The following is a 54847-nucleotide window of genomic DNA, read 5'->3' as shown; positions in this document are numbered from 1 at the left end:
GTTTTTTGCTTTTATTTTTACTGCTCTGGCCTTTCTCTTAATCCCTTATCCTGCTAATGGAATGTGTGATCTTTGTCTCAATGTTGTTTATAACAAAATTATAACATTTCATTTACGAGGTAATTGAGTTTCAGGACTCAATACGCCGTAGTCTATGGCAGGAGCATAATCACAATGACAGAAAGCATTACATCAAACGGGACGCTGGCTAACAGTGATACCCGAAGAAGGGTATGGGCCATCGTCAGCGCCTCTTCAGGGAACCTGGTTGAATGGTTCGACTTTTACGTCTACTCATTCTGTTCACTCTATTTCGCTCATATTTTCTTCCCATCCGGCAACACCACTACGCAACTCCTACAAACGGCGGGTGTATTTGCTGCAGGATTCTTAATGCGACCCATAGGTGGCTGGTTGTTCGGCCGAATTGCGGATCGTCGGGGGCGTAAGGCCTCTATGCTGATTTCGGTCTGTATGATGTGTTTTGGCTCTCTGGTGATCGCCTGCTTACCGGGCTATGAATCGATTGGTACCTGGGCACCGGCGCTACTTTTACTGGCCCGCTTATTCCAGGGATTATCAGTGGGGGGCGAATACGGTACCAGTGCGACCTACATGAGTGAGATTGCGCTGGAAGGCCGGAAAGGCTTTTACGCCTCATTCCAGTATGTCACGCTGATTGGCGGTCAACTGCTGGCCATTCTTGTGGTGGTGATCCTGCAGCAGATCCTGACGGATGAACAGCTTCACACCTGGGGCTGGCGGATCCCGTTCGCAATGGGAGCCGCGCTGGCGATCGTTGCACTTTGGCTACGCCGTCAGTTAGATGAAACTTCTCAGAAAGAGGTCAGAACGCTGAAGGAAGCGGGAACGTTTAAAGGATTATGGCGTAACCGCAAAGCTTTCCTTATGGTGCTGGGCTTTACTGCAGGGGGCTCTCTCAGTTTTTACACGTTTACTACCTATATGCAAAAGTACCTGGTGAACACCACCGGGATGCACGCCAACGTTGCCAGCGTTGTCATGACTGTAGCGCTGTTTGTCTTTATGCTCATACAACCAATCATCGGGGCGCTCTCGGACAAAATTGGCCGACGAACGTCAATGCTTGTTTTTGGCGGATTATCAGCGCTCTGTACCGTTCCTGTTTTGACTGCCCTTCAGCACGTCTCCTCGCCGTATGCCGCATTTGCGCTGGTTATGCTGGCGCTGGTGATTGTCAGTTTCTACACCTCGATCAGCGGGATACTGAAAGCCGAAATGTTCCCGGCGCAGGTACGTGCTTTAGGGGTAGGACTCTCTTATGCGGTCGCCAACGCGTTGTTTGGCGGATCGGCGGAGTATGTTGCGTTGTCTTTTAAATCATGGGGAAGCGAAACGACATTCTTCTGGTACGTAACGGGAATGGGGGCGCTGGCCTTTATTGTCTCCCTGATGTTGCATCGTAAAGGGAAAGGCATTCGACTTTAATAGTGTGCCATCTGCCACACGGCATAGCCGGTCGTTGCGCCAGCGACGTCCCAGGCGAAATCTTTCCAGCTCCAGCCGCTCCCTGCGGGGCGGCTATCCCACAGCTCTTTTGACGCCCCAAGACCGATGGAGAACATCAGCCCAATCGTCGCGCTCCGATCCCGGCTGTATCCCTGATGTTGCGCATACTCATTACCGGCGGCGGACAGCATAGCGGAAGCGAGAAAATGTTGTGCTTTATCCTGTCCGGACCAGTTATCGTTGGCCATATGGCTACAGCCACTCAGTAAGATCACGCTCAGCAACAGAGGAATACGCATCAACGGGCTCCATAAAAAAGCCCTGCGATGGCAGGGCCTGGATATTACAGAATACGGCTGATAAGTCGGTCGATACGGATTCGACGTAAGCGGCGAATAAGCTTGCGAACTTTCACCGGATAATCGGCAATACTCTGCAGTTCGCGGTAGTGATTCACCACGGTTGTATGCGTGCGAATCAGTTCCAGCTCACGTTCACGCTTTGCGGCTAACTCATGCTGAGGGTCATGGATCAGGATAGCGTTTTCCAGATCCAGTCGCCACGCGCGTGGGTTCAGGTTGTTACCTGTCAGCAGCATCCACTCATCGTCGACCCACATGCCTTTCAGATGGTAACTGTTGTCTTCATCTTTCCAGAGACGCACAACCAGTTGGTCGGTATTAACGTAATATTGTAAACGGCTCAGGAAACGGCGCAGGTTAATCTCATAGAGATAAGGCAGCGCACCGATAATTTTGAACGGTTGATCTTCAGGAATGAAGAAGTCGTTTGCGGTTTTATCACCGACGATGATTTCCACTTTTTTGCCGTCGCGCAGTAGCTGAATGATATTGCGCACCAGCACGGCAGGAAGGTTGAAATACGGCGTACAAATGGTGAGTTTCTGCTCCGCGCACGGCATCAGATGGAAGATCGTTTTGTTCAGCTGGCTGGATTTGCCGAGCCCTACCAGCGGGGTAACGGATAACTCTTCGTTGTTTGCATCACCCTGGAAATGATAGACCGCATCACGCAGCTCCTGACGGAAGGCGCGAACATCATTTTTGATCTCCGGGCTTTTAGGACGCTCAGGATCGTCAAGTCGATTAACGCCACGGCCATGGACCAGATTTTTATCAACCCAGTTAAACATGATATCGGCCATCTGCGGATTGCGAATCAGATGGTAACGGTCGTAGCGATACTTATCGAGCTGATGCAGGTAAACATCATTCAGACTGGCGCCGCTGTAAAGCACGCTGTCATCGATGATAAAGCCCTTGAAATGAAGGACGCCGAGCGCCTCACGGGTATTGACTGGCACGCCATAAACAGGCACATCAACGCCAGGATTTTCCTGCGCCGTGCGGCAATACCAGTCAGCATTGGTGTTTGAAGCGGCAGCGCCAATACGGCCTCGCTGAGCGCGATGCCAGTCCACCAGCACGCGAACATCCAGCTCTGGACGCTGACGTTTGGCTTCATAAAGTGCGTTCAGGATCGCACGCCCGCCTTCATCTTGTTCAAGATACAGCGCCACAATGCAAATGCGTCGCGTGGCACTGGCAATCTTTTCCAGAAGCGTCTCCCGAAAATGCGCGGGAGCGTAAAAGAACTCTACATCATCAACTGACTGAGAAATCTTCGGTAGTTGAGCAAGGTGTTGTTGATGTTTATTACGCTTAAATTTTGACAACATCACAGTGCGTTTCTTCTCTGTTCATTGAAGGGTTGTTTGTACCATGCAAACAACATAAGCGGACAATGATACCACCAGTCCCGTCCAAAGTGGGTAACATTTCCAGTAGCTTACTCGTGTTTGTCTGCTGATGTCAGGCTTAGGGACAGGGCAACAATACCTTCGTCCAGCTGAATATCAACATCAAATCCAAGTTTTCGCGCCAGGGTCACCATACCGCGATTGTTAGGCATAGTAATGCCATTGAGACGTAACAATCCGTGATCTCGCGTATAACTGATGAGTTTTTCCAGCAGCCGTCTTCCCAGGCCCAGACCTTTGAGGTCGGAGCGTACCAGTACAGCAAACTCTGCATCCACGTTATCCGGGTCAGAAATAGCACGCGTAACGCCGAGGATCTCATCCCCCTTATCGGAGCGACGAACGGCCACAAATGCCATTTCTCGATCGTAGTCGATCTGGGTCATATTGGCTAAATCATCGTGGGTAAATTCGTTGATTTCGCTAAAATAGCGATAATAAAGATCCTCTTTCGTGACCTGAGAGATAAAGGCCCGCAGCTGGGGTTCATCTTCCGGAAGAATAGGGCGGAACAGCGCACGTTCTCCATTTTTCATCTCTACCCACTCCTCCAGTTGCAGAGGATACGGACGGATTGCCAGGCGGCTCTCGCTGTCTCCTTCAAATGGCTCGATATCCAGCGTCACGTCCAGCGCCGTAAACTCATTGCCGGAGGCAAGGAGCGGGTGGATATCCAGCCGCTGGATCTCGGCGCAATCTACAATCAGGTTAGACACCTGGACCAGGAACTGACTTAACCCGGCAATATCGAGCGGACGCAGCGCACTCCGGCCACGGATCTTTTTGCTTTTAATCGCCTGAATGATCAAATAGCGCGCCAGATTCATGTTCAGCGGCGGTAACGCCACCACGGCTTGCTCTTCCGGACGCCACTCAACGCCGCCTTCTCCCAACATGATCAGGGGGCCAAACACGGGGTCGTGTTCAACCACGACCCGCAATTCCTGAGCCCCTGCGCGGTTAGCCATGCTTTGCACCAGCAGTCCGTGGATCCGTGCCTGCGGCCAGGCCATTTTGACACGGTCGAAAATGGCATCTGCAGCCTGTTGTACCTCTGTCGCCGTGCGCAGGTATAACATAACTCCCTGAACATCGGACTTATGCGGAATATCCGGGGAGCGCAGCTTCAGGGCTACCGGATAGCCAATCTGCTCGGCAATGTGTACTGCCTCAGCGCTGTCGCTGGCGATCCAGGTCGGCAGGGTTTGCATGCCGTAACTGCCCAGAATGGGCTGAACTTCATGCGTATCAAGCGATGTCGCCCCCTCTTCGATAGCCTGCTGCAACAGGCGGTGAACGTCGACGGTATTCGCCGTCAGATTACCCGGCAGCGCCGGCGTTTCACGCAGCTGTTTCTGGTTGCGGCGATATTCCACCATGTGCATAAACGCGGTGATGGTGCCTTCCGGTGTACGGTAGGTTGGCAGCCCGGCTTCGCTGAACAAGCGTCGCGCCTCCTGAGAGGAAAACTCGCCGCACCAGTTGGTGAGCAGGGTGACATATTTGCCTCGCGGATGAGTACGCACGGCATCAATAAGCGCCCGCGCGCTTTCACTGCCCGGGGCGACCGCGCTGGGGGAGTGGATAATCATCAGCGCATCGAAATCCTGACTGTCCAGCAAAATGGAGATAGCGCTGATATAGCGTTCGCTGCTGGCGTCATCGCGCAAATCAAGCGGGTTGCCGGGCGTCACGCTGGTCGGAAGCGCGTCTCTCAGGCGCTGCAGCGTCTCTTCACTTAGGGTTGCCAGCTTGCCGAAGCGGCGCCACAGTTCATCCAGCGCGAGCGCGGCAGGCGCGGCGCCGTTACTGACAATCATTATCTTCTCGCCGCGCAGCGGGCGCATATGGCTTAACGTTTCAACGGCGGAAAACAGCTCGTGCGTATCCTGTACCCGCAGCAACCCCGCGCGCTGAATGGCTGCATCCCAGGCGGGATCCATACCGGAATGGGAATGCAGCAGACGTTGGGCCGCAGGGCTGCGACCGCTTTTGATCACCAGGATCGGCTTATTGCGCGACGCACTTCGCGAAGCCGATACAAATCGACGGGCGTCGCTAAGATGCTCAAGATAAAGCAGGATCGCACTGGTTTTGCTGTCTCGTGCGAGAAAATCCAGCAGTTCATCAACGTCGATATCCAGGCTATCGCCGAGGGCAATGAAGTAGGAAAATCCCATTTCACGCTGCTGCGCCCAGTCGAGAATGGTGTTTGATACCGCAGCCGACTGCGAAATAAACGCGAGCTTGCCTTTGCGGATCGGTACCGGAGAGAAGCTGGCATTCAGCCCCTGCCAGGGGGCGAGCAGGCCCAGACTGTTTGGCCCAAGAATGCGCATCTGATAGCGGCTGGCGCAGGCCAGAAGTTCGCTTTTTTGCTCAGGGGGAGACGAGAGAATAATGCAGGTTTTACATCCCTTCTTGCCGAGTGATTCCAGCAGTTCCGGATTTCGCTTCGCATTGGTACAGAGTACGGCAAGATCGGGCACGAAAGGCAGGCTTTGCACATCGGGCCAGGCCAGTACGCCCTGAACCGCTTTATAAGCCGGCGTGACGGGCATGACGGGGCCATTAAATCCACCGGCCAGCAGGTTACGCATCATCAGATAGCCTGCACGATCCGGTTTCATTGATGCGCCGATGACGGCAATGGATTTAGGACGAAGTAGCGCTTCTAACCCTCGCTGGCTCATGCAGGCCTCCTGTGAATGCAAGCGACCTGATGATTTTAAACGCTTTCTGGCTCTGTTGCTGTGACACTGCCCTTATGAACGGTTTTTCCCGCCAGATAGCGCTCCCGGAAACGTGAGAAATGGTTGCCCAGTGCGCCTGCCGCCGCGGTATCTCCCGCTAAATCCAGAAGCGCAATGGCAACTTCGGCGGTGCAGTATTGCCCGTCAGCATGCGCTTCACGCAGTCGGTAGGCGGAGACGCGGGAAAGATCGACAGAAATCACCGGCAGGGCGTCGAGGTAAGGGCTCTTGCGAAACATTTTTCGCGCTTCGGTCCAGGTGCCGTCGAGCATAATAAACAGCGGCGGCTTCCCGGATGGCGGTACCGAAAGCACCTGGCGATCGGCCCCTGCATAAGAGGCGGGGAAAACGACCATCGGCTGATAGTCCGGGCTTGCCACCAGGTCGAGCAGGGCCTGAGGGGGTTCTGTGCGGGACCACTGAAACGCGGCGGTATTAGGCAGAATATCGGCGATCAGACGTCCCGTATTGCTGGGTTTCATCGGCTCGGTATCGAACATGACCAGACAAAAACGACTCGCTGCCGTACCCGGGACCAGCGTCTCACACAGACAAACCTTTAGCGGTAACAGGCAGCGCTGACAGCGACGAATACGATTGCCGCGGGCAAGAAAGGGGCGAGTCGCGCGGGCAAGGCGTTCGGCGCGTAATTGAAGAACAGCGTTATTTGTCATGGGCGAAATGGAGGAAAAACCCTATTTTCGCAGAGGCGGGAACGGGGCACAAGATGTGCCCCGTGAATGTTACAGTGATTCGTTAAGCCAGCTATCAAACGGAGCTTTTGGTACCGCACCGTTGAGCATGTCGACCACTTCACCCTTTTTGAAGATCATAATGGTCGGAATGCTGCGGATCTGAAAACGCACGCTAAGCTCACGCTCCGCCTCAGTATTGACCTTAACAAAGCGCATTTTACCGCTGCGCTCTTCGGCGACATCTTCAAAGATTGGCGCGAAGTTTCGGCACGGGCCGCACCATGGTGCCCAGAAATCGACCACCACAGGGAGATCGTCCTTGAGGAGTTTGTCCAGCGTAGCACCCGTCGCGTTAATGACATCGCCATCAAACAATTCATGGCCACAACGTCCGCATTTCGCACCATCTTCGATCCGATCGTCCGGAATGCGATTAAGAGCCTGACAGTTGGCACATACGGTATTCATAACTAACCTCTGATAGAGCCGTGGGACAGCGGCAGTGCGCCGATTATGTTTCCAATATGTTACATATTATCAATGAGCCTGTTTGAAACAACAATGCGTTTTATTCAATGAGAACAATAGTCACAGGCTTTTGTACGAAATTATGGCTATGCGCTGGCACATCGGGTAATCTGCGCGCTTCGCGCAGCGCTGGTGGAGAAAAGCATGAACGACGAAATGAAAAACAAAAGCGGCAAGGTCAAAGTGATGTATGTCCGCAGTGATGATGACTCTGATAAACGCACCCAAAATCCGCGTACCGGAAAAGGTGGCGGGCGTCCGGCGTCTTCTCGTGCAGACGGTGGCCGTCGCCCCGCCCGCGATGACAGAAACAACCGCGGTGATGACCGCAAACGTGATGACCGTAAACGTGACGATCGCAAACGCGATGACTTCTCACGTGATAACGCCTCCCCGTGGCGCACCGTTTCGCGCGCGCCGGGTGACGAGACGCCAGAAAAAGCCGATCACGGCGGTATCAGCGGTAAAAGCTTTATCGACCCGGAAGTGCTGCGTCGTCAGCGTGCGGAAGAGACCCGCGTGTATGGCGAGAACGCCTGCCAGGCGCTGTTCCAGAGTCGTCCTGAGTGTATCGTCCGCGCCTGGTTTATCCAGAGCGTAACCCCTCGCTTTAAAGAAGCGCTGCGCTGGATGGCTGCAAACCGTAAAGCTTACCACGTGGTTGATGATGCCGAACTGACCAAAGCGTCAGGAACCGAGCACCACGGCGGCGTTTGCTTCCTGATCAAAAAACGTAACGGCACAACCGTTCAGCAGTGGGTCAGCCAGGCGGATGCCGATGACTGCGTGCTGGCGCTGGAAGATGTCGGCAACCCGCACAACCTGGGTGCAATGATGCGCAGTTGCGCGCACTTTGGCGTGAAAGGCGTGCTGCTGCAGGATGCTGCGCTGCTGGAATCCGGCGCCGCGATCCGTACTGCCGAAGGCGGAGCCGAGCACGTTCAGCCGATCACCGGCGACAGCGTTCTGGATGCCCTGGAGCAGTTCCGTAAAGCGGGCTATTCCATTGTCACGACGTCGAGCCATGCCGGTACGCCGCTGTTTAAAGCGACACTGCCGCGTAAAATGGTTCTGGTGCTGGGGCAGGAGCGCGATGGTCTGTCTGACGCGGCGCTCTCCAGCGCGGATCTGAGCGTTTCTATCGACGGGACAGGTAATGTGGAAAGTCTGAACGTGTCCGTTGCGACCGGCGTACTGCTGGCCGAATGGTGGCGTCAGAATAAGGCATAAGCCTCTTATGTGCCGGGTCAGCCCCGGCACATTCAAACCTTACTCGCTTTCTGCCGGCAACACAGGCATCCAGTCAATCGGCGTTTCGCCACGTTTTTCCAGCCATTCATTCGCCAGAACAAAATGATTACTGCCAAAGAAGCCGCGATGTGCAGACAGCGGTGACGGATGCGGTGCTTTCAGGACATGATGACGCTGACGGTCGATGATCGCCCCTTTCTTCTGCGCATGCGATCCCCAAAGTAAAAAAACCACCCCTTCACGATGCTCATTGATAAGGCTGATGACTTTATCGGTGAACGTTTCCCAGCCCAGGCTGGCGTGCGAGTGCGCCTGGCCCGCTCTTACGGTGAGCACGGTGTTTAATAACAGCACGCCCTGGCGCGCCCAGCTTTCCAGGTAACCGTGCGTGGGGCGGGTAAACCCGGGCACGGTTCCCTCAAGCTCTTTATACATATTGAGCAGAGAAGGGGGGATAGCTACGCCTGGACGTACGGAAAACGCCAGCCCGTGCGCCTGGCCCGGACCATGGTAAGGATCCTGGCCAAGGATAACGACTTTAACATCGCTCAACTCGGTATAGCGAAACGCGTTGAAAACATCCTTCTGCGGAGGATAAATCGTCTGGCCAGACTGTCGCTCTGCCGCAACGGTACTGAGGGTGTTAATAAAGTAGGGTTTCTGCTTCTCTTCTGCCAGCACATCGTGCCATGTCAACGGGGTGGTCATCTCGCTCTCCTGCGGATCTCATTCTGCGTCTAGCTTAACCGTTATAGTCGCGGGTGCAAAATCAGAGGCGGAAAATAGGCGTAAGTCACTCAATTTGTGTTGAAATTATGCGTTATAAGTTGAATTGGTAAGGTCGTAAAATTGATCTGAAACAATAAAATCAGACCATACTCTTTGTGTGGTTGGTGTTTTTATTGATTTAAATCAATAAATCACCGGAGTGTGAATGATATATATACACACAAGAAACAATGGTTTTACCAATTGGCCGCGCGAGGCCGGCATCAGTTAATGTAGCCTAAGGGAGGCAACACATGATTACAGGTATCCAGATTACTAAAGCTGCAAATGACGATCTGCTCAACTCTTTCTGGCTGCTGGACAGTGAGAAAAACGAAGCGCGCTGTGTCGTCGCGAAAGCAGGTTTTGCTGAAGACGAAATCGTGCCAGTGAGCAAACTGGGCGAGATCGAGTACCGTGAAATCCCAATGGAAGTGAAACCGGAAGTGCGCGTGGAAGGTGGTCAACACCTGAACGTTAACGTGCTGCGCCGCGAAACGCTGATGGACGCGGTTGAGCATCCGGAGAAGTATCCACAGCTGACCATTCGCGTGTCCGGCTATGCTGTGCGTTTTAACTCTCTCACCCCAGAGCAGCAGCGCGACGTTATCGCGCGTACCTTTACTGAAAGCCTGTAATGGCTTCAGGCTGGGTGGAATAAAAAAGCCGGGATTCCCCGGCTTTTTTTTACTCTTCTGTTTTTGGCTCTGTCGTGGCAGAGCTTGGCTTACGGCGCTTACCAATATTTTTGGTATCGCGATGGCGCTGTTTCACGCGCGGCTTCTCTTTTTCTTTCTCTTTTCGCTCAGCACGTTTCGCGAGTGCTTTCTTGGACGGTTTACCCGTCATCTTCTCACTCGGCGCACGTGTGGTCGGGCGGAGCTCGTCGATGACGCGCGCTTTCAGCGGCTCATCAACATATCGGCCAATTTTCTTCAGCAGCAGGTAGTCATGAGCCTCGACCAGTGAAATCGCAATACCTTTGCGACCCGCGCGGCCGGTACGACCAATACGATGCAGATAGGTATCTCCGCTGCGCGGCATATCGAAGTTAATGACGTGGCTGACGTCCGGGATGTCGATCCCGCGTGCGGCAACGTCGGTGGCAACCAGCACGTTAACACGGCCATCGGTCAGGCGCTTAATGCCTTCGGTACGCTTGATCTGCGCCATCTCGCCTTCAAGATAGCAGTTGTTGATGCCGGCATTACGCAGCATTTCAGCCAGCTCGTGTACACGCTCGCGCTTACGCACGAATACGATGGTACGGGTAGCTTCTTCCTGCTTCAGCAGGTGCTTAAGCAACGCCACCTTGTGCTCAAGATTGTCTGCGCGGTAGTACCACTGGTGGATCTTCTTACGCTCGCGTGTGGACGGCGTGGCAGACACTTCAACCGGATCATCCAGCAGACGCTCTGCGAAATCATTAATTGCTTCCCCTTCGAGGGTGGCAGAGAACAGCATCGTCTGGTTACGCCAGCGCGTCTCACCGGCAATGTGCTCGATATCCTGGGCAAAGCCCATGTCCAGCATGCGGTCGGCTTCATCCAGAATAAGCGTTTCAACCGCGCGGCAGTCAAAGTTCTCTTCTTTGATGTACTGCAGCAGACGGCCCGTCGTCGCCACGACGATGTCCTGGTTTTCGCTGAACACTTCGGCGTGGTTCATGTACGCAACGCCGCCAGTGATGGTGGCAATATCCAGATGCGTATTCGCCGCGAGTTCACGCGCGTGATCGGCAACCTGCATAGCCAGTTCGCGCGTAGGCGTCAGGATTAAAATACGCGGCGGGCCAGATTTTTTACGTGGAAAATCGAGCAGATGCTGCAACACAGGCAGCAAATAGGCTGCTGTCTTCCCCGTGCCGGTTGGCGCAGAACCGAGCACATCGCGGCCCTCAAGCGCAGGCGGAATGGCCGCTGCCTGAATGGCGGTCGGGCGTGTAAAGCCTTTGCTCTCAAGGGCATTGAGCAGGCTTTCATCGAGTTCAAGTTCGGAAAAAGTCGTTACAGTCATGTTCTACCTCTGTGTGGGGCGCTGATTATAGACGTTACGGCTGTAATCTTCATCTGTTTGTATGGATATCGCTTTCCGGCCACTTCGCTTTCCCCTATGCTACTCCAGTTTCACTTAGAAGGTTGCCCTGACATGTCTCAACTCAAAGCGCAGCTGCGCCGCGATGGTTTTACGTTTAAACAATTTTTTGTCGCTCACGATCGCTGTGCCATGAAGGTCGGTACAGACGGTATTTTACTGGGAGCGTGGGCGCCTGTCGCAGGCGTTAAGCGTATTCTTGATATCGGTACCGGCAGCGGGCTGGTGGCGTTGATGCTGGCGCAACGTACTGAAGAGCATGTCACCATTGACGCCGTCGAACTGGATGCGCAGGCAGCAGAGCAGGCGGGTGAAAATGTGGCTGAATCCCCGTGGGCGGCCCGGATGAGAGTGGAGTGCGCGGATGTGCTGGCCTGGGCGCCTGAACAGACCGCACGATACGATTTGATCGTCAGTAACCCTCCGTACTACGAGCCCGGCGTTGAGTGCGGTACGCCTGAGCGTGAGCAGGCGCGTTATACCCATTCCCTCGATCATAAAGCCCTGCTCATCAGTGCGGCAGAACTCATCTCTGAAGACGGTTTTTTCTGCGTGGTGCTGCCGGAAAGCACGGGCAACACATTTATTGGTATCGCCCAGGAGATCGGCTGGACGTTACGTCTGCGTACTGATATTTCGGACACGGAAGGTCGGCTGCCGCACCGCGTGCTGCTGGCGCTCTCGCCGAAAGAGGGGGAATGCTTTAATGATCGAATGGTGATCCGTGGGCCAGACCAGCGTTATTCCGAAGATTACACTGCCCTGACCCAGGCGTTTTATCTGTTTATGTAAACCTGCGGGGCGAGTATTGACGGGCCGGACTCCGCAAGCTGATCCGGATAGTCCAGGGTATAGTGCAAGCCGCGGCTCTCTTTGCGCATCATCGCGCAGCGAACGATCAGCTCGGCAACCTGTACCAGGTTACGCAGCTCCAGCAAATTGTTGGAGACACGGAAATTGGCATAGTATTCATCAATTTCCTGCTGCAGCATGGTGATGCGGCGCAACGCGCGTTCAAGACGTTTCGTGGTGCGCACAATTCCGACGTAATCCCACATAAACAGCCGTAGCTCATGCCAGTTATGCTGAATCACGACCAGCTCGTCCGGGTTTTCCACACGGCTTTCATCCCACGCCGGTAAGCGTTCTGTCTCACGGGCATAAGGCATGCGTTTCGTGATGTCTTCTGCGGCAGACCAGCCGTATACCAGACACTCCAGCAGCGAGTTAGAGGCCATACGGTTCGCGCCGTGAAGGCCGGTATAACTCACTTCACCGATAGCATACAGGCCATCCACATCGGTACGACCATGATCGTCAACCATTACGCCACCGCAGGTATAGTGAGCGGCTGGGACAATGGGGACCGGATCGCGGGTTAAATCAATGCCCAGACCGAGCAGTTTTTCGTAAATCATCGGGAAATGCTGACGAATAAATTCCGCAGGCTTGTGGCTGATATCGAGATACATGCAGTCCACGCCAAGACGTTTCATCTCATGGTCAATGGCGCGAGCGACGATATCGCGGGGGGCCAGTTCGCCCCGGTCGTCAAAGTCCGGCATAAAGCGGGTGCCGTCAGGGCGTTTCAGGTAAGCCCCTTCTCCGCGCAGGGCTTCCGTCAGCAGGAAGTTGCGTGCCTGCGGGTGAAACAGGGCGGTCGGGTGAAACTGGTTAAACTCGAGGTTCGCTACGCGACAACCGGCACGCCAGGCCATAGCGATCCCATCTCCGGAGGCAATGTCCGGATTAGTGGTGTACTGATACACCTTGGAAGCCCCCCCCGTCGCCAGCACGACGGCTTTCGCCTGACAGGTTTCCACCTTCTCTTTATTCCGGTTCCAGACCCAGGCCCCCACCACGCGACGCGTGCCGGGCAGGCCAATTTTGTCGGAGATAATCAGGTCAACGGCATTACTTCGTTCAAGCACCCGAATATTAGGATGGTTCAGCGCTTTACTGACCAGCGTGCTCTCTACCTCTTTTCCGGTGGCATCCGCTGCGTGCAGGATGCGGCGGTGGCTATGGCCGCCTTCGCGGGTCAGGTGGTAGCTCTCTTCACCGTTGGGTTGGACCTGCGTATCGAATAACACGCCCTGGTCGATGAGCCACTGAACGCAATGACGGGCATTGCTGGCGACAAACTCTGCGGCGTGCGCATCCACGATCCCGGCCCCGGCGATCAGCGTATCGTCGACGTGGGATGCAATGCTGTCTGTTTCATCAAACACGGCGGCAATGCCACCCTGGGCGTAAAACGTGGAACCTTCACTGATCGGCCCTTTACTCAGAACGATTACGTTCTGGTGCTCGGCCAGGCGCAGCGCCAGAGAGAGCCCGGCAGCGCCGCTGCCGATGATCAATACATCACAATGGAGTTCGGGTGTTGTGTTCATGATTGTTGTTTAATTTACTAAACAGTGTTGAGTCAGAATAGCACCCGTGTGCGATATATCGCACGTTTTTTTTAAAGGTTGTTGCAATGGCTAAACGAGTAAGCCGAGGTAAACGGAGGGTAAATGAGTGAAATTATTTTGCGAAGCAGATCGTTAGCGTCAGATTTTGTGGTGAAATAAAGACTGTGTTGCGTTACTCTTCTGGCGGGAAAAAGATGTTTCTTGTCAGAAAGTGGTGCGTATCGTGAACAGACTTATAATGAGAGAAAATGACCAGTCTGCGGCGCGATGAACAAAAACAAAGGCGTTACGGAACTTATTGAAGAACAGACACTCTAATTCGGTGCTTGCTCAAAGTGCAGTGTTTTTAGAGTGGCGTTTCGCTAACGCGTGGAATTTAGGTTTGGGGAGACATTACCTCGGATGAGCGAGCAGTTAACGGACCAGGTCCTGGTTGAACGGGTCCAGAAGGGAGATCAGAAAGCCTTTAACCTACTGGTGGTGCGCTACCAGCATAAGGTGGCGAGCCTGGTTTCCCGCTATGTACCGTCAGGCGACGTGCCTGATGTGGTGCAAGAGTCTTTTATTAAGGCCTATCGCGCGCTGGATTCTTTCCGGGGAGATAGTGCTTTTTACACCTGGCTGTACCGTATTGCGGTCAATACGGCAAAGAACTATCTGGTCGCTCAGGGCCGTCGTCCGCCATCAAGTGATGTGGACGCTATCGACGCCGAAAACTTCGAAAGTGGCGGCGCACTGAAAGAAATTTCGAACCCTGAGAACTTAATGTTGTCAGAAGAACTGAGACAAATCGTTTTTCGCACGATCGAGTCGCTCCCGGAAGATTTACGCATGGCAATTACGTTACGGGAGCTGGATGGTCTGAGCTATGAAGAGATAGCCGCTATCATGGATTGTCCGGTCGGCACGGTACGTTCACGAATTTTCCGTGCGCGAGAAGCCATTGATAATAAAGTTCAACCGCTTATCAGGCGTTGACGATAGCGGGATACTGGAAAAGGTATTAGGCATGCAGAAAGAAAAACTTTCCGCTTTAATGGATGGTGAAACGGTAGATAATGAGCTGCTCAACGAGCTGTCTCATTCTCCCGAAATGCAAGAGACCTGGGAGAGTTATCATCTCATCCGTGACACCCTTCGCGGTGATACCGGCGAGGTTCTCCATTTCGATATCTCAGCACGCGTCATGGCGGCAATTGAGAATGAGCCTGTTCATCAGACCACTCCGCTGATTCCTGAAGCTCAACCCGCGCCCCACCAGTGGCAGAAAATGCCATTCTGGCAAAAGGTGCGTCCGTGGGCCAGCCAGCTTACCCAAATGGGTGTAGCTGCATGCGTATCGCTTGCAGTTATCGTTGGCGTCCAGCACTATAATGCTCAGTCTGAAACTAATCAGCAGCCAGAAGCGCCAGTGTTTAATACACTGCCGATGATGGGCAAAGCCAGCCCGGTTAGTCTGGGCGTACCGGCTGATGCTTCCGCCAGCGGCGGCCAGCAACAGCAGGTCCAGGAGCAGCGCCGTCGCATTAATGCGATGTTGCAGGATTACGAGTTGCAGCGTCGTCTGCACTCTGAACAGCTTCAGTTTGAGCAGGCGCAAACACAGCAAGCCGCTGTGCAGGTGCCCGGAAACCAAACTTTAGGAACGCAATCGCAGTAATGAAGCAACTTTGGTTCGCCATGTCTCTGATGGCGGGTAGCCTGTTCTTCTCTGCCAACGCCTCGGCTGATGTTTCATCCGGGGCGTTGTTGCAGCAAATGAATCTGGCCAGCCAGTCACTCAATTACGAGTTGGCATTTATCAGCATCAACAAGCAGGGCGTCGAATCGTTACGCTATCGCCATGCCCGTCTTGATAACCAGCCACTCGCCCAGCTTTTACAGATGGATGGTCCGCGACGTGAAGTGGTCCAGCGTGGTAACGAAATCAGTTATTTCGAGCCAGGCCTGGAGCCTTTTACGCTGAATGGCGACTACATCGTTGATTCTCTGCCGTCACTGATTTACACCGACTTTAAACGGCTTGCTCCTTACTACGATTTTATTTCGGTAGGGCGTACACGCATCGCGGACCGGTTATGCGAGGTGATCCGCGTGGTTGCCCGGGACGGAACGCGCTACAGCTATATTGTCTGGATTGACGCGGAAACCAAACTCCCCATGCGTGTAGATCTGCTCGACCGTGACGGTGAAACGCTGGAACAGTTCCGCGTGATCTCCTTCAGCGTGAACAACCAGGTTGGTAACAGCATGCAGAATCTGGCGAAAGCCAGCCTGCCGCCGCTTCTTTCTGTTCCGGCCGGGGATTCCGTGAATTTCAACTGGGTACCGTCCTGGATTCCACAAGGGTTTAGCGAGGTTTCCAGCAGCCGTCGGCAGTTGCCAACAATTGAAACGCCGGTGGAATCGCGTCTCTATTCCGACGGGTTGTTCAGCTTCTCGGTGAATATTAATCGCGCAACGGCAAACAGCGCCGAACAGATGCTGCGCACCGGGCGTCGTACGGTCAGTACCACGGTACGCGATAACGCTGAGATCACCATTGTGGGCGAGCTTCCCCCGCAAACGGCGAAGCGCATTTCCGACAGCATTAAATTCAGGACCGCACAATGATTAAAGAGTGGGCTACGGTTGTCTCGTGGCAGGATGGCATTGCGCTGGTGAGCTGTGATGTAAAAGCCTCATGTAACAGTTGTGCCTCCAGAGCCGGTTGCGGTAGCCGCGTGCTGAATAAGCTCGGGCCGCAAACCTCGCACACGATTTCTGTGCCAAGTGAGCAACCGCTAATGGCAGGGCAGAAGATAGAGCTGGGTATTGCCGAAGGGAGCTTGCTCAGTTCCGCGATGCTGGTTTATCTCTCTCCGCTGGTCGGGCTGTTTATTATGGGCGGCCTGTTCCAGATGCTGTTCGCTACCGATGTGGCCGCCATGTGCGGTGCTGCACTGGGTGGCGTGGGTGGATTTTGGCTTGCCAAAGGTCTCTCTCCGAAGCTCGCGACGCGTGAGGAGTGGCAGCCTGTCATTCTTAGCGTTGGCCTTGCGCCAGACCAGCTTCGCGTTGAAACGCTCTCTTCTGAGGCCCGGTGATCCATCGGGCTTTATCATTTTTTACGTCCTTAAACAGAAAACGTCCTTTCTTCACGCTATACCTGTCTCTAAGTGCATTTCCAGGTAGCGAGGATGTAGTGTAGAATGCTGCGTTTTCGCACTGAAAAACGTCAGGCTAAGAACAGCGGCCTCCAGGAATTCGTAAGGCATAATTATTTAACTATATGAAGAACATACGTAACTTTTCGATCATTGCTCACATTGACCACGGTAAGTCGACGCTGTCTGACCGTATTATCCAGATTTGCGGTGGCCTGTCTGATCGTGAAATGGAAGCCCAGGTTCTGGACTCCATGGACCTGGAACGCGAACGCGGTATTACCATTAAAGCGCAGAGCGTCACGCTGGATTACAAAGCGGCTGATGGCGAAACCTATCAGCTGAACTTTATCGACACCCCAGGCCACGTTGACTTCTCCTATGAGGTTTCACGCTCGCTGGCGGCTTGTGAAGGCGCGCTGCTGGTGGTCGACGCCGGGCAGGGCGTAGAAGCCCAGACCCTGGCAAACTGCTACACCGCGATGGAAATGGATCTCGAAGTTGTGCCGGTTCTGAACAAGATCGACCTGCCAGCCGCCGATCCTGAGCGCGTAGCGGAAGAGATTGAAGATATTGTCGGCATTGACGCGACCGACGCTGTGCGCTGCTCGGCGAAAACCGGTGTCGGCGTGACCGACGTGCTGGAACGCCTGGTGCGTGATATTCCGGCCCCGGAAGGCGATCCGGATGCTCCATTGCAGGCGCTGATTATCGACTCCTGGTTTGATAACTATCTGGGCGTTGTCTCCCTGGTGCGTATTAAAAACGGCACCCTGCGTAAAGGCGACAAAATCAAGGTCATGAGTACCGGACAGGTCTACAACGCCGACCGTCTGGGTATTTTCACGCCAAAACAGGTCGATCGTACCGAGCTGACATGCGGCGAAGTAGGCTGGCTGGTCTGCGCCATCAAAGACATCCTCGGCGCGCCAGTGGGCGATACCCTGACCGGTGCACGTAACCCGGCAGAAAAAGCGCTGCCAGGCTTTAAAAAGGTCAAACCGCAGGTTTACGCGGGCTTGTTCCCGGTCAGCTCTGACGACTACGAAAACTTCCGTGATGCGCTCGGCAAACTGAGCCTGAACGATGCCTCCCTGTTCTACGAGCCAGAAAGCTCAACGGCGCTGGGCTTCGGTTTCCGCTGCGGCTTCCTCGGTCTGCTGCACATGGAGATCATTCAGGAGCGTCTGGAGCGTGAATACGATCTGGATCTGATCACCACAGCACCGACGGTAGTGTATGAAGTTGAAACCACGTCGAAAGAGGTGATCTACGTCGACAGCCCGTCCAAGCTTCCGCCGCTGAACAACATTCATGAGCTGCGTGAGCCAATTGCAGAGTGTCATATGCTGTTGCCGCAGGAGTACCTGGGTAACGTCATTACGCTGTGCGTTGAGAAGCGTGGCGTGCAGACCAACATGGTTTACCACGGTAACCAGGTGGCGCTGACCTATGAAATCCCGATGGCGGAAGTGGTTCTCGATTTCTTCGACCGTCTGAAGTCGACCTCCCGTGGCTATGCGTCGCTGGATTACAACTTCAAGCGTTTCCAGGCCTCCAACATGGTACGTGTGGACGTGCTGATCAACGGTGAGCGTGTGGATGCGCTGGCGCTGATCACTCACAACGACAATGCGCCATACCGTGGTCGCGAGCTGGTTGAGAAGATGAAAGATCTGATCCCTCGCCAGCAGTTTGATATCGCGATCCAGGCGGCCATCGGCAACCACATCATCGCGCGTTCTACCGTGAAACAGCTGCGTAAAAACGTTCTGGCGAAATGTTATGGCGGTGACGTCAGCCGTAAGAAAAAGCTGCTCCAGAAGCAGAAAGAAGGTAAGAAGCGTATGAAGCAGGTCGGTAACGTCGAGCTGCCGCAGGAAGCATTCCTTGCCATCCTTCATGTTGGTAAAGACGGCAAATAACCCTAAGGAGTTGGCATGGCGAACATGTTTGCCCTGATCCTGGTCATTGCTACCCTGGTGACAGGTCTGTTGTGGTGTCTGGATAAGTTTATCTTCGCCCCAAAACGTCGCGAACGTCAGGCTGCCGCGCAGGCAGCCACTGGCGACGGGATTGACGCGAAAACCCTGAAAAAAGTTGGCCCGAAACCGGGCTGGCTGGAAACAGGCGCCTCGGTCTTTCCGGTTCTGGCGATTGTGCTGGTGGTACGTTCGTTTATTTACGAGCCGTTCCAGATCCCATCCGGTTCCATGATGCCAACGCTGCTGATTGGTGATTTTATTCTGGTAGAGAAGTTTGCCTACGGCATTAAAGATCCTATCTACCAGAAAACGCTGATCGAAACCGGTCATCCGAAACGCGGCGACATCGTGGTGTTCAAATATCCGGAAGATCCGCGCCTGGACTACATCAAGCGCGCGGTAGGTCTGCCGGGTGATAAAGTGACCTACGATCCGGTTGCGAAGGAAGTCACCGTTCAGCCAGGCTGCAGCTCCGGTACCGCCTGTGAAAATGCGCTGCCAATCACCTACTCCAACGTTGAGCCAAGCGATTTTGTGCAGACTTTTGCCCGTCGTAACGGCGGTGAAGCGACCAGCGGGTTCTTCCAGGTCCCGAAAGGCGAAACCAAAGAGGACGGTATCCGTCTGGTTGAACGCAAAGAGACGCTGGGGGATGTGACTCATCGCATCCTCACTGTGCCGATCGCGCAGGATCAGCTGGGTATGTATTACAAACAGCCGGGCCAGCAGCTGGCGAGCTGGATCGTACCGCCTGGACATTACTTCATGATGGGTGATAACCGCGATAACTCTGCGGACAGCCGTTACTGGGGCTTTGTGCCGGAAGCGAATCTGGTTGGTAAAGCAACCGCGATCTGGATGAGTTTTGAGAAGCAGGAAGGCGAATGGCCGACCGGCGTACGCCTGAATCGTATTGGCGGAATCCATTAATTCGCATTAAAAGAACACGTAGCCGCGTTATTTCGCGGCTACGTGAATTATTTCCACGATAAATCTCTTCGAACTAACGACATCCCCTGTCGTTGTGTATAGAATATTCCCCCGAAGTTTAAGGTTGGCCCTGCAAGGGTGCCACGGCACACGAAACCGCGTTGGTTTTCTCAGGTCGGTTTCGTGTGCTGCATTTTTGACGCATTCATTTATTGGTATCGCATGAACCCCATCGTAATTAATCGGCTTCAACGGAAGCTGGGCTACACTTTTCATCATCAGGAGTTGTTGCAACAGGCATTAACCCACCGCAGTGCCAGCAGCAAACATAATGAGCGTCTCGAGTTTTTAGGCGACTCTATTTTAAGTTTCGTGATTGCGAATGCGCTTTATCATCGTTTCCCGCGCGTGGATGAAGGTGATATGAGCCGCATGCGTGCCACGCTGGTTCGGGGTAATACCCTTGCGGAAATCGCGCGTGAATTTGAACTGGGCGAATGTCTGCGTCTTGGGCCGGGTGAACTGAAAAGCGGCGGCTTCCGTCGTGAATCTATTCTTGCCGATACGGTCGAAGCATTAATTGGTGGTGTGTTCCTGGACAGCGATATCCAGACCGTAGAAAAGCTGATCCTCAACTGGTATCAGACCCGCCTGGACGAAATCAGCCCGGGCGATAAACAAAAAGATCCGAAAACGCGTCTGCAGGAATATTTGCAGGGTCGTCATCTGCCGCTGCCATCGTATCTGGTGGTGCAGGTTCGTGGCGAAGCGCACGATCAGGAATTTACCATCCATTGCCAGGTCAGTGGCCTGAGTGAACCGGTGGTGGGCACAGGTTCAAGCCGCCGTAAGGCTGAACAGGCTGCCGCCGAACAGGCGTTAAAAATGCTGGAGCTGGAATGAGCATCGATAAAACCTATTGCGGATTTATTGCCATCGTCGGACGTCCGAATGTTGGCAAATCCACCCTGTTAAATAATCTGCTCGGGCAGAAAATTTCCATTACCTCGCGTAAGGCGCAGACCACGCGTCACCGCATCGTGGGCATCCATACGGAAGGCGCGTATCAGGCGATCTACGTCGATACCCCTGGCCTGCATATGGAAGAGAAGCGTGCCATCAACCGTCTGATGAACAAGGCGGCGAGCAGCTCCATTGGCGACGTAGAGCTGGTGATTTTCGTTGTTGAAGGCACCCGCTGGACGCCGGACGACGAGATGGTGCTGAACAAGCTGCGTGACGGCAAAACGCCGGTCATCCTCGCGGTCAACAAAGTTGACAACGTGCAGGAAAAGGCCGACCTGCTGCCGCATCTGCAGTGGCTGGGCAGCCAGATGAACTTCCTCGACATCGTTCCGCTGTCCGCTGAGACCGGCCTGAACGTGGATACCATCGCGGGTATCGTGCGTAAGCACCTGCCGGAAGCGATTCACCACTTCCCGGAAGACTACATCACCGATCGTTCTCAGCGCTTTATGGCGTCTGAAATCATCCGTGAAAAGCTGATGCGTTTCCTGGGCGCTGAACTGCCGTACTCTGTGACGGTGGAGATCGAGCGTTTCCAGAGCAACGAGCGTGGCGGCTACGACATCAATGGCCTGATCCTCGTTGAGCGTGAAGGGCAGAAGAAGATGGTGATCGGCAACAAAGGCGCCAAGATCAAAACCATCGGTATTGAAGCCCGTAAAGACATGCAGGAGATGTTCGAAGCGCCGGTTCACCTCGAACTGTGGGTGAAAGTGAAATCTGGCTGGGCCGATGATGAGCGTGCTCTGCGCAGCCTCGGTTACGGCGAAGACCAGTAACCTAAGACGACGAGCATATGGATGGATGGCAGCGTGCCTTTGTCCTTCATAGTCGTCCCTGGAGCGAAACCAGCCTTATGCTGGACGTCTTCACGGAAGAGTCGGGTCGTGTGCGCCTTGTTGCCAAAGGCGCACGTTCGAAACGTTCTAATCTGAAAGGCGCCTTACAGCCTTTCACGCCGCTGCTGGTTCGCTTTGGCGGGCGTGGGGAAGTGAAAACCCTGCGCAGTGCCGAAGCCGTCTCCCTGGCGCTCCCCCTTTCCGGCATCACACTCTATAGCGGTCTGTACGTCAATGAACTCATCTCTCGGGTTCTGGAACATGAGACGCGCTTCTCTGAACTGTTTTTCGATTATCTGCACTGTATCCAGGCCCTGGCTGGCGCAACCGGCTCGCCTGAACCCGCCCTGCGTCGTTTTGAGCTGGCCCTGCTGGGCCACCTGGGCTACGGTGTTGATTTTCTTCATTGCGCGGGCAGTGGGGAAGAGGTTGATGAGACGATGACCTATCGCTATCGCGAAGAAAAAGGGTTTATCGCCAGCGTCGTGATTGATAACAATACCTTTACCGGACGCCAGCTCCGGGCGCTGTATGAGCGTGAGTTTCCCGACCAGGACACCCTGCGCGCAGCAAAACGCTTTACCCGGATTGCGCTCAAGCCGTATCTTGGCGGCAAGCCCTTAAAGAGCCGCGAATTATTCAGGCAGTTTATGCCGAAACGTTAGACCACAGAATCGAAAAGAAAACCGAGGATTGTCATGGCTGAATTACTGTTAGGCGTCAACATTGATCACATCGCCACACTGCGTAATGCGCGCGGCACGGCGTATCCCGATCCGGTTCAGGCGGCGTTTATCGCTGAACAGGCTGGCGCCGACGGCATTACCGTTCACCTGCGTGAAGATCGCCGCCATATTACTGACCGCGACGTGCGCATCCTGCGTCAGACGCTGGATACCCGCATGAATCTGGAGATGGCGGTCACCGAAGAGATGCTGACCATTGCCTGCGAAACCCAGCCGCATTTCTGCTGCCTGGTGCCTGAAAAGCGTCAGGAAGTGACGACCGAAGGCGGTCTGGATGTTGCCGGCCAGCTCGATAAAATGCGCGATGCCTGCAAACGCCTGGCGGATGCCGGTATCCTGGTGTCTCTCTTTATTGACGCCGATTTCACCCAGATTAAAGCGGCGGCCGACGTGGGTGCGCCGTATATCGAAATTCACACTGGCTGCTACGCTGATGCCAAAAACGATGAAGAGCAGGCTAAAGAGCTGGAGCGTATCGCAAAAGCCGCGACTTACGCCGCGAGCCTGGGGCTGAAGGTTAACGCCGGACACGGTCTGACCTACCACAACGTGAAAGCCATTGCCGCCCTGCCTGAAATGCATGAGCTGAATATCGGCCATGCGATCATTGGCCGTGCGGTGATGAGCGGCCTGAAAGAGGCGGTCTCAGAAATGAAACGCCTGATGCTGGAAGCGCGTCAGTAATGGCCATTCTGGGCTTAGGCACCGATATCGTTGAAATAGCCCGCATTGAAGCGGTGATCGCCCGTAGTGGCGATCGCCTCGCAAGACGCGTGCTGAGCGATAACGAATGGGCTATCTGGGAAGCGCATCAGCAGCCGGTGCGTTTTCTGGCGAAGCGCTTTGCGGTCAAAGAGGCCGCCGCTAAAGCCTTCGGAACCGGCATTCGTAATGGTCTGGCGTTTAACCAGTTTGAAGTGTTTAACGATGAGCTGGGTAAGCCACGCCTGCGTTTATGGGGCGAGGCGCAAAAGCTGGCAGAAAGGCTGGGCGTGAATCACATGCACGTGACGCTTGCCGATGAACGGCACTATGCCTGCGCGACGGTGATTATTGAAAGCTAGAGTTTGTCCGCATGGTGCATCAGAACAAACTTATCCCATAACTGCTCTTCGCTCTCAACGTGTGCCGGATCCTTCAGGATGGTATTCGGGATCGGGCACACTTTCTGACAGGTCGGCGTTTCATAGTGGCCGACGCACTCCGTGCAGCGGTCGCTGTTAATCTCATAAATGCTGTCGCCCATCGAAATGGCCTGGTTCGGACACTCCGGTTCGCACATATCGCAATTGATGCATTTTTTGGTAATTAACAGCGCCATCAGGAAATTCTCAGAAACAACACAAACTGGGCGGGCATTATACGCGTCAAACCAGTTTCTTTACCAGTTCTTCACTGTGACGAATACGATCTGGCGCATGCTCCAGATCCTGTTGCACCAGCGCCATAAACAGCAGGTCGGTCAACATCATTTGCGCACTCGTCGAGGAGATCGCGGCGCTGCGCGTGGCCTGCTCTTCTGCAATGGTATATAAACAGCGCGTAGCCCGTTGCTGCAGGGCATTTGGCGTAAAACCGGTAATCGCCAGAATTTTACCGCCGACGCGCAGGGCTTCATCGGTGGCCATATTGATTTCACGGCGCTCGCCGGAATAGGAGATCGCCAGCAGCAGATCGTCAGGATCCATCGCCTGTACGGTCGCCAGCAGGGCGTGCATATCCTGCTCGACGATGGCGTTAAGCCCAATTTTTGTCAGCTTCCAGCCAAAGTTACGCGCCACCAGTCCGGACGCGCCGATGCCGGTCAGAATGATACGCCGTGCGCCACGCAGCATCGCCACGCTCTCCAGCAACTTCTCTTCCGTATTCACGTCAAGTGTCGCATGCATCGCTGCGACGTTCTCCTTGATCAGCTTTTCGCCCACCAGCCGCATCGGATCATCACCGCGGATCTGATTATGCACCGGCATAGACTGCGGGTTGGGGTTGCTTGCCAGCGCTTCACTGATCGCCAGTTTGAGGGCAGGGAACCCCTTAAAACCAATCTTCTGGGCAAATTTCACCACGCTCGACTGGCTCACCCCGGCTTCGCCCGCCAGCTGCTGCGAGCTGAGATGGCGCGCGCGATCGGGTTGAGAAAGCAGAAAATCCGCCAGCTTTTTGTCGCTTTGAGCAAAGCCTGCATAACGCTGGCGAATGCGAATTAAACAGTTCATAGGTTCTCCTGGCGGAAATGTGATGGTCTGCGCAAATACGAATAGTGCTCGCCTGAATGAATTTTATATTCCATTATAGTGAGATTATTATGAATTAAAAATTCTAGAGGTGCAAAAATGAATCTGGGCTCACTTGTTTCAGAAACCCGTAACCCGCAAACCATGGATCTGGATGCTCTTTCCACGCTGGAGCTGGTTAACCGCTTTAATCAACAGGATACGCTGGTCGCGCAGGCAGTGAAAGAGACATTGCCTGAGGTGGCGAAAGCGGTCGATGCGGCGGCGGAAGCCCTCAAGGCCGGTGGACGCATTATTTACATGGGCGCGGGGACCAGCGGACGTCTTGGGGTGCTGGATGCCTCTGAGTGTCCACCGACCTTTGGGGTGCCGCACGGCCTGGTGGTCGGGTTGATCGCCGGGGGACCTGGTGCGCTGCTGAAAGCCGTTGAAGGGGCGGAAGATAATAAACAGTTGGGGGAGGATGATCTGAAGGCGCTGAACCTGACAGCGCAGGATCTGGTGGTCGGGCTGGCGGCCTCCGGGCGCACGCCATACGTCATTGGCGGTCTGGAGTACGCTAACCAGACTGGCTGCACGACGGTGGCCATCTCCTGTAATCCGGGCTCACCGATTGCCCAGGTGGCGGCTATCGCCATCTCGCCGGTGGTTGGGCCGGAAGCGCTCACCGGATCCACACGCCTGAAATCAGGTACCGCGCAAAAGCTGGTGCTCAATATGATCTCCACCGGCGCGATGGTGAAATTTGGCAAGGTGTATCAGAACCTGATGGTGGATATGCAGGCCACCAACGTCAAGCTGGTGGACAGAGCCTGTCGCATGGTGATGGAAGCGACGGGCGCCAGCCGTGAAGAAGCTGAAGCGGTCCTCAAACAGACCGATCATGACGTTAAACCGGCCATTCTGATGATCTTAAGCGGGCTGGATGCGGCGGCGGCGAGAGCCAGACTCGACGCGCATCATGGCTTCTTACGGGCGGCATTAGAAAACTAACAGAGGCGTGTATGGACAAAACAGCAGCGCTCGCCAGCGATATCCTGCAGGGTATTGGTGGGGAACAAAATATTCAGCGTCTCGAAAACTGCATGACGCGCGTGCGCGTCGAGGTGCATAACGACGACCAGCTTGATGTGCCGCGTCTGAAGCAACTCTCCGGCGTCAGCGGCTACGTAAAACAGGGTGAGCAGCATCAGCTTATCGTCGGGCCGGGAAAAGCGGCGCAGGTTGTTGATGCCATGCGTGCGCTGATGGGCGGTGGGGCGAGCGTGTCGATGGACGATGCTGAACGCACCAGAGCGCAGGCAAAGGCCAAATACAAAGCCCCCATGAGCGATGCGCTGCGACAGCTGGCAAACGTCTTTATTCCGCTGATCCCGGCGTTTATTGCCTCGGGCCTGATCACCGGGATCATCAATATCCTCAAGCGACCGGATATTGTGGGGGATTTCGCCACGCAGTATCCAAACCTGTTGGGGATTCTTGGGATCTTCGGCAGCGCGGTGTTTGCCATCATGAACATTCTGGTCGGGGTCAATACCGCGAAGGTGTTTGGCGGCTCGCTGGCCATGGGTGGGGTGATGGCGGGGATCTTGTCCAGCCCGCAGTTGGCGCAGATAACCCTGTTCGGTGAGGCGCTGCAGCCGGGGCGCGGCGGGGTGATTGCGGTGCTGCTGGTGGTCATCCTGATGTGCTGGATCGAGAAAAGGCTGCGCGCGATTTTGCCCGGCTCGATTGAGCTTATCCTCAACCCACTGCTGACCACGCTCATTACCGGTAGCGTCGCGGTAGTGGCTCTCCAGCCGTTAGGCGGGTGGATCTCTGAGGCCATCGCCCACGGCGCGTCGCTGGCGATTGACCGTGGCGGCCTGTTAGTGGGGGCGGTGCTGTCAGGTACCTTCCTGCCGCTGGTACTGACTGGCCTGCATCAGGGGCTGGTACCGATCCACGTCGAGCTGGTTCAGGCGCACGGCTATAACGCGCTGCTGCCTATTCTGTCGATGGCGGGGGTAGGGCAGGTCGGCGCGGCGATTGCCGTACTGATGAAAACCCGCAATGCACGTCTGAAAAAAGTGATTAAGGGCGCTCTTCCGGTCGGACTGCTCGGTATTGGCGAACCGCTGATTTTTGGCGTCACGCTGCCGCTGGGTAAACCGTTCCTTGCTGCATGTCTGGGCGGTGCGGTAGGCGGGGCGCTGATCAGCTACTGGAAAGTCGCCACCGTGATCACCTTTGGACTCTCCGGTTTACCGCTGGCGTTAACCATCGTCACCGGAAAAGTCATGCTCTATCTGTTAGGCTATTTAGTAGCAGTGATCGCCGGGTTCCTGTTTACCTGGCTGTTAGGCTTCAACGACCCAGAGGAGTAAGGTTTGGCAAAGCACGCGCGTCGCATTGTCTTTTTTGACCTGGATGGAACGCTGCATCAGCAGGATATGTTTGGCACGTTTATGCGTTACCTGCTGCGGCGTCAGCCTTTGAATGCGCTGCTCGTATTACCGCTCTTACCGGTGATCGGTATCGCGCTGCTGGTGAAAGGTCGTGCAGCGCGATGGCCGATGAGCCTGCTGCTCTGGGGATGTACGTTTGGCCACAGCGAAGCGCGGCTCAAACAGCTTGAGCAGGATTTTGCCCACTGGTTTCGCGGTCATGTCGCCGCGTTTCCTGTCGTACAGGCGCGCCTCACCGGTTACCTCGATGCCAACGATGCCGACATCTGGCTGATTACAGGCTCCCCGCAGACGCTGGTGGAGCAGGTCTATTTTGATACCCCCTGGCTTCCCCGCGTCAACCTTATCGCCACGCAAATAGCGCGGGGTTACGGCGGCTGGGTGCTGACCATGCGCTGTCTGGGGCATGAAAAAGTGGTGCAACTGGAGAAACGCATCGGTACGCCGCTGCGCCTGTACAGCGGCTACAGCGACAGCAAACAGGACAACCCGCTGCTCTATTTCTGCCAGCATCGCTGGCGCGTCACTCCTGCGGGCGAACTTCAGCAACTCGAATAGTCTTATCCATAAGGGGTGTGTATAATGCCGCCCGCTTTTCGAGTGGAGTATCAACCGTTGCCAAACCCTGAATACAGTCATGAATACTGGATGCGCCACGCGCTTACGCTCGCGCAGCGTGCCTGGGACGAAGGCGAAGTGCCCGTGGGCGCCGTGCTGGTTCACAACAATCAGGTGATTGGCGAAGGGTGGAACCGCCCGATTGGACGCCACGATCCGACCGCCCATGCCGAAATCATGGCGCTTCGCCAGGGCGGTCTGGTGCTGCAAAACTATCGTCTGCTTGATACCATGCTGTATGTCACGCTTGAACCGTGCGTGATGTGTTCCGGTGCGATGGTGCACAGCCGGATCGGTACCCTGGTCTTTGGCGCGCGGGATGAAAAAACCGGTGCAGCCGGTTCACTGATGGACGTGCTGGGTCATCCTGGAATGAACCACCAGGTGAAGACTATCGGTGGGGTACTTGCACCAGCGTGTTCGGCGCTATTAAGCGATTTCTTTCGAATGCGCCGTCAGCAGAAAAAGCAACAAAAGGCAGAATTGAAGCGCTCGGACGATTAAGCTCGTCCGGTGCCACGACCGGATAACTTTCTGCCAGCTGTTTTGCCTCTGTTGCCTCTTTCTCTTTCTCCAGCAGATATCCGACCAGGCTAATCTGATATTTACGGATATTTTCCACGTAGGCGTACGCTTCATGGCCGCGCGCGTAGCCGTATGTCAGCTTGTTATACCAGGGCTTCTGGCTCAGCAGCGGCAGGCGCTGTTTTACGTCTGACCAGCTGTCGGGGTTACCTTTGGTTTTCGCCGTCAACGTGCGTGCATCCAGCATATGCGCGTAGCCCATATTGTAAGCCGCCAGCGCAAACCAGATCCGCTCTTCTTCCGGCACCGTTTCCGGTACTTTAGCCATCATATCCTGCAGGTAGCGCGCGCCGCCGCTGATGCTCTGCTCGGCATCGGTACGGTCATTCACCCCCAGGCTCAGCGCGGTATTTTTGGTTAACATCATCAAACCACGTACGCCAGTCGGAGACGTGGCCTGGGTATCCCAGTGGGATTCCTGATACGAAATAGCCGCCAGCAGTTTCCAGTCAATTTCCTGGGCGTATTTTTCGAACAGCGGCTGCAGGTCCGGCAGGACGCTGTCTACCGCTCGCAGGAAACTGCGGGTGTCAACGTAGTCAAAGTCATCACCATGGCCGAGGTACTTCTCTTCGAGACGCGCCAGGGTACCGTCTTCATTGATGGTGTTGAAGAAATCGAGCATCGCGGCAGAGAGGGTCTGGTCGTTGTCGAGCTGGGTAAACCAGGTGACCGGCTGTTCGTCGGTGACGTCCAGCGCCACGGCGATTTCAGGATGCACGCGCTGGAAAAGGCTGATCGCGACCGAATCGGCGATGGTGTACGGCACTTTCTGATCTTTAACCTGTTCCAGCAGCTCCGTCGTGCCGAGTTTCGCCTCCACCGTCCAGCTCAGGTCCGGGTATTTCTTCTCCTTGAGTTCGCGCAGATCGTCAATCACCACATGGCCCGGGGCAATCGTCAGCTGTCGATCGTTAATCGACGCCAGCGAGCGCGGACGCTGGCTCCCGACACGATAGACAAGCTGTTGCGAAACGGAGTAGTAGGTCGGGCCCGGCTGATAGTTTTTGCTGCGCTCGCTGTTATACACCAGCCCGGCGGCGAGGATGTCGGCATCGTCGTTGTCGAGGTCATCAAACAGCTGGTTGATATTCTGACGGACGGTAATTTTAAGCTTCACGCCAAGATAATCGGCGAACTGTTGCGCCAGTTCGTAATCCAGACCAATGATTTTGCCGTTGATGTCGCTGTAAATCAGCGGAGAGTTGAGGGTACTGACGCGGAGTTCTCCCCGCTCCTGAATGGCGGCGATACGGTTTTCGGCTTTACCGAACCAGGGGATGGAAGGCCAGAGGGCCACTGCCAGCAGCAACGTCACAATGCCGATGAGCAGATAATTAATCTTTAATTTTTTCAATTAGTTAATTCTCTGCGACGCCGGTTGCCTCAGTCTGCTGTAGCCATGTTAACAATAAGGTTTGCCATTGAATGAGCGGCATTTTGCGTAAACTTGCGCCACTTGGCAACCAATTAGAGAGACAGGTCACAACTATTGTTAAAAGGCGACGTCGATTTTATTTCGACGCAAACGGTTTCGTCGGCGCTCAGGATTCTCTATAATGACGCCCGTTTTCCCCCCTTGCGCACACTGTAAGCGCCCCGGCGCTTCGAAGACGAGAGACTTATGATGGAAATTCTGCGTGGTTCGCCTGCACTGTCTGCCTTCCGTATTAACAAACTGCTGGCACGTTTTCAGGCGGCCGACCTTCCGGTAAGCAATATTTACGCTGAGTATGTCCATTTTGCTGACCTGAATGCCCCCCTGAATGCAGAGGAGCGCGTACAGCTGGAACGCCTGCTCAAGTATGGCCCAAGCCTGAGCAGCCATACGCCAACCGGCAAACTGATCCTTGCGACGCCTCGTCCGGGCACCATCTCCCCCTGGTCTTCCAAAGCCACCGATATCGCCTACAACTGTGGTCTGAGCCAGATTAACCGTCTGGAACGCGGCGTGGCGTACTATGTGGAAGCGTCAACCCTGAGCGACGCACAGTGGCAGGCGGTTGCGGCTGAACTGCACGATCGCATGATGGAGAGCGTGTTTGCCTCTCTCGATGACGCGCAGAAGCTCTTCTCCCACCATCAGCCTGCGCCGGTACAGAGCGTTGACCTGCTGGGGCAGGGCCGTCAGGCGCTGATTGACGCCAACCTGCGTCTCGGCCTGGCACTGGCAGAAGATGAAATCGACTACCTGCAGGATGCGTTTGTTAAGCTCAACCGCAACCCGAATGACATCGAACTCTACATGTTCGCGCAGGCGAACTCTGAGCACTGCCGCCATAAGATTTTCAATGCCGACTGGATTATCGACGGCGAACAGCAGCCGAAGTCGCTGTTCAAAATGATTAAAAACACCATGGAGAAAACCCCTGACCACGTGCTGTCTGCCTACAAAGACAACGCCGCGGTGATGGAAGGTTCTGAGGTGGGCCGCTTCTTCGCCGATCGCGAAGCAGGGCGCTATGACTTCCATCAGGAGCCTGCGCATATCCTGATGAAAGTGGAAACCCATAACCACCCGACGGCGATCTCCCCGTGGCCGGGGGCGGCGACCGGTTCCGGCGGTGAAATTCGTGATGAAGGGGCGACCGGTCGCGGTGCTAAACCAAAAGCGGGCCTGGTCGGTTTCTCCGTTTCCAACCTCCGTATTCCGGGCTTCGAGCAGCCGTGGGAAGAAGATTTCGGCAAGCCGGAGCGCATCGTTACCGCGCTGGATATCATGACCGACGGCCCTCTGGGCGGTGCGGCGTTTAACAACGAATTTGGTCGTCCGGCCCTGAACGGTTACTTCCGTACCTATGAAGAGAAAGTGGAGAGCCACAACGGCGAAGAGCTGCGTGGCTACCATAAACCGATCATGCTGGCGGGCGGGATCGGCAACATTCGTGCCGATCACGTGCAGAAAGGCGAGATCGTCGTTGGCGCGAAGCTGATCGTACTCGGTGGCCCGGCGATGAACATCGGCCTGGGTGGCGGTGCGGCGTCTTCGATGACCTCCGGTCAGTCTGACGCGGATCTCGACTTTGCGTCCGTTCAGCGCGACAACCCGGAAATGGAGCGCCGCTGTCAGGAAGTGATCGACCGCTGCTGGCAGCTGGGCGACGCGAACCCGATCCTCTTTATTCATGACGTTGGCGCAGGCGGTCTCTCTAACGCCATGCCGGAGCTGGTCAGCGACGGCGGTCGTGGCGGTCGTTTCAACCTGCGCGATATCCTGAGCGACGAGCCGGGGATGAGCCCGCTGGAAATCTGGTGTAACGAATCTCAGGAACGTTATGTTCTGGCGGTTGCCGCAGATCAGCTGCCACTGTTTGACGAGCTGTGCCGCCGCGAGCGTGCGCCGTATGCCGTCATCGGTGAAGCAACCGAAGAGAAGCACCTGACCCTGAGCGACACCCATTTCGACAACCAGCCAATCGATCTGCCGCTGGATGTGCTGCTCGGTAAAACACCGAAGATGACCCGTGACGTGCAGACCCGTAAAGCGGCGGGCAAAGCGCTGGATCGTCAGGGCATCACCGTGGCGGAAGCGGTTAATCGCGTCCTGCACCTGCCGGCTGTCGCTGAGAAAACCTTCCTGGTGACCATCGGCGACCGTACCGTGACCGGTATGGTCTCACGCGATCAGATGGTGGGTCCGTGGCAGATCCCGGTGGCGAACTGCGCCGTAACCACCGCGAGCCTCGACAGCTACTACGGTGAAGCGATGGCGCTGGGCGAACGTACGCCGGTAGCGCTGCTGGACTTCGCCGCCTCTGCCCGTCTGGCCGTTGGTGAAGCCCTGACTAACATTGCCGCGACCCAGATTGGCGATATCAAACGCATTAAACTGTCCGCAAACTGGATGGCCGCAGCCGGTCACCCGGGTGAAGACGCGGGCCTGTATGAAGCCGTAAAAGCGGTGGGTGAAGAGCTCTGTCCTGCGCTGGGGCTGACCATTCCGGTGGGTAAAGACTCCATGTCGATGAAGACCCGCTGGCAGGAAGGCAACGAGCAGCGCGAGATCACCTCTCCGCTGTCGCTCATCATCTCCGCGTTTGCGCGCGTGGAAGACGTGCGTCATACCGTGACGCCACAGCTCCTGACCGAAGACAACGCCCTGCTGCTGATTGACCTGGGTAAAGGGCATAACGCGCTGGGTGCCACCGCGCTGGCGCAGGTTTACCGTCAGCTGGGCGATAAACCTGCCGACGTGCGCGATGTGGCGCAGTTGAAAGGTTTCTATGATGCCATCCAGGCGCTGGTGGCACAGCGCAAGCTGCTGGCCTACCACGACCGTTCCGATGGCGGCCTGCTGGTCACCCTGGCCGAAATGGCCTTCACCGGTCACTGTGGCGTTGAAGCGAACATCGCAACGCTGGGCGAAGATCATCTGGCGGCGCTGTTCAACGAAGAGCTGGGTGCTGTGATTCAGGTGCGTGCGGCAGATCGCGACGCCGTCGAAGCCCTCCTTGCGCAGCACGGCCTGGCAGACTGCGTGCACTATCTCGGTAAAGCCGTTCAGGGCGACCGCTTCATCATTGAAGCAGACGGTCACGCCGTGTTCAGCGAGAGCCGCACCACGCTGCGTATGTGGTGGGCGGAAACCACCTGGCAGATGCAGCGCCTGCGTGATAACCCGGAGTGCGCCGATCAGGAGCATAACGCGAAGGCCAACGATCAGGATCCAGGCCTGAACGTGAAGCTCTCCTTCGACATCAATGAAGACATCGCTGCGCCGTACATTGCGACGGGGGCGCGTCCAAAAGTGGCCGTGCTGCGCGAACAGGGCGTTAACTCCCACGTTGAGATGGCCGCTGCCTTCCACCGTGCGGGCTTTGATGCTATCGACGTTCATATGAGCGACCTGCTGGCGGGCCGCACCGGCCTGGCAGATTTCCAGGCGCTGGTGGCGTGTGGCGGCTTCTCTTACGGCGACGTGCTGGGCGCGGGTGAGGGCTGGGCGAAGTCTATTCTCTTCAACAGCCGCGTGCGTGACGAGTTCGAAACCTTCTTCCACCGTCCGCAAACCCTGGCGCTGGGCGTGTGTAATGGCTGCCAGATGATGTCTAACCTGCGTGAGCTGATCCCGGGAAGTGAAGCCTGGCCGCGCTTTGTGCGTAACCAGTCTGACCGCTTCGAAGCGCGCTTCAGCCTGGTTGAAGTGACCCAGAGCCCGTCTCTGCTGCTGCAGGGGATGGTCGGTTCGCAGATGCCAATCGCCGTTTCCCACGGTGAAGGTCAGGTCGAAGTGCGTGATGCCGCGCATCTGGCCCAGCTTGAAAGCAAAGGCCTGGTGGCGCTGCGCTTTGTCGATAACTTCGGCAAGGTCACGGAAACCTACCCGGCTAACCCGAACGGTTCCGTCAACGGCATTACGGCTGTGACCAGCGAGAGCGGCCGTGCAACCATCATGATGCCGCACCCGGAGCGCGTGTTCCGTACCGTGAGCAACTCCTGGCACCCGGAAAACTGGGGCGAGGACAGCCCGTGGATGCGTATTTTCCGCAATGCGCGTAAACAGCTGGGTTAAGTTTTAGCGCACTCCCTGCAGGCCCGGTAAGCGTGAGCGCTACCGGGCTTTTTTATGCGTGTCGCAAAATTGCGACAAAGAAGGTTTGCGGCTGTCTCTAAATGGAGACATTTAACTTGTTGATTTATATATAACAGGAAAGGTTCCTGTTAGGGTGTTGCTTAATGGCGACACTTAGCCTGGAAATTATTCAACCGATAACGAACGGGCTAATTGCGTAAAATGCATATATTTCAACGTATTAATTTTTTGTTTTGCATTCTGGCATGGGTGTTGCATAATATTAACCAGTGGCTCATTCACCTTCTTATGTCAGCCCCTTCGGGACGTGCTACATAAACTTCGAATGACGCACAAAAAGGTGCCTGCCGTCCAACTACTGATCATAGCGATGCTTTATCAGGCCAGGGCGAAACGTCGAGTTAGGCACCGCCTCATTCCATGACAAAGCCGGGTTTTTACCCGGCTTTGTTGTATCTGAAGGGCAGACTCAGTTACGCTCTGCGTAAACCCCCATTAAGAGAGTAATGCGTTGAAACGCTGGCCCGTTTTTCCCCGCTCCCTGCGACAGCTCGTCATGATGGCCTTCCTGCTGATCCTGCTGCCGCTGCTAATCCTGGCCTGGCAGGCCTGGCAAAGTCTGAACGCGCTGAGTGCGCAGGCGGCATTGACCAACCGTACGACGCTCATCGACGCCCGACGCAGTGAGGCGATGACCAACGCCGCGCTGGAGATGGAGCGAAGCTACCGCCAGTATTGCGTGCTTGACGATCGGACCCTGGAAAAGGTTTATCAGAGTCAGCGTAAACGCTACAGCGAAATGCTGGACGCGCACGCGGGGGTACTGCCTGACGACAAGCTCTATCAGGCGTTACGTCAGGATTTGAACGATCTTGCTCAGCTGCAGTGCCACAATAGCGGGCCGGATGCCGCCGCCGCCGCGCGTCTTGAGGCCTTTGCCACCGCCAACACCGAGATGGTGCAGTCAACGCGCACGGTCATTTTCTCTCGCGGCCAGCAACTCCAGCAGGAGATTGCCGAGCGCGGCCAGTTTTTTGGCTGGCAGGCGCTGGTGCTATTCCTGGTGAGTCTTGGGCTGGTACTGCTCTTTACCCGCATGATCATCGGCCCGGTAAAGGGCATCCAGCGCATGATCAACCGCCTCGGGGAGGGGAAATCGCTTGGGGATACGGTCGCCTTTAAAGGCCCGCGCGAGCTGCGCTCCGTCGGCCAGCGCATTATCTGGCTGTCCGAGCGCCTGGCGTGGCTTGAATCACAGCGTCATCAGTTCCTGCGCCATATCTCTCATGAGCTTAAAACGCCGCTCGCCAGCATGCGTGAAGGGACTGAGCTGCTGGCGGACGAAGTGGCAGGGCCCCTCACTTCTGAACAGAAAGAAATTGTCGAGATCCTGGATAACAGCAGCCGCAATCTGCAAAAGCTGATTGAGCAGTTGCTGGATTACAACCGCAAGCTGGCGGATGGGGCGGTTGTACTGGAAGATGTGGAGATTGAGCCGCTGGTGGATATGGTGATCTCCGCCCATAGCTTGCCAGCAAGAGCTAAAATGATGCATACCGACGTAGAACTTAATGCGCCAGCGTGCCTGGCTGAACCCATGCTGCTGATGAGCGTTCTGGATAATCTTTACTCCAATGCGGTGCACTATGGTACTGAATCCGGTAACATTTATATCCGAAGCTATACGAATGGTTCACGGGTGTTTATTGACGTCGCAAATACCGGCACCCCGATCCCTGATGACGAAAAAACCATGATCTTCGAACCCTTTCTCCAGGGAAGTCATCAGCGGAAAGGCGCGGTGAAAGGCAGCGGTCTGGGCTTAAGCATCGCCCGGGACTGTATACGACGCATGCAGGGTGAGCTAAACATTGCCACGGACGCACGTTCCGATGTTTGCTTCCGTATCGAACTGCCCCTGAGCCGGAAAAATCAATAAAATGAATCTATGTCTGGTGAGTATGTCACACGTCTTTTTCCGCGCCATACGCGCGGTGTTTTCCCGCAACACGTTTCGCCTGGGCTTGCCCTGTTTAGTGCTGGCAGGCTGTGTTTCTCATGTGCCGCAAAGTGCGATTAGCGGTAAACAAGAAGATAAATGGCCAGATAACCAGCTGGCAGATTTTCTCTCAACCCGCTGCGACGATATCTGGAACCTGTCAGGCCACGACGTCGAAAGCAACCCGCTGTTCTGGCTGCGTGGTATAGATTGCGCCCAGCGTCTTGCGCCGGTTGAGGCTCGCTCGAAAGCGGCGATGCTGGATGACGACACCTGGCAGGACGCTTTCAAGCGCGGCATTTTACTGGCTGATGCCAAAATCACCCCCGTTGAACGCCGCGCCAACGTGACCCGACTGGACACCCTGGTGGTCAACCTGCCGGGCCAGGTGCGCCCGGTATACCAGCTCTGGCGTGATGGACAGACATTACAACTTCAGCTGTCAGAAGAGCGCTCCCGCTACAGTAAACTCCAGCAGTCCACCGACAGCGAGCTTGATACGTTGCGTCAGCAGCAGCAGCATTTGCGTACGCAACTGGATACCACGACACGTAAGCTGGAAAACCTGACCGATATCGAAAGACAGCTCTCGTCGCGTAAATATCAGCCGGGAAGTTCATCCGCTGTACCGGACAGCGATACGCCGAAACAAGAGGATGTGAAGCATGACGAGCCGTAAACCTGCCCATCTCTTACTGGTGGATGACGATCCCGGGCTGTTAAAACTGCTGGGGATGCGTCTGGTGAGTGAAGGCTACAGCGTGGTGACCGCGGAAAGCGGGGTCGAGGGGCTGAAAATTCTCGGCCGCGAGAAAATTGATCTGGTGATAAGCGACCTGCGGATGGACGAAATGGACGGCATGCAGCTGTTCGCGGAGATCCAGAAGCAGCAGCCGGGTATGCCCGTGATTATCCTGACGGCGCACGGCTCGATCCCGGATGCGGTTGCGGCGACCCAGCAGGGGGTATTCAGCTTCCTGACCAAGCCGGTGGACAAAGACGCGCTTTATAAGGCGATCGACAGCGCGCTGGAACATGCCGCTCCGGCGGGGGATGAAGCGTGGCGGGAGTCTATCGTCACCCGCAGTCCCATTATGCTGCGTTTGCTCGAGCAGGCGCGGATGGTCGCACAGTCAGACGTCAGCGTGCTGATTAACGGCCAGAGCGGAACCGGGAAAGAGATCCTGGCGCAGGCGATCCATAACGCCAGCCCGCGCAGCAAAAATGCCTTTATTGCGATCAACTGTGGCGCGCTCCCGGAACAACTGCTCGAATCTGAACTGTTTGGCCATGCCCGCGGCGCATTCACCGGCGCGGTCAGCAGCCGGGAAGGGCTATTTCAGGCGGCGGAGGGCGGCACGCTTTTCCTCGACGAGATTGGTGACATGCCCGCGCCGCTGCAGGTCAAACTGCTGCGCGTGTTGCAGGAGCGGAAAGTTCGCCCGCTGGGCAGCAACCGCGACATCGACATTAATGTGCGTATTATTTCCGCCACGCACCGGGATTTGCCGAAGGTGATGGCCCGCAACGAGTTTCGTGAAGATCTCTACTACCGTCTGAACGTGGTCAATCTGAAGATCCCCGCACTGGCCGAGCGAGCGGAAGACATTCCGCTGCTGGCGAATCATCTTTTGCGCCAGGCGGCCGATCGTCACAAACCCTTCGTGCGCGCGTTTTCCACCGATGCGATGAAGCGGCTGATGGCCGCCAGCTGGCCGGGTAACGTGCGTCAGTTGGTCAACGTGATTGAGCAGTGCGTGGCGCTGACCTCGTCACCGGTGATCAGTGACGCGCTGGTGGAGCAGGCACTGGAAGGGGAAAACACGGCGCTGCCGACCTTTGCCGAAGCGCGGAATCAGTTCGAGTTGAACTATCTGCGCAAGCTATTGCAGATCACCAAAGGCAACGTGACCCACGCGGCGCGCATGGCCGGACGCAACCGCACTGAGTTTTATAAACTGCTGTCACGCCATGAGCTGGAAGCAAACGATTTTAAAGAGTAATGCCGTATGGTACTGTGAGCAACCGATTACGAAGCAGCTTACAGGCAAGAGTTTAAGGACCCACCATGAAAAAGATTGATGCGATTATTAAACCTTTCAAACTGGATGATGTACGTGAAGCGCTGGCGGAAGTCGGCATCACCGGGATGACCGTGACGGAAGTGAAAGGTTTTGGTCGTCAGAAAGGCCACACCGAGCTTTACCGTGGCGCAGAGTACATGGTGGACTTTCTGCCGAAAGTGAAAATTGAAATCGTGGTGAGCGACGATATCGTAGACACCTGTGTGGATACCATTATCCGCACGGCGCAGACCGGCAAAATTGGCGACGGTAAAATCTTCGTCTTTGACGTGGCGCGCGTGATCCGTATCCGTACCGGCGAAGAAGACGACGCGGCGATTTAAAACGTTGCCTGGCCGGGTTTCATCCGGCGAAAAAAAGCCCCTCTTTAGAGGGGCTTTTTGCATTACAGCACCTTATGCGGCCCGAAACATTCGTAATGAATGTTGTCTTTATTTATCCCCAGCTCGACCAGCTGCTTCGCGGCATACTGCATAAACGCCACCGGCCCGCAGAGGTAGAACTGCATATCTGGCGCGCTGAATGCCCCTTCCATCTGACGTAAATTCATCAGACCTTCGCTGTCAAAGCGAGCGGCCGCGCGGTCGGCTTCCGTTGGCTGGCGATACCAGGTGTGGGCGGTAAAGCGGGGCAGGCTCGCTGCCAGGGTTTTCACTTCATCAGCAAACGCATGCACGTCACCGTTCTCGGCGGCATGGAACCAGTTTATTCGGGCAGCGTGTTTTGACGCCGCCAGCGTATCCAGCATCGCCAGCATTGGCGTTTGTCCCACCCCAGCGGAGATCAGCGTGACCGGGGTAGCCGTCTCAACGGTCATAAAGAAGTCGCCCGCCGGCGCGGCCAGGTGGACCACGTCACCCACGTTAGCGTCGTTGTGCAGCCAGCTGGATACCTGTCCGCCGTCCTCGCGCTTCACCGCAATGCGATAGCTTTTTCCGTTGGGCTTGCGGGTGAGGGAATACTGGCGGATCTCCTGGTGCGGGAAACCTTCAGGCTTGAGCCATACGCCCAGATACTGCCCTGGCTGATAATCCGCCACCGGCTGACCGTCTACCGGTTCAAATTCGAAGCTGGTGATTAAAGCGCTGCGCGGCGTTTTCTCAACGATGCGGAACGCGCGGGTGCCTTCCCAGCCGCCTTTCTTACTCGCGTTTTCGTTGTAAATCTGTGCTTCACGGTTGATAAACACATTGGCCAGCACGCCGTAGGCTTTGCCCCATGCGTCCAGAACCTCCTGACCCGGGCTGAACATCTCGTCCAGCGTTGCCAGCAGGTGAGCACCAACAATGTTGTACTGCTCGGGTTGGATCTGAAAGCTGGTATGTTTCTGCGCAATTTTTTCCACCGCAGGCAGCAGCGCCGCAAGGTTTTCAATGTTGCTGGCGTAGGCCGCAATGGCATTGAACAGGGCTTCGCGCTGATCGCCGTTACGCTGGTTGCTCATGTTGAAAATCTCTTTGAGCTCCGGGTTGTGCGTGAACATGCGATCGTAGAAATGGGCGGTCAGTTTGGGGCCGGTTTCGACCAGCAGGGGAATGGTGGCTTTAACGGTAGCGATGGTTTGAGCGTCGAGCATGAGCGCGTCCTTCTGATGTCACTTTAATGATGTATTTTAAATGCATCTTATAAAAAATACCCCTGCGTTGTAAATGGTTCTTTGCAAGATGAAAAATATGCATCACAAACCTGAAAAGAAATCCGCTGGAAATCGCGAGATCTTTATTCCTCAAACCCTTGCGTGGCGGGTAGGAAAACGTTTGCGTAAAATCGTTTGTCAAGACCTGTTATCACAGAACTAATCAGTTATACTGTTGCCCGTCGTCCAACAGGACTGCCTTTTCAGGCCAAAATTTACTTGTTAGCTGAGTCAGGAGATGCGGATGTTAAAGCGTGAAATGAACATTGCCGATTATGATGCCGAACTGTGGCAGGCTATGGAGCAGGAAAAAGTACGTCAGGAAGAGCACATCGAACTGATCGCCTCCGAAAACTACACCAGCCCGCGCGTGATGCAGGCGCAGGGTTCTCAGCTGACCAACAAATATGCTGAAGGTTACCCGGGCAAGCGCTATTACGGCGGTTGCGAGTATGTTGATATCGTAGAGCAGCTGGCTATCGACCGCGCGAAAGCACTTTTTGGCGCTGACTACGCAAACGTTCAGCCGCACTCTGGCTCTCAGGCTAACTTCGCGGTCTACACCGCGCTGCTGCAGCCGGGCGACACCGTTCTGGGTATGAACCTGGCGCAGGGCGGCCACCTGACTCACGGCTCCCCGGTTAACTTCTCCGGCAAACTGTACAACATCATCCCTTACGGTATTGATGAGTCCGGTAAAATTGACTACGAAGACATGGCTAAGCAGGCCAAAGAGCACAAGCCGAAGATGATCATCGGTGGTTTCTCTGCTTATTCCGGTATCGTTGAACTGGGCAAAAATGCGTGAAATCGCAGACAGCATCGGTGCTTACCTGTTCGTCGACATGGCGCATGTTGCGGGTCTGATTGCTGCGGGCGTTTACCCGAACCCGGTTCCACACGCTCACGTTGTGACCACCACCACCCACAAAACCCTGGCAGGTCCACGCGGTGGCCTGATCCTGGCGAAAGGCGGTGATGAAGAGCTGTACAAAAAACTGAACTCCGCTGTGTTCCCAAGCGCGCAGGGCGGCCCGCTGATGCACGTTATCGCGGCAAAAGCGGTCGCGCTGAAAGAAGCGATGGAGCCTGAGTTCAAGGTTTACCAGCAGCAGGTGGCGAAGAACGCCAAAGCGATGGTGGAAGTGTTCCTGAACCGTGGCTACAAAGTGGTATCCGGCGGTACTGAAAACCACCTGTTCCTGCTGGATCTGGTTGATAAGAACCTGACCGGTAAAGAAGCTGACGCTGCCCTGGGCCGCGCCAACATTACCGTGAACAAAAACAGCGTGCCAAACGATCCGAAGAGCCCGTTTGTGACCTCCGGTATCCGTATCGGTTCTCCGGCTGTGACTCGCCGCGGCTTCAAAGAAGCGGAAGTGAAAGAGCTGGCTGGCTGGATGTGTGACGTTCTGGACAACATCAATGACGAAGCGGTTATCGAGCGCGTCAAAGGTAAAGTGCTGGATATCTGCGCACGCTTCCCGGTATACGCATAATTCCTCTGCTTTGCAGAATTAAAAAAGGCCGCGCTTGCGGCCTTTTTTTATGGCTTAACGCCGGTCGAGGGAGATGGCGCCCGGACCCACAATCGCCAGCAATATAAAGGCTCCCGCAATACTGACGTTCTTGTAGAAATTAATCATATTCGGTACGACCGCATCACCGGTCATATCCCAGTAATGGTGGCCAATAATCGCCGTACCCAGCGTATAGAACACAAACAGCACGGCGAGAGGACGGGTGAAAAAGCCCAGCACAATCAGGATCGCGGCAGGCACTTCCATGACTACTGCAATAATGGCCGCCAGCATGGGCATCGGCGTGCCCAGCGAGGTCATGTATTGTACGGTCCCGCTAAACCCCGTCAGTTTTGGGTAACCAAAGATAATAAACAGTACGACAAGCGCGATGCGCCCAATCAGCAGCAGCAAATGACGTGACTGACCGAAATCGAGATAGCGAAGTGAGTTCATGGCAGAAATACCTCTGCAAGTGGAGTAATTTAAACGTAATACACATTTTCATTCCCTGCCATAAGCCAGACGACTGCACAAAATGTTATTTTTTCGTTAATTTATAGCAGGCTATCGACTTGCTTAATTTTTATATTCTCGCCAGACTATGGCCTCGATTTCGGGAGGGATTCATGGTCTTGCATTCCACGCGCTGGCTGGCGCTCAGCTATTTCACCTATTTCTTTAGCTACGGTATTTTTCTGCCTTTCTGGAGCGTCTGGCTCAAGGGGATCGGCCTGACGCCCGAGACCATTGGTGTCCTGCTGGGGGCCGGGCTGGTAGCGCGTTTTCTCGGTAGCCTGCTGATTGCCCCGCGCGTCAGCGATCCCTCCTTACTGATCAAGGCCGTGCGCATTCTGGCTCTGCTGACCCTGGTCTTTGTGGCCTGCTTCTGGATCAACCACCAGTTTGCGTGGCTGATGGTGGTGATGGTTGGCTTTAACCTGTTCTTCTCGCCGCTGGTGCCCCTGACGGACGCGCTGGCGAACACCTGGCAAAAGCAGATCACCATGGACTACGGTCGCGTACGCCTGTGGGGCTCCATTGCGTTTGTGATTGGCTCGGCGCTGGTGGGTAAACTGGTCAGCCTTTACGATTACCGCGCCATTCTTGCCCTGTTAAGCATCGGTATTGCCTCTATGCTGCTGGGCATGCTGCTACGACCATCGGTAATGCCTCAGGGAGAAAGTCGCCATCAGGAGAGCGCAGGCTGGCCCGCATGGCGGAGTCTGGTTGCACAAAGCTGGCGTTTTCTGGCGTGCGTCTGTCTGCTTCAGGGGGCACACGCAGCGTACTATGGGTTCAGCGCCATTTACTGGCAAGGCGCAGGATATTCGGCTTCTGCCGTTGGCTACCTGTGGTCGCTGGGGGTGGTGGCCGAAGTCGTGATTTTCGCCCTGAGCAAAAAGCTGTTCCGCCGCTTTGGCGCCCGTGACTTGCTGCTGCTTTCCGCCGTGTGCGGCGTGGCGCGCTGGGGCATTATGGGCTGGACGACCGATCTGCCGTGGCTGATTGTGGCGCAAATTCTTCACTGCGGCACCTTTACCGTCTGTCATCTGGCGGCGATGCGCTATATCGCGGCGCGCGAAGGCGGGGACGTTATTCGTCTGCAGGCGGTGTATTCGGCGGTCGCGATGGGAGGCAGTATCGCAATCATGACAGTCTTTGCGGGGTTCCTCTATCAGCACCTGGGGCACGGTGTCTTCTGGGTCATGGCGCTGGTGGCCTTACCTGCTATGATTATTCGCCCTAAAGTGGCCCCTCGCGCGCCGCTATGATTCCAGCATCGCGCGAATGTGTTCTTGCTGCTGCGCGTTCAGTGTCTCAACGGCATGAATGAGCGGCGGTGAGAACAGCGGCAGGGCAGTGGGGTAGGGGGTAATGACCAGCGCAGCTTCGCGCGGCGCCCCCTCTTTCTGAAACGCCTGCAGCGTCAGGTAGCGAATGTTGAGCGGCAGCAGCGTTAGCTCGCGAAGCTGCTGTTCAATCCGATCCTCACTGGTTTTATCGTCACCCGTCAGCAGGATCACCTGCTTTTCGTGCAGATCGGTCTCCTGCATCAGCCAGGCACCGAAAATCACCGCAACAAGGCTCATCTCTTCATCGGAAAAACGCAGCCCAAACTCCGCTTCCAGCTCAAACAGCGCTTCTTTGGTGGTGCGTAACAGGCGAGGGTAGAGACGGTGGATCTCCTCCGGCAGGCTATTGTCGATGCCAATCTCAAACAGTGAACGGTCCAGCGCCTGTGCAAGATGGATATAGAGCTGATCGGTCAGGCCTTGCTCATCGCTGAAGTTCATCCCGGTCTGCGAGCGGAAACGGGCCACCATGCGCACGATGGCCCGGCGCAAACGTTGATCCTGCTGGTGTTTATCGAGTACCGGATCGGGCGTGCGGAGCATCATAAACAACAGCGCCAGAAACAGCTGTTCATCCCCGTGTGCCCCTTGCGGGACGCGCCGTTTCCAGTGCCGCACGATCTCCTGCGCCGTGAAATACTCCCCTCTCGACTGGGTCCAGCTGCGCTGAGAATGGGAAAACTGGGGCGTATTTCCCAGCTGATGCTGAATAAGACAGTACTGCAGATAGAGCTGTAAAAACTGCACGTCGCGGCATTCAAACTGGCGCTGGAGCTTGCGCGAACAGAAGTTGATCAGCGCCCGCAGGTTCGCGTCGTCGTAAAGCGGCCGCGCAATGCCGTGCTGTTTAAGCGCGGTTTTTAATGCCGGGGTAAACTGGTGCGAGACAAACTGCGGGCAAAGCCGCAGCGCCCGGCGCAACCAGTGCAGCAGGCATAAACGCTGATTCAGGGCTGTGCCTTCAAGCCGGTAACTGCCGTCCTGGTGCGTGACGATATCCAGCCGGTGATAGCGCTGGATTTCATCACGCGTCTCGGCTATATCTTGCCGTGCCATCGCGTCGTCCACGCCGTTGGCAGCGATTATGCTCTGTGCGGTGACGGCAGCATCGGGCAGGTAAAGCATCAAAAGCACCTGGCAGCGGCGCTGCGAACTGGAAAGCACAGATGGAATTTCAAGCGTCGTCATCATCTGTCGGGTATCCAGTGTGAATGTTTGATAAGAATAGCTAAAGGATGGGCGCTGAAAAGCGCGCCGGCAGGCCTTTCACTCAGGATTGCTGGGGAACATCACAGAATTTTTGACGTGAGGAATTGATGCAAACAGTTAAACAATGCGCGATGACGTTATTTTTGGCGGCGATCGGCTTCACTGCCAGCGCACACCCTCACAGTTTTATTGGCCTTAAAACCGAGCTGGTCACCGACGGCACGCAGCTGAGCGGCCTGAAAATGCGCTGGACGATGGATGAGATCACCTCGGCTGACCTGCTCTATGATGCGGGTAACGCAAAACCCGGCGATGAGATCTGGAAAAAGCTGGCAGCGGAAGTGATGGCCAACGTGCTCGGCCAGCACTACTTCACCGAGTTCTGGCATAACGGGCAAAAGGTCAAATTTCTGAACCGTCCCACGGAATACGGTATGACGCGTGACGGGCATCAGGCGGTACTGACGTTTGTGCTTCCGCTGGCGCATCCCCAGCCGCTAGCCGGGCAAAAATATACCTTTTCGACCTTTGATCCCACCTACTACGTCGACATGAGTTACGCCAAGGAGAGCGACGTACAGCTGCCTGCCGCGCTGCAAAAAAACTGCAAACTCTCTGTTCACACCCCGAACCCCAGCGAAGAGACGCGTAACTTTGCGATTTCGCTCGACAAAGAAGATGCCCCACCTGAAGACATGGCGCTGGGCAAACAGTTCGCGCAGGAGGTGACCTTACAATGTCAGTGATTGCTTCTCCTCTTCGAAAACCACGCCGCTGGCTACATCTTTGGCCGCTGGCCCTCTTTTTGCTGTTCGCGGTGTGCGGCGCGCTGTGGCTATGGCAGGCCTGGCCGCAGGTAATGATGAAAAGCATTGTCTGGCAGCGTGAGGTTAACCAGCAGATGAGCGGGTTACTGAAAGCGGTGGCAGAAAATCCAACGAAAGCGGGCGGATCCCTGCTGGCGTTCAGTTTTCTCTATGGCGTTCTGCACGCGCTGGGGCCGGGGCATGGCAAAATCGTCATCACCACCTGGCTTGCCACCCATCCGTCGAAGCTTAAATCGAGCATCGGTCTGACGCTGGCCTCTTCGCTGCTGCAGGGAGGCGTGGCTATCGGGCTGGTGGTGGTGGTTCTTTCGCTGTTGCAGCTTCCCGCGCGCCAGCTGCACATGAGCAGTTTCTGGCTGGAGAAGGGGAGCTATGCGCTGGTGGGCGTGCTGGGGCTAATCCTCTGCTGGCGGGCGCTAAAAAGACTGCGCGCGCTGCTGAAAAAGCCGACGTTCAAATCCTTTACACCGCATCATGTTCATGATGCCCACTGCGGCTGCGGTCATCAGCATCTGCCCACGCAGGAACAGCTGCAGAGCGGCGACGACTGGCGCGCGCGGTTGATGATTGTGCTCTCGATGGGCATGCGCCCGTGTTCGGGAGCCATCATGGTGTTGCTGTTCAGTAAAGTGATTGGCGTGTTCGGCTGGGGCATGTTGTCTGCGCTGGCCATGGCGGCCGGGACGTCATTGACGATTTCGTCGCTGGCTCTGCTGGTTCACAGCTTTCGTCAGCTGGCGGTAAAACTCAGCGGCAGTAAAACGCCGGTGCTGTGGCGACAGATAGGGTGGACAACACTTGCGCTGGCGGGAGGCGTGATTCTGCTGGTGGCGGCGGTGACGATGTGGATGAGCGCCGTGCCGGTAGGAAGGGGATTGCGGCCTTTTTAAAAGGGGGCGGCCTGATGCCCTCTCCCTGTGGGAGAGGGCATTTTCGGCATTAACGCTTCAGCGCATCGCTCAGCTCATCACGCATGTTTGCCAGCATGGCTTTAACAACGCGTGGGTTACCTGCAACGATGTTGCCGGTAGACATATAGTTATGGCCGCCGGTGAAATCACAGACGATCGCGCCAGCTTCACGTGCGATCAGCTCGCCCGCTGCAAAATCCCATGGCTTCAGTGAGAGTTCGAAGTAACCGTCAACGCGGCCGGTTGCCACATAGGCCAGATCCAGCGCGGCAGAACCGGTGCGACGGAAGTCCGCGCATTCGGTGAACAGTTTGCCGAGGATATTCATATAGGTGGTCGCGTGCTGTTTCGCCTTGAACGGGAAACCGGTCGCCAGGATGGTGCCATCCAGATCGCGGGCATTACTGCAGCGCAGACGGTAGCCGTTCAGCTGTGCGCCCTGACCGCGGGTCGCGGTGAACAGTTCGTTACGCATTGGATCGTAAACAACGGCGACTTCAGTACGGCCTTTAATGCGTACGGCGATAGACACAGAGAAGTGTGGCAGGCGTTTAACGAAGTTGGTGGTGCCATCCAGTGGATCGATAACCCATTGAACATCCTGATCGGTACCTTCATGTTCACCGCTTTCTTCGGTGATGATGGTGTGCTGTGGGTAAGATTTGCGGATCGTTTCGATAATAATCGCTTCTGCGGCTTTATCGACGTTAGTCACGAAATCATTGCTGCCTTTCTGGCTGGTTTCTACGGAGTCTGGCGTTTCGTAGTGTTTGGCAATTACATTACCCGCCTTGCGCGCTGCGCGCACGGCGATGGTCAGCATCGGATGCATCGGTCTCTCTCACTGGATGTTAAAGAACAGGAAAATCGGCGCAGAGTATAGCAGCGGGATCGGATTATGTCTCCCGTTTATGATAATATGCCCGAATATTCTTCAGACACTGAATTCAGACATTAAAAATTATGCTGCAAAACATTCGAATCGTGCTGGTCGAAACATCGCACACCGGCAACATGGGCTCTGTTGCCCGCGCTATGAAAACCATGGGCTTAACCAATCTCTGGCTGGTGAACCCGCTGGTGAAACCTGACTCGCAGGCGATTGCTCTGGCGGCCGGTGCCAGCGATGTGATCGGCAATGCACAGATCGTGGACACGCTCGATGAAGCCCTGGCCGGTTGCAGCCTGGTGGTGGGGACGAGCGCGCGTTCACGTACGCTGCCGTGGCCCATGCTCGATCCGCGCGAATGCGGCCTGAAAAGTGTCTCGGAAGCGGAACAGGCGCCGGTTGCGCTGGTGTTTGGCCGCGAGCGCGTTGGCCTGACTAACGACGAACTGCAGAAATGCCACTATCACGTCGCCATTGCGGCGAACCCGGAATACAGCTCGCTGAACCTGGCGATGGCGGTGCAGGTTATCGCTTACGAAGTGCGTATGGCCTGGCTGGCGACGCAGGAGAACGCGGCAGAACCGAAGGAAGAGACGGCGTATCCGCTGGTGGACGATCTGGAGCGCTTCTATGGGCATCTGGAGCAGACCCTGCTCTCTACCGGATTTATCCGTGAAGGCCACCCGGGGCAGGTGATGAACAAACTGCGTCGTCTGTTTACCCGCGCCCGTCCGGAAAGCCAGGAGCTGAACATCCTGCGCGGCATTCTGGCGTCGATTGAGCAGAAGAATAAAGAGTAGTGCCGGTTTGTTTTCTCCCTCTCCCTGTGGGAGAGGGGCGGGGTGAGGTGAGGGCATCAGGCCGCACCCAGGTAAAACGGCACAGAAGGTTAAATACCTGACTAAAACAGTCAAGTAAATAGTTGACCATTTTAGTCAGGAATGTCAGACTTGGCCCTGCTATGCAATACCCAATTTTACTATAAAAAACCCCGGGCAGGGGCGAGTTTGAGGTTAAGTAAGACATGAGACTGACATCTAAAGGGCGTTATGCCGTAACCGCGATGCTGGACGTTGCGCTCAACTCCGAAGCGGGCCCGGTTCCGTTGGCTGATATTTCTGAACGACAAGGGATCTCCCTCTCTTATCTTGAACAGCTGTTCTCCAGACTGCGTAAAAATGGACTGGTTTCCAGCGTTCGTGGTCCGGGCGGCGGTTATCTGCTCGGTAAAGACGCGGGCAGTATTGCAGTCGGCGAAGTGATTAGCGCCGTAGACGAATCCGTTGACGCGACCCGTTGCCAGGGTAAAGGCGGCTGCCAGGGTGGCGATAAGTGCCTGACCCACGCGCTGTGGCGCGATCTGAGCGACCGTCTGACCGGCTTCCTGAACAACATCACCCTCGGTGAACTGGTGAATAACCAGGAAGTTCTGGACGTATCCGGTCGTCAGCATAGCCATGATTCCCAACGCAGCGCTCGCGCGCAGGACGCTATCGACGTCAAATTACGCGCGTAATAAAACGATAAGTATTTCAGAATCAGGCCGGGGCAAAAACATGCCCCGTGTACTCGGTCGTACATCCAGCCGGTTGCCTGATTCCTTGCATTGAAGCGATGTACGGAGTTTATAGAGCAATGAAATTACCGATTTATCTCGACTACTCCGCAACCACGCCGGTGGACCCGCGTGTTGCCGAGAAAATGATGCAGTGTCTGACCCTGGACGGAAACTTTGGTAACCCAGCTTCCCGTTCACACCGTTTTGGCTGGCATGCTGAAGAGGCGGTTGATATCGCCCGTAATCAGATTGCTGACCTGGTGGGTGCCGACCCGCGTGAGATTGTTTTCACCTCCGGTGCGACCGAATCCGACAACCTGGCGATCAAAGGTGCAGCCAACTTTTATCAGAAAAAAGGCAAGCACATCATCACCAGCAAAACCGAACACAAAGCCGTGCTGGACACCTGCCGTCAGCTCGAGCGTGAAGGGTTTGAAGTTACTTACCTGGCGCCACAGAGCAACGGCATTATTGACCTGAAAGAGCTCGAAGCGGCCATGCGTGATGACACCATTCTGGTTTCCATCATGCACGTCAACAACGAAATCGGCGTGGTACAGGACATCGCGACCATCGGTGAAATGTGCCGCGCGCGCGGTATCATCTACCACGTTGACGCGACCCAGAGCGTGGGCAAACTGCCTATCGACCTGAGCCAGCTGAAAGTGGACCTGATGTCCTTCTCCGGCCACAAAATCTATGGCCCGAAAGGCATTGGCGCACTGTACGTTCGTCGTAAGCCACGTATCCGCATCGAAGCACAGATGCACGGCGGCGGTCACGAGCGCGGCATGCGTTCCGGTACCCTGCCTGTTCACCAGATCGTGGGCATGGGCGAAGCGTACCGCATTGCGAAAGAAGAGATGGAAACCGAGATGGCGCGCCTGCGTACGCTGCGTAACCGTCTGTGGGACGGCGTGAAAGATATGGAAGAAGTGTATCTGAACGGCGATCTCGAGCAGGGCGCACCGAACATCCTCAACGTGAGCTTTAACTACGTTGAAGGCGAATCGCTGATCATGGCCCTGAAAGACCTGGCGGTTTCTTCCGGTTCTGCCTGTACGTCTGCAAGCCTGGAGCCATCCTACGTGCTGCGTGCGCTGGGTATGACTGACGAGCTGGCACACAGCTCTATCCGTTTCTCTTTAGGTCGTTTCACTACCGAAGAAGAGATTGACTACACCATCAAGCTGGTTCGCAATTCCATCGGCCGTCTGCGCGACCTTTCTCCACTGTGGGAAATGTTTAAGCAGGGCGTGGATCTGAACAGCATTGAATGGTCACATCACTAATCGGTACATAAGGAGAATTCAATCATGGCATACAGCGAAAAAGTCATCGATCATTACGAAAATCCGCGCAACGTTGGCTCTTTTGACAACAGCGATGAATCTGTCGGCAGCGGCATGGTCGGTGCACCCGCGTGTGGCGACGTGATGAAGTTGCAGATTAAAGTCAACAATGAAGGTATCATTGAAGACGCGCGCTTCAAGACCTACGGCTGCGGTTCTGCTATTGCGTCCAGCTCCCTGGTGACCGAATGGGTGAAGGGCAAGTCTCTGGACGAAGCACAGGCAATCAAGAACACGGACATTGCTGAAGAGCTCGAACTGCCGCCGGTGAAAATTCACTGTTCCATTCTGGCAGAAGACGCGATCAAAGCCGCCATTGCGGATTACAAAAGCAAACGTGAAGCAAAATAATTGAGGTTTGAGTATGTCGATTACCCTTAGCGACAGCGCTGCCGCGCGAGTAAGCTCTTTTCTGGCGAACCGTGGTAAAGGCTTTGGCCTGCGACTGGGCGTACGTACCTCCGGCTGTTCTGGTATGGCTTACGTACTGGAGTTTGTTGACGAGCCGGCGTCTGATGACACCGTGTTTGAAGACAAGGGCGTGAAGGTGGTGGTCGATGGCAAAAGCCTGCAATTCCTCAACGGCACTCAGCTGGACTTTGTAAAAGAAGGCCTGAACGAAGGGTTCAAATTCACGAACCCGAACGTCAAAGACGAGTGTGGTTGCGGCGAAAGCTTCCACGTTTAATCGCGCGTTATCCGAAACCCCACCGTGGCGTTACCCGCCACGCGTGGGGTTTGTTCTAACAGGCTACCCCTGAGATTGTTATGGATTACTTCACTCTCTTCGGACTACCCGCTCAATACCCGATTGATCTCCAGGCGCTGACTACCCGTTTTCAGGACCTGCAGCGTCAGTACCATCCGGATAAATTCGCCAGTGGTACGCAGGCGGAGCAGCTGGCTGCGGTATCGCAATCTGCGACCATCAACCAGGCCTGGCAGACGCTGCGCCATCCGCTGGCGCGTGCAGAATATCTGCTTTCGCTCCACGGGTTTGATCTCGCGAGCGAGCAGCACACCGTGCGCGACACGGCGTTTCTGATGGAGCAGCTGGAGCTTCGCGAAGAGCTTGATGAGATTGAACAGGCCAAAGACGAAGCGCGTCTGGAACGCTTTATCACGCGCGTAAAGGGTATGTTCGATACCCGCCATCAGCAGATGGTGGAGCAACTGAACAACGAGACCTGGGACGTGGCGGCAGATACTGTGCGCAAACTCCGTTTTCTCGATAAACTGCGAAGCAGTGCTGAACAACTCGAAGAAAAGCTGCTCGATTTTTAATTTCGGAAGCAATTATGGCCTTATTACAAATTAGTGAGCCTGGCTTAAGTGCCGCACCGCACCAGCGTCGTCTGGCGGTCGGTATTGACCTGGGCACCACCAATTCCCTTGTGGCGACCGTGCGTAGCGGCCAGGCGGAAACGCTGGCTGACGAGCAGGGCCGCCATCTGCTGCCTTCCGTGGTCCACTACCAGCAGCAGGGTCACGCGGTCGGCTATGACGCTCGCGCCAACGCGGCGCGCGATCCGGCCAACACCATCAGCTCGGTAAAGCGCATGATGGGCCGCTCGCTGGCCGATATTCAGACCCGTTACCCGCATCTGCCGTATCAGCTGCAGGCAAGTGAAAACGGCCTGCCAATGATTGCCACCGCGGCCGGTCTGCTGAACCCGATCCGTGTTTCTGCAGATATCCTCAAAGCGCTGGCTGCGCGCGCGACGGCGACCCTTGGCGGCGATCTGGACGGCGTGGTCATTACCGTTCCGGCCTACTTTGACGACGCACAGCGTCAGGGCACCAAAGACGCCGCGCGTCTGGCGGGCCTGCACGTGCTGCGCCTGCTGAACGAACCGACGGCGGCGGCGATTGCCTACGGCCTTGACTCCGGTCAGGAAGGGGTGATTGCGGTCTACGATCTCGGCGGCGGCACCTTTGACATCTCCATCCTGCGCTTAAGCCGCGGGGTGTTTGAAGTGCTGGCCACCGGCGGGGATTCCGCGCTGGGCGGCGATGACTTCGACCATCTGCTGGCGGATTACATCCGCGAGCAGGCGGGTATTGCCGATCGCAGCGATGCCCGCGTACAGCGTGAACTGCTGGATGCGGCCATTGACGCCAAAATCGCCCTCAGCGATGCGCAGTCAGCCAGCGTGAACGTGGCGGGCTGGCAGGGTGAAATCACCCGCGACCAGTTCAACGATCTGATCGCTCCGCTGGTTAAGCGTACCCTGCTGGCCTGTCGTCGCGCGCTGAAAGATGCCGGCGTTGAGGCTGACGAGGTGCTGGAAGTGGTCATGGTGGGCGGCTCCACCCGCGTGCCGCTGGTGCGTGAACGTGTAGGTGAGTTCTTTGGCCGCACGCCGCTGACCGCCATCGATCCGGACAAAGTGGTCGCTGTGGGCGCCGCGATTCAGGCCGATATACTGGTCGGCAACAAGCCGGACAGCGAAATGCTGCTGCTGGACGTCATCCCGCTGTCGCTGGGGCTAGAAACCATGGGCGGCCTGGTGGAGAAAGTCATTCCGCGTAACACCACCATTCCGGTGGCGCGCGCGCAGGAGTTCACCACCTTTAAGGACGGCCAGACCGCGATGTCCATCCACGTGATGCAGGGCGAGCGTGAGCTGGTACAGGACTGCCGCTCTCTGGCGCGCTTTGCGCTGCGGGGCATTCCGGCGCTGCCGGCGGGCGGGGCGCATATTCGCGTCACCTTCCAGGTGGATGCGGACGGCCTGCTGAGCGTCACGGCGATGGAGAAATCCACCGGTGTGGAATCGTCCATCCAGGTGAAGCCGTCCTACGGCCTGACCGATGGCGAAATCGCCTCCATGATTCAGGACTCAATGAGTTACGCCGAGCAGGATGTGAAGGCGCGTATGCTGGCGGAACAGAAAGTGGAAGCCGCACGCGTGCTTGAAAGCCTGAACGGCGCGCTCGCTGCCGATGCCGCGCTGTTAAGCGCCGCTGAGCGTCAGGTGATTGACGAGGCTGCCGCGCACTTAAGCGTGGTCGCCCAGGGCAATGACGCTGACGCAATAGAAGAAGCCATTAAAAACGTTGATAAACAAACCCAGGACTTTGCTGCTCGCCGCATGGACAAATCTGTCCGCGTCGCGCTGAAAGGCCAGTCCGTGGACGAGGTTTAATATGCCAAAGATTGTTATTTTGCCTCATGCGGACCTCTGTCCGGATGGCGCTGTTCTGGAAGCGAAGACCGGCGAAACCATTCTCGATGTTGCCCTGCGTGCAGGTATCGAAGTGGAACACGCCTGCGAGAAATCCTGTGCCTGCACGACGTGCCACTGCATCGTGCGTGAAGGTTTTGACTCTCTCGCCGAGAGCACCGAAGACGAAGACGACATGCTGGATAAAGCATGGGGTCTGGAGCCCGACAGCCGCTTAAGCTGCCAGGCCGCGGTGACCGATGAAGATCTGGTCGTGGAATTCCCACGCTATACCATCAACCACGCACGCGAGCACTAATATGGGACTGAAGTGGACTGACAGCCGTGAAATCGGCGAAGCGCTCTACGACGCGAACCCGGATCTCGATCCGAAGACCGTACGATTCACCGACATGCATCAGTGGATCTGCGATTTAGAGGATTTCGACGACGATCCCAACGCATCCAATGAAAAAATTCTGGAGGCGATTCTGTTAGTCTGGTTAGATGAAGCAGAATAAATAACATAACGGGCTGCCTTCAGGCGGCCCGTTTGCTAGTTGCTAATAAGGAAAAATAAAATGACCGAAGCGATGAAGATTACGCTCTCGAATCAGCCTGCCGACGCGCGCTGGGGCGAGAAAGCCACCTACAGCATCAACAACGACGGTATTACCCTGCACCTGACGGGCAACGATGATTTGGGCCTGATCCAGCGCGCCGCGCGTAAAATTGACGGCCTGGGCATTAAGCATGTCTCTCTGGCAGGCGAGGGTTGGGACACCGACCGCAGCTGGGCGTTCTGGGCTGGCTATAAAGGACCGAAAGGCACCCGCAAAATTGAGTGGGCCAACCTTGACGAAGCCGGTCAAAAAGAGCTGGAAAGCCGCCTGAACATCATCGACTGGGTGCGCGACACCATCAACGCACCGGCGGAAGAGCTGGGACCGGAACAGCTGGCGCAGCGCGCCGTTGACCTGCTGTGCGGCGTGGCCGGCGATAAAATGTCTTACCGCATCACCAAAGGTGAAGATCTGCGCGAGCAGAACTATATGGGGATCCACACCGTGGGCCGTGGTTCTGAGCGTCCTCCGGTGCTGCTGGCGCTGGACTACAACCCAACCGGCGATAAAGACGCGCCGGTCTTTGCCTGCCTGGTCGGGAAAGGTATCACCTTCGATACCGGCGGCTACAGCCTGAAGCAGAGCGCGTTCATGGACTCCATGAAGTCCGACATGGGCGGCGCGGCGACCATTACCGGCGCGCTGGCGTTTGCGATTACCCGTGGCCTGAAAAAACGCGTGAAGCTGTACCTGTGCTGCGCCGACAACATGGTGAGCGGTAACGCCTTCAAGCTGGGCGACATCATTCATTACCGCAATGGCAAAAACGTTGAGGTGATGAATACCGATGCGGAAGGCCGTCTGGTGCTGGCCGATGGCCTGATCGATGCCTCTGCCCAGAAGCCAGAGCTGATTATCGACATGGCGACCCTGACCGGGGCGGCGAAAACCGCCCTGGGTAACGACTACCATGCGCTGTTCAGCTTCGACGACAAGCTGGCTGCCCGCCTGCTGGCAAGTGCGGCGGCAGAGAACGAGCCGTTCTGGCGCCTGCCGGTGGCCGAGTTCCACCGCAGCCAGCTGCCATCTAACTTTGCCGAACTGAACAACACCGCAAGCGCGGCGTACCCGGCAGGGGCAAGCACCGCAGCCGGTTTCCTGTCCCACTTCGTTGAGAACTACCGCGAAGGCTGGCTGCACATCGACTGCTCCGCGACGTACCGTAAAGCGGCGGTTGAGCAGTGGTCCGCAGGCGCGACCGGTCTCGGCGTGCGTACCGTGGCGAACCTGCTAACGGCTGAGTAATCTTTTTTGCCGGGTGGCGCTACGCTTACGCGCGCCTTCGGAGTCATCATATTGCCCGGCGGCGCTGCGCTTGCACAGGCCTACGGTTTTGTAGGCCCGGTAAGC

53 protein-coding genes and 1 pseudogene are annotated in these 54847 nt (G+C 55.9%); 39 read left to right on the top strand and 15 right to left on the bottom strand.

The window, feature by feature from the left end; genetic code table 11:
* Positions 1-174: 174 nt before the first annotated feature.
* Positions 175-1470: an MFS transporter gene (locus tag LDK53_RS08135; RefSeq protein ID WP_025757620.1), complete on the top strand. Its 1296-nt coding sequence runs from the start codon at positions 175-177 to the stop codon at positions 1468-1470.
* Here the strand turns inward: LDK53_RS08135 and LDK53_RS08130 are convergent.
* The 5 genes from LDK53_RS08130 to trxC form a co-directional block, all read right to left on the bottom strand.
* Entirely contained in the window at positions 1467-1790 is a 324-nt protein-coding gene (locus LDK53_RS08130; RefSeq protein WP_025757621.1) for a YfiM family lipoprotein, read from the bottom strand. The two genes, LDK53_RS08135 and LDK53_RS08130, sit on opposite strands and share 4 nt — an antisense overlap.
* Positions 1791-1834: 44 nt before the next feature.
* Entirely contained in the window at positions 1835-3190 is a 1356-nt protein-coding gene (gene pssA, locus LDK53_RS08125) for a CDP-diacylglycerol--serine O-phosphatidyltransferase (RefSeq protein ID WP_025757622.1), read from the bottom strand.
* Between the two features lie 110 nt (positions 3191-3300).
* The gene (locus LDK53_RS08115) at positions 3301-5964 is read right to left on the bottom strand and encodes a bifunctional acetate--CoA ligase family protein/GNAT family N-acetyltransferase (RefSeq protein ID WP_225285376.1); all 2664 of its coding nucleotides are present in this window, start codon (positions 5962-5964) and stop codon (positions 3301-3303) included.
* A 35-nt stretch (positions 5965-5999) separates the two neighbouring features.
* A complete protein-coding gene (gene tapT, locus LDK53_RS08110; protein ID WP_225285375.1) occupies positions 6000-6698 on the bottom strand; it encodes a tRNA-uridine aminocarboxypropyltransferase in 699 nt (232 codons plus the stop codon).
* A gap of 69 nt (positions 6699-6767) precedes the next feature.
* Complete coding sequence (trxC, locus tag LDK53_RS08105) at positions 6768-7187, bottom strand: thioredoxin TrxC (RefSeq protein ID WP_225285372.1); 420 nt, start codon at positions 7185-7187, stop codon at positions 6768-6770.
* A gap of 204 nt (positions 7188-7391) precedes the next feature.
* Between trxC and LDK53_RS08100 the strand changes: the two genes are divergently transcribed.
* The gene (locus LDK53_RS08100; RefSeq protein WP_025757629.1) at positions 7392-8477 is read left to right on the top strand and encodes a tRNA/rRNA methyltransferase; all 1086 of its coding nucleotides are present in this window, start codon (positions 7392-7394) and stop codon (positions 8475-8477) included.
* A 39-nt stretch (positions 8478-8516) separates the two neighbouring features.
* Here LDK53_RS08100 and ung read toward each other — a convergent pair whose 3' ends face one another.
* Positions 8517-9206: a uracil-DNA glycosylase gene (gene ung, locus LDK53_RS08095; RefSeq protein WP_059386024.1), complete on the bottom strand. Its 690-nt coding sequence runs from the start codon at positions 9204-9206 to the stop codon at positions 8517-8519.
* 314 nt (positions 9207-9520) lie between these two features.
* Between ung and grcA the strand changes: the two genes are divergently transcribed.
* On the top strand, positions 9521-9904 hold the full coding sequence (gene grcA, locus LDK53_RS08090; protein ID WP_008502190.1) for an autonomous glycyl radical cofactor GrcA: 384 nt from the start codon (positions 9521-9523) through the stop codon (positions 9902-9904).
* Between the two features lie 49 nt (positions 9905-9953).
* Here grcA and srmB read toward each other — a convergent pair whose 3' ends face one another.
* Positions 9954-11282 carry an ATP-dependent RNA helicase SrmB gene (srmB, locus tag LDK53_RS08085; RefSeq protein ID WP_025757631.1) on the bottom strand — a complete coding sequence of 443 codons (1329 nt, stop codon included), beginning with the start codon at positions 11280-11282 and terminating at the stop codon, positions 9954-9956.
* A 132-nt stretch (positions 11283-11414) separates the two neighbouring features.
* On the opposite strand from srmB, the gene trmN reads away from it, so the two are divergent.
* Entirely contained in the window at positions 11415-12152 is a 738-nt protein-coding gene (trmN, locus tag LDK53_RS08080; protein ID WP_059386023.1) for a tRNA(1)(Val) (adenine(37)-N(6))-methyltransferase TrmN, read from the top strand.
* Here the strand turns inward: trmN and nadB are convergent.
* The gene (gene nadB / locus LDK53_RS08075; RefSeq protein ID WP_225285369.1) at positions 12137-13756 is read right to left on the bottom strand and encodes an L-aspartate oxidase; all 1620 of its coding nucleotides are present in this window, start codon (positions 13754-13756) and stop codon (positions 12137-12139) included. The genes trmN and nadB overlap by 16 nt on opposite strands.
* Positions 13757-14099: 343 nt before the next feature.
* Here nadB and rseD point away from each other — a divergent pair, with 343 nt between their 5' ends.
* From rseD to acpS, 12 genes are all read left to right on the top strand, one after another.
* Positions 14100-14183, top strand: a complete 84-nt coding sequence (gene rseD / locus LDK53_RS23040; protein WP_141237592.1) for a rpoE leader peptide RseD — start codon at positions 14100-14102, stop codon at positions 14181-14183.
* Positions 14180-14755 (top strand): RNA polymerase sigma factor RpoE, encoded by a 576-nt coding sequence (rpoE, locus tag LDK53_RS08065; protein ID WP_006176728.1) that lies wholly within the window; start codon positions 14180-14182, stop codon positions 14753-14755. Before rseD ends, rpoE begins: the two co-directional genes overlap by 4 nt.
* A 31-nt stretch (positions 14756-14786) precedes the next feature.
* Positions 14787-15437: an anti-sigma-E factor RseA gene (gene rseA, locus LDK53_RS08060; RefSeq protein WP_025757638.1), complete on the top strand. Its 651-nt coding sequence runs from the start codon at positions 14787-14789 to the stop codon at positions 15435-15437.
* Positions 15437-16390, top strand: a complete 954-nt coding sequence (gene rseB, locus LDK53_RS08055; RefSeq protein ID WP_025757639.1) for a sigma-E factor regulatory protein RseB — start codon at positions 15437-15439, stop codon at positions 16388-16390. The genes rseA and rseB overlap by 1 nt, the downstream gene beginning before the upstream one ends.
* A complete protein-coding gene (rseC, locus tag LDK53_RS08050; protein ID WP_225285367.1) occupies positions 16387-16863 on the top strand; it encodes a SoxR-reducing system protein RseC in 477 nt (158 codons plus the stop codon). Before rseB ends, rseC begins: the two co-directional genes overlap by 4 nt.
* Positions 16864-17048: 185 nt before the next feature.
* Positions 17049-18848 (top strand): translation elongation factor 4, encoded by a 1800-nt coding sequence (lepA, locus tag LDK53_RS08045; RefSeq protein WP_025757641.1) that lies wholly within the window; start codon positions 17049-17051, stop codon positions 18846-18848.
* A gap of 15 nt (positions 18849-18863) precedes the next feature.
* The gene (lepB, locus tag LDK53_RS08040; RefSeq protein ID WP_045284607.1) at positions 18864-19838 is read left to right on the top strand and encodes a signal peptidase I; all 975 of its coding nucleotides are present in this window, start codon (positions 18864-18866) and stop codon (positions 19836-19838) included.
* Positions 19839-20060: 222 nt separating this feature from the next.
* On the top strand, positions 20061-20741 hold the full coding sequence (rnc, locus tag LDK53_RS08035) for a ribonuclease III (protein ID WP_003860711.1): 681 nt from the start codon (positions 20061-20063) through the stop codon (positions 20739-20741).
* Positions 20738-21643 (top strand): GTPase Era, encoded by a 906-nt coding sequence (era, locus tag LDK53_RS08030; protein WP_025757643.1) that lies wholly within the window; start codon positions 20738-20740, stop codon positions 21641-21643. Before rnc ends, era begins: the two co-directional genes overlap by 4 nt.
* A 17-nt stretch (positions 21644-21660) precedes the next feature.
* Positions 21661-22368 carry a DNA repair protein RecO gene (gene recO / locus LDK53_RS08025; protein WP_045284606.1) on the top strand — a complete coding sequence of 236 codons (708 nt, stop codon included), beginning with the start codon at positions 21661-21663 and terminating at the stop codon, positions 22366-22368.
* 33 nt (positions 22369-22401) lie between these two features.
* Positions 22402-23133 carry a pyridoxine 5'-phosphate synthase gene (gene pdxJ, locus LDK53_RS08020; protein ID WP_025757646.1) on the top strand — a complete coding sequence of 244 codons (732 nt, stop codon included), beginning with the start codon at positions 22402-22404 and terminating at the stop codon, positions 23131-23133.
* Positions 23133-23513: a holo-ACP synthase gene (gene acpS, locus LDK53_RS08015; RefSeq protein WP_025757647.1), complete on the top strand. Its 381-nt coding sequence runs from the start codon at positions 23133-23135 to the stop codon at positions 23511-23513. Before pdxJ ends, acpS begins: the two co-directional genes overlap by 1 nt.
* Here the strand turns inward: acpS and LDK53_RS08010 are convergent.
* Entirely contained in the window at positions 23510-23770 is a 261-nt protein-coding gene (locus tag LDK53_RS08010) for a YfhL family 4Fe-4S dicluster ferredoxin (protein ID WP_025757648.1), read from the bottom strand. The genes acpS and LDK53_RS08010 overlap by 4 nt on opposite strands.
* 46 nt (positions 23771-23816) lie before the next feature.
* The gene (locus LDK53_RS08005; RefSeq protein ID WP_225285364.1) at positions 23817-24665 is read right to left on the bottom strand and encodes a MurR/RpiR family transcriptional regulator; all 849 of its coding nucleotides are present in this window, start codon (positions 24663-24665) and stop codon (positions 23817-23819) included.
* A gap of 117 nt (positions 24666-24782) precedes the next feature.
* Here LDK53_RS08005 and murQ point away from each other — a divergent pair, with 117 nt between their 5' ends.
* Genes murQ through tadA form a run of 4 tightly spaced genes read left to right on the top strand, consistent with a single transcriptional unit; the run spans position 24783 to position 28252 of the window.
* On the top strand, positions 24783-25676 hold the full coding sequence (gene murQ / locus LDK53_RS08000) for an N-acetylmuramic acid 6-phosphate etherase (protein WP_025757651.1): 894 nt from the start codon (positions 24783-24785) through the stop codon (positions 25674-25676).
* Positions 25677-25687: 11 nt separating this feature from the next.
* On the top strand, positions 25688-27049 hold the full coding sequence (locus tag LDK53_RS07995; protein ID WP_225285361.1) for a PTS transporter subunit EIIC: 1362 nt from the start codon (positions 25688-25690) through the stop codon (positions 27047-27049).
* Positions 27050-27052: 3 nt separating this feature from the next.
* Positions 27053-27688, top strand: coding sequence for a phosphatidylglycerophosphatase C (gene yfhb / locus LDK53_RS07990; RefSeq protein ID WP_025757653.1), 636 nt, complete (start codon positions 27053-27055; stop codon positions 27686-27688).
* Between the two features lie 24 nt (positions 27689-27712).
* The gene (tadA, locus tag LDK53_RS07985; RefSeq protein ID WP_225285358.1) at positions 27713-28252 is read left to right on the top strand and encodes a tRNA adenosine(34) deaminase TadA; all 540 of its coding nucleotides are present in this window, start codon (positions 27713-27715) and stop codon (positions 28250-28252) included.
* Here the strand turns inward: tadA and mltF are convergent.
* Positions 28140-29690, bottom strand: a complete 1551-nt coding sequence (gene mltF, locus LDK53_RS07980; RefSeq protein WP_025757655.1) for a membrane-bound lytic murein transglycosylase MltF — start codon at positions 29688-29690, stop codon at positions 28140-28142. The two genes, tadA and mltF, sit on opposite strands and share 113 nt — an antisense overlap.
* 267 nt (positions 29691-29957) lie before the next feature.
* On the opposite strand from mltF, the gene purL reads away from it, so the two are divergent.
* The 5 genes from purL (at position 29958) to glnB (ending at position 38272) form a co-directional block, all read left to right on the top strand.
* Positions 29958-33845, top strand: coding sequence for a phosphoribosylformylglycinamidine synthase (purL, locus tag LDK53_RS07975; protein ID WP_225285355.1), 3888 nt, complete (start codon positions 29958-29960; stop codon positions 33843-33845).
* A 532-nt stretch (positions 33846-34377) separates the two neighbouring features.
* Positions 34378-35805 carry a two component system sensor histidine kinase QseE/GlrK gene (gene qseE, locus LDK53_RS07970; RefSeq protein WP_225285353.1) on the top strand — a complete coding sequence of 476 codons (1428 nt, stop codon included), beginning with the start codon at positions 34378-34380 and terminating at the stop codon, positions 35803-35805.
* A gap of 1 nt (position 35806) precedes the next feature.
* Entirely contained in the window at positions 35807-36544 is a 738-nt protein-coding gene (gene qseG / locus LDK53_RS07965; protein ID WP_025757659.1) for a two-component system QseEF-associated lipoprotein QseG, read from the top strand.
* Positions 36531-37868 (top strand): two-component system response regulator GlrR, encoded by a 1338-nt coding sequence (glrR, locus tag LDK53_RS07960; RefSeq protein WP_047959249.1) that lies wholly within the window; start codon positions 36531-36533, stop codon positions 37866-37868. Before qseG ends, glrR begins: the two co-directional genes overlap by 14 nt.
* 65 nt (positions 37869-37933) lie before the next feature.
* Positions 37934-38272 (top strand): nitrogen regulatory protein P-II, encoded by a 339-nt coding sequence (glnB, locus tag LDK53_RS07955; protein ID WP_003860685.1) that lies wholly within the window; start codon positions 37934-37936, stop codon positions 38270-38272.
* 62 nt (positions 38273-38334) lie between these two features.
* Here glnB and hmpA read toward each other — a convergent pair whose 3' ends face one another.
* Positions 38335-39525 (bottom strand): NO-inducible flavohemoprotein, encoded by a 1191-nt coding sequence (gene hmpA, locus LDK53_RS07950; protein WP_155031567.1) that lies wholly within the window; start codon positions 39523-39525, stop codon positions 38335-38337.
* A gap of 304 nt (positions 39526-39829) precedes the next feature.
* Here hmpA and glyA point away from each other — a divergent pair.
* Positions 39830-41084, top strand: a pseudogene (gene glyA, locus LDK53_RS07945) (serine hydroxymethyltransferase).
* A gap of 54 nt (positions 41085-41138) precedes the next feature.
* Here glyA and LDK53_RS07940 read toward each other — a convergent pair.
* Positions 41139-41561, bottom strand: a complete 423-nt coding sequence (locus LDK53_RS07940; protein ID WP_023615984.1) for a DoxX family protein — start codon at positions 41559-41561, stop codon at positions 41139-41141.
* Between the two features lie 173 nt (positions 41562-41734).
* Between LDK53_RS07940 and LDK53_RS07935 the strand changes: the two genes are divergently transcribed.
* Positions 41735-42880, top strand: coding sequence for a 3-phenylpropionate MFS transporter (locus LDK53_RS07935; protein ID WP_225285351.1), 1146 nt, complete (start codon positions 41735-41737; stop codon positions 42878-42880).
* On the opposite strand, the gene csiE is transcribed toward LDK53_RS07935, so the two are convergent.
* A complete protein-coding gene (gene csiE, locus LDK53_RS07930; RefSeq protein WP_045284598.1) occupies positions 42875-44152 on the bottom strand; it encodes a stationary phase inducible protein CsiE in 1278 nt (425 codons plus the stop codon). The genes LDK53_RS07935 and csiE overlap by 6 nt on opposite strands.
* Positions 44153-44277: 125 nt before the next feature.
* Between csiE and LDK53_RS07925 the strand changes: the two genes are divergently transcribed.
* Both LDK53_RS07925 and LDK53_RS07920 read left to right on the top strand, forming a co-directional pair.
* Positions 44278-44916, top strand: coding sequence for a DUF1007 family protein (locus LDK53_RS07925; protein WP_094918376.1), 639 nt, complete (start codon positions 44278-44280; stop codon positions 44914-44916).
* Entirely contained in the window at positions 44907-45887 is a 981-nt protein-coding gene (locus tag LDK53_RS07920; RefSeq protein ID WP_225285350.1) for a nickel/cobalt transporter, read from the top strand. The genes LDK53_RS07925 and LDK53_RS07920 overlap by 10 nt, the downstream gene beginning before the upstream one ends.
* A gap of 49 nt (positions 45888-45936) precedes the next feature.
* Here LDK53_RS07920 and suhB read toward each other — a convergent pair whose 3' ends face one another.
* Positions 45937-46740 carry an inositol-1-monophosphatase gene (gene suhB / locus LDK53_RS07915; protein WP_003860668.1) on the bottom strand — a complete coding sequence of 268 codons (804 nt, stop codon included), beginning with the start codon at positions 46738-46740 and terminating at the stop codon, positions 45937-45939.
* A 131-nt stretch (positions 46741-46871) separates the two neighbouring features.
* Here suhB and trmJ point away from each other — a divergent pair, with 131 nt between their 5' ends.
* From trmJ to pepB, 10 genes are all read left to right on the top strand, one after another.
* Positions 46872-47597, top strand: a complete 726-nt coding sequence (gene trmJ, locus LDK53_RS07910) for a tRNA (cytosine(32)/uridine(32)-2'-O)-methyltransferase TrmJ (protein ID WP_047959243.1) — start codon at positions 46872-46874, stop codon at positions 47595-47597.
* A 224-nt stretch (positions 47598-47821) separates the two neighbouring features.
* Positions 47822-48313: a Fe-S cluster assembly transcriptional regulator IscR gene (iscR, locus tag LDK53_RS07905; protein WP_225285348.1), complete on the top strand. Its 492-nt coding sequence runs from the start codon at positions 47822-47824 to the stop codon at positions 48311-48313.
* A 119-nt stretch (positions 48314-48432) separates the two neighbouring features.
* Positions 48433-49647, top strand: a complete 1215-nt coding sequence (gene iscS, locus LDK53_RS07900) for a cysteine desulfurase (protein ID WP_003860663.1) — start codon at positions 48433-48435, stop codon at positions 49645-49647.
* 24 nt (positions 49648-49671) lie between these two features.
* Positions 49672-50058, top strand: coding sequence for a Fe-S cluster assembly scaffold IscU (gene iscU / locus LDK53_RS07895; RefSeq protein WP_003860661.1), 387 nt, complete (start codon positions 49672-49674; stop codon positions 50056-50058).
* 13 nt (positions 50059-50071) lie between these two features.
* Positions 50072-50395 carry an iron-sulfur cluster assembly protein IscA gene (gene iscA, locus LDK53_RS07890; RefSeq protein WP_003860659.1) on the top strand — a complete coding sequence of 108 codons (324 nt, stop codon included), beginning with the start codon at positions 50072-50074 and terminating at the stop codon, positions 50393-50395.
* Positions 50396-50475: 80 nt separating this feature from the next.
* On the top strand, positions 50476-50991 hold the full coding sequence (hscB, locus tag LDK53_RS07885) for a co-chaperone HscB (protein ID WP_025757672.1): 516 nt from the start codon (positions 50476-50478) through the stop codon (positions 50989-50991).
* Positions 50992-51005: 14 nt separating this feature from the next.
* Positions 51006-52856: a Fe-S protein assembly chaperone HscA gene (hscA, locus tag LDK53_RS07880; protein WP_025757674.1), complete on the top strand. Its 1851-nt coding sequence runs from the start codon at positions 51006-51008 to the stop codon at positions 52854-52856.
* Position 52857: 1 nt separating this feature from the next.
* Complete coding sequence (gene fdx, locus LDK53_RS07875) at positions 52858-53193, top strand: ISC system 2Fe-2S type ferredoxin (RefSeq protein WP_003860652.1); 336 nt, start codon at positions 52858-52860, stop codon at positions 53191-53193.
* Between the two features lies 1 nt (position 53194).
* Entirely contained in the window at positions 53195-53395 is a 201-nt protein-coding gene (iscX, locus tag LDK53_RS07870) for a Fe-S cluster assembly protein IscX (RefSeq protein WP_003860650.1), read from the top strand.
* 60 nt (positions 53396-53455) lie between these two features.
* Positions 53456-54742: an aminopeptidase PepB gene (pepB, locus tag LDK53_RS07865; RefSeq protein ID WP_225285345.1), complete on the top strand. Its 1287-nt coding sequence runs from the start codon at positions 53456-53458 to the stop codon at positions 54740-54742.
* The last annotated feature ends 105 nt before the right edge of the window (positions 54743-54847 follow it).

Origin of the sequence: Enterobacter sp. K16B (genome assembly GCF_020216105.1) — a bacterium.
Classification (GTDB): domain Bacteria; phylum Pseudomonadota; class Gammaproteobacteria; order Enterobacterales; family Enterobacteriaceae; genus Enterobacter; species Enterobacter sichuanensis.
The sequence above is the reverse complement of the archived record's forward strand: the minus strand, read 5'-3'. Positions and strand labels throughout refer to the sequence as shown.

Coding starts and splice junctions, on each gene's coding strand:
- LDK53_RS08135 (WP_025757620.1), top strand. CDS start 175: ATGACAGAAAGCATTACATCAAACGGGACGCTGGCTAACAGTGATACC.
- LDK53_RS08130 (WP_025757621.1), bottom strand. CDS start 1,790: ATGCGTATTCCTCTGTTGCTGAGCGTGATCTTACTGAGTGGCTGTAGC.
- pssA (WP_025757622.1), bottom strand. CDS start 3,190: ATGTTGTCAAAATTTAAGCGTAATAAACATCAACAACACCTTGCTCAA.
- LDK53_RS08115 (WP_225285376.1), bottom strand. CDS start 5,964: ATGAGCCAGCGAGGGTTAGAAGCGCTACTTCGTCCTAAATCCATTGCC.
- tapT (WP_225285375.1), bottom strand. CDS start 6,698: ATGACAAATAACGCTGTTCTTCAATTACGCGCCGAACGCCTTGCCCGC.
- trxC (WP_225285372.1), bottom strand. CDS start 7,187: ATGAATACCGTATGTGCCAACTGTCAGGCTCTTAATCGCATTCCGGAC.
- LDK53_RS08100 (WP_025757629.1), top strand. CDS start 7,392: ATGAACGACGAAATGAAAAACAAAAGCGGCAAGGTCAAAGTGATGTAT.
- ung (WP_059386024.1), bottom strand. CDS start 9,206: ATGACCACCCCGTTGACATGGCACGATGTGCTGGCAGAAGAGAAGCAG.
- grcA (WP_008502190.1), top strand. CDS start 9,521: ATGATTACAGGTATCCAGATTACTAAAGCTGCAAATGACGATCTGCTC.
- srmB (WP_025757631.1), bottom strand. CDS start 11,282: ATGACTGTAACGACTTTTTCCGAACTTGAACTCGATGAAAGCCTGCTC.
- trmN (WP_059386023.1), top strand. CDS start 11,415: ATGTCTCAACTCAAAGCGCAGCTGCGCCGCGATGGTTTTACGTTTAAA.
- nadB (WP_225285369.1), bottom strand. CDS start 13,756: ATGAACACAACACCCGAACTCCATTGTGATGTATTGATCATCGGCAGC.
- rpoE (WP_006176728.1), top strand. CDS start 14,180: ATGAGCGAGCAGTTAACGGACCAGGTCCTGGTTGAACGGGTCCAGAAG.
- rseA (WP_025757638.1), top strand. CDS start 14,787: ATGCAGAAAGAAAAACTTTCCGCTTTAATGGATGGTGAAACGGTAGAT.
- rseB (WP_025757639.1), top strand. CDS start 15,437: ATGAAGCAACTTTGGTTCGCCATGTCTCTGATGGCGGGTAGCCTGTTC.
- rseC (WP_225285367.1), top strand. CDS start 16,387: ATGATTAAAGAGTGGGCTACGGTTGTCTCGTGGCAGGATGGCATTGCG.
- lepA (WP_025757641.1), top strand. CDS start 17,049: ATGAAGAACATACGTAACTTTTCGATCATTGCTCACATTGACCACGGT.
- lepB (WP_045284607.1), top strand. CDS start 18,864: ATGGCGAACATGTTTGCCCTGATCCTGGTCATTGCTACCCTGGTGACA.
- rnc (WP_003860711.1), top strand. CDS start 20,061: ATGAACCCCATCGTAATTAATCGGCTTCAACGGAAGCTGGGCTACACT.
- era (WP_025757643.1), top strand. CDS start 20,738: ATGAGCATCGATAAAACCTATTGCGGATTTATTGCCATCGTCGGACGT.
- recO (WP_045284606.1), top strand. CDS start 21,661: ATGGATGGATGGCAGCGTGCCTTTGTCCTTCATAGTCGTCCCTGGAGC.
- pdxJ (WP_025757646.1), top strand. CDS start 22,402: ATGGCTGAATTACTGTTAGGCGTCAACATTGATCACATCGCCACACTG.
- acpS (WP_025757647.1), top strand. CDS start 23,133: ATGGCCATTCTGGGCTTAGGCACCGATATCGTTGAAATAGCCCGCATT.
- LDK53_RS08010 (WP_025757648.1), bottom strand. CDS start 23,770: ATGGCGCTGTTAATTACCAAAAAATGCATCAATTGCGATATGTGCGAA.
- LDK53_RS08005 (WP_225285364.1), bottom strand. CDS start 24,665: ATGAACTGTTTAATTCGCATTCGCCAGCGTTATGCAGGCTTTGCTCAA.
- murQ (WP_025757651.1), top strand. CDS start 24,783: ATGAATCTGGGCTCACTTGTTTCAGAAACCCGTAACCCGCAAACCATG.
- LDK53_RS07995 (WP_225285361.1), top strand. CDS start 25,688: ATGGACAAAACAGCAGCGCTCGCCAGCGATATCCTGCAGGGTATTGGT.
- tadA (WP_225285358.1), top strand. CDS start 27,713: ATGCCGCCCGCTTTTCGAGTGGAGTATCAACCGTTGCCAAACCCTGAA.
- purL (WP_225285355.1), top strand. CDS start 29,958: ATGATGGAAATTCTGCGTGGTTCGCCTGCACTGTCTGCCTTCCGTATT.
- qseG (WP_025757659.1), top strand. CDS start 35,807: ATGAATCTATGTCTGGTGAGTATGTCACACGTCTTTTTCCGCGCCATA.
- glrR (WP_047959249.1), top strand. CDS start 36,531: ATGACGAGCCGTAAACCTGCCCATCTCTTACTGGTGGATGACGATCCC.
- glnB (WP_003860685.1), top strand. CDS start 37,934: ATGAAAAAGATTGATGCGATTATTAAACCTTTCAAACTGGATGATGTA.
- hmpA (WP_155031567.1), bottom strand. CDS start 39,525: ATGCTCGACGCTCAAACCATCGCTACCGTTAAAGCCACCATTCCCCTG.
- LDK53_RS07940 (WP_023615984.1), bottom strand. CDS start 41,561: ATGAACTCACTTCGCTATCTCGATTTCGGTCAGTCACGTCATTTGCTG.
- LDK53_RS07935 (WP_225285351.1), top strand. CDS start 41,735: ATGGTCTTGCATTCCACGCGCTGGCTGGCGCTCAGCTATTTCACCTAT.
- csiE (WP_045284598.1), bottom strand. CDS start 44,152: ATGATGACGACGCTTGAAATTCCATCTGTGCTTTCCAGTTCGCAGCGC.
- LDK53_RS07925 (WP_094918376.1), top strand. CDS start 44,278: ATGCAAACAGTTAAACAATGCGCGATGACGTTATTTTTGGCGGCGATC.
- LDK53_RS07920 (WP_225285350.1), top strand. CDS start 44,907: ATGTCAGTGATTGCTTCTCCTCTTCGAAAACCACGCCGCTGGCTACAT.
- suhB (WP_003860668.1), bottom strand. CDS start 46,740: ATGCATCCGATGCTGACCATCGCCGTGCGCGCAGCGCGCAAGGCGGGT.
- trmJ (WP_047959243.1), top strand. CDS start 46,872: ATGCTGCAAAACATTCGAATCGTGCTGGTCGAAACATCGCACACCGGC.
- iscR (WP_225285348.1), top strand. CDS start 47,822: ATGAGACTGACATCTAAAGGGCGTTATGCCGTAACCGCGATGCTGGAC.
- iscS (WP_003860663.1), top strand. CDS start 48,433: ATGAAATTACCGATTTATCTCGACTACTCCGCAACCACGCCGGTGGAC.
- iscU (WP_003860661.1), top strand. CDS start 49,672: ATGGCATACAGCGAAAAAGTCATCGATCATTACGAAAATCCGCGCAAC.
- iscA (WP_003860659.1), top strand. CDS start 50,072: ATGTCGATTACCCTTAGCGACAGCGCTGCCGCGCGAGTAAGCTCTTTT.
- hscB (WP_025757672.1), top strand. CDS start 50,476: ATGGATTACTTCACTCTCTTCGGACTACCCGCTCAATACCCGATTGAT.
- hscA (WP_025757674.1), top strand. CDS start 51,006: ATGGCCTTATTACAAATTAGTGAGCCTGGCTTAAGTGCCGCACCGCAC.
- fdx (WP_003860652.1), top strand. CDS start 52,858: ATGCCAAAGATTGTTATTTTGCCTCATGCGGACCTCTGTCCGGATGGC.
- iscX (WP_003860650.1), top strand. CDS start 53,195: ATGGGACTGAAGTGGACTGACAGCCGTGAAATCGGCGAAGCGCTCTAC.
- pepB (WP_225285345.1), top strand. CDS start 53,456: ATGACCGAAGCGATGAAGATTACGCTCTCGAATCAGCCTGCCGACGCG.